55 protein-coding genes and 1 pseudogene (1 of these 56 cut by a window edge) are annotated in these 56533 nt (G+C 70.9%); 11 read left to right on the top strand and 45 right to left on the bottom strand.

The genetic code is table 11. The annotated features are described in order from the left end of the window. The 7 genes from pheT to infC form a co-directional block, all read right to left on the bottom strand. Positions 1-815: the start of a phenylalanine--tRNA ligase subunit beta gene (gene pheT, locus ABZ930_RS11180; protein WP_361545080.1), read on the bottom strand. The gene continues 1699 nt to the left of window position 1, outside the view; the window shows 815 of its 2514 coding nt (coding positions 1-815); its start codon is at positions 813-815; the stop codon falls past the left edge of the window. Beyond that, positions 815-1951 (bottom strand): phenylalanine--tRNA ligase subunit alpha, encoded by a 1137-nt coding sequence (pheS, locus tag ABZ930_RS11175; protein WP_361545077.1) that lies wholly within the window; start codon positions 1949-1951, stop codon positions 815-817. The genes pheT and pheS overlap by 1 nt, the downstream gene beginning before the upstream one ends. Positions 1952-2092: 141 nt before the next feature. Then, entirely contained in the window at positions 2093-3229 is a 1137-nt protein-coding gene (locus tag ABZ930_RS11170; RefSeq protein ID WP_361545074.1) for an ATP-binding protein, read from the bottom strand. Between the two features lie 57 nt (positions 3230-3286). Next, entirely contained in the window at positions 3287-4129 is an 843-nt protein-coding gene (locus tag ABZ930_RS11165) for an RNA methyltransferase (protein WP_361545072.1), read from the bottom strand. A 155-nt stretch (positions 4130-4284) separates the two neighbouring features. Further along, positions 4285-4671: a 50S ribosomal protein L20 gene (rplT, locus tag ABZ930_RS11160; protein ID WP_030493496.1), complete on the bottom strand. Its 387-nt coding sequence runs from the start codon at positions 4669-4671 to the stop codon at positions 4285-4287. A gap of 98 nt (positions 4672-4769) precedes the next feature. Further along, complete coding sequence (rpmI, locus tag ABZ930_RS11155) at positions 4770-4964, bottom strand: 50S ribosomal protein L35 (protein WP_007829094.1); 195 nt, start codon at positions 4962-4964, stop codon at positions 4770-4772. A 124-nt stretch (positions 4965-5088) separates the two neighbouring features. Then, the gene (infC, locus tag ABZ930_RS11150) at positions 5089-5784 is read right to left on the bottom strand and encodes a translation initiation factor IF-3 (RefSeq protein WP_361545352.1); all 696 of its coding nucleotides are present in this window, start codon (positions 5782-5784) and stop codon (positions 5089-5091) included. Positions 5785-6123: 339 nt separating this feature from the next. On the opposite strand from infC, the gene ABZ930_RS11145 reads away from it, so the two are divergent. Next, on the top strand, positions 6124-6504 hold the full coding sequence (locus ABZ930_RS11145) for a DUF1844 domain-containing protein (protein WP_361545069.1): 381 nt from the start codon (positions 6124-6126) through the stop codon (positions 6502-6504). Between the two features lie 6 nt (positions 6505-6510). Here ABZ930_RS11145 and ABZ930_RS11140 read toward each other — a convergent pair whose 3' ends face one another. Then, positions 6511-7242, bottom strand: a complete 732-nt coding sequence (locus ABZ930_RS11140; RefSeq protein ID WP_361545066.1) for an SseB family protein — start codon at positions 7240-7242, stop codon at positions 6511-6513. A 96-nt stretch (positions 7243-7338) separates the two neighbouring features. On the opposite strand from ABZ930_RS11140, the gene ABZ930_RS11135 reads away from it, so the two are divergent. Continuing rightward, positions 7339-8283, top strand: coding sequence for a serine hydrolase (locus tag ABZ930_RS11135; RefSeq protein ID WP_361545063.1), 945 nt, complete (start codon positions 7339-7341; stop codon positions 8281-8283). Here the strand turns inward: ABZ930_RS11135 and mycP are convergent. Both mycP and ABZ930_RS11125 read right to left on the bottom strand, forming a co-directional pair. After that, positions 8267-9427 (bottom strand): type VII secretion-associated serine protease mycosin, encoded by a 1161-nt coding sequence (mycP, locus tag ABZ930_RS11130; protein WP_361545060.1) that lies wholly within the window; start codon positions 9425-9427, stop codon positions 8267-8269. The two genes, ABZ930_RS11135 and mycP, sit on opposite strands and share 17 nt — an antisense overlap. After that, positions 9424-10290: a hypothetical protein gene (locus ABZ930_RS11125; protein WP_361545057.1), complete on the bottom strand. Its 867-nt coding sequence runs from the start codon at positions 10288-10290 to the stop codon at positions 9424-9426. The genes mycP and ABZ930_RS11125 overlap by 4 nt, the downstream gene beginning before the upstream one ends. A 752-nt stretch (positions 10291-11042) precedes the next feature. Here ABZ930_RS11125 and ABZ930_RS11120 point away from each other — a divergent pair. Further along, on the top strand, positions 11043-12245 hold the full coding sequence (locus ABZ930_RS11120; RefSeq protein WP_361545054.1) for an amino acid deaminase/aldolase: 1203 nt from the start codon (positions 11043-11045) through the stop codon (positions 12243-12245). A 46-nt stretch (positions 12246-12291) separates the two neighbouring features. Here the strand turns inward: ABZ930_RS11120 and ABZ930_RS11115 are convergent, their stop codons facing one another. The 4 genes from ABZ930_RS11115 to ABZ930_RS11100 are packed head-to-tail and all read right to left on the bottom strand — an operon-like array spanning position 12292 to position 17124. Beyond that, on the bottom strand, positions 12292-13572 hold the full coding sequence (locus ABZ930_RS11115; RefSeq protein WP_361545051.1) for a haloacid dehalogenase-like hydrolase: 1281 nt from the start codon (positions 13570-13572) through the stop codon (positions 12292-12294). A gap of 33 nt (positions 13573-13605) precedes the next feature. Continuing rightward, complete coding sequence (locus ABZ930_RS11110; protein WP_361545048.1) at positions 13606-14388, bottom strand: 3-oxoacyl-ACP reductase; 783 nt, start codon at positions 14386-14388, stop codon at positions 13606-13608. An 8-nt stretch (positions 14389-14396) separates the two neighbouring features. Next, positions 14397-15755 (bottom strand): aldehyde dehydrogenase family protein, encoded by a 1359-nt coding sequence (locus ABZ930_RS11105; RefSeq protein WP_361545045.1) that lies wholly within the window; start codon positions 15753-15755, stop codon positions 14397-14399. A gap of 10 nt (positions 15756-15765) precedes the next feature. Further along, positions 15766-17124 (bottom strand): glutamine synthetase family protein, encoded by a 1359-nt coding sequence (locus ABZ930_RS11100; protein WP_361545042.1) that lies wholly within the window; start codon positions 17122-17124, stop codon positions 15766-15768. A gap of 85 nt (positions 17125-17209) precedes the next feature. Between ABZ930_RS11100 and ABZ930_RS11095 the strand changes: the two genes are divergently transcribed. Next, entirely contained in the window at positions 17210-17935 is a 726-nt protein-coding gene (locus ABZ930_RS11095; protein ID WP_361545039.1) for an FCD domain-containing protein, read from the top strand. Between the two features lie 156 nt (positions 17936-18091). Further along, positions 18092-18790 (top strand): gamma-glutamyl-gamma-aminobutyrate hydrolase family protein, encoded by a 699-nt coding sequence (locus ABZ930_RS11090; RefSeq protein WP_361545349.1) that lies wholly within the window; start codon positions 18092-18094, stop codon positions 18788-18790. Between the two features lie 19 nt (positions 18791-18809). Here the strand turns inward: ABZ930_RS11090 and ABZ930_RS11085 are convergent, their stop codons facing one another. After that, a complete protein-coding gene (locus ABZ930_RS11085; protein ID WP_361545346.1) occupies positions 18810-19700 on the bottom strand; it encodes a LysR family transcriptional regulator in 891 nt (296 codons plus the stop codon). A 151-nt stretch (positions 19701-19851) separates the two neighbouring features. Here ABZ930_RS11085 and ABZ930_RS11080 point away from each other — a divergent pair, with 151 nt between their 5' ends. Next, entirely contained in the window at positions 19852-20979 is a 1128-nt protein-coding gene (locus tag ABZ930_RS11080; RefSeq protein WP_361545036.1) for a TDT family transporter, read from the top strand. 40 nt (positions 20980-21019) lie between these two features. Here ABZ930_RS11080 and ABZ930_RS11075 read toward each other — a convergent pair whose 3' ends face one another. From ABZ930_RS11075 to ABZ930_RS11045, 7 genes are all read right to left on the bottom strand, one after another. Continuing rightward, entirely contained in the window at positions 21020-21733 is a 714-nt protein-coding gene (locus tag ABZ930_RS11075) for a helical backbone metal receptor (protein WP_361545033.1), read from the bottom strand. Between the two features lie 9 nt (positions 21734-21742). Then, positions 21743-22318, bottom strand: a complete 576-nt coding sequence (locus tag ABZ930_RS11070) for an XRE family transcriptional regulator (RefSeq protein ID WP_361545030.1) — start codon at positions 22316-22318, stop codon at positions 21743-21745. Positions 22319-22430: 112 nt separating this feature from the next. Beyond that, on the bottom strand, positions 22431-23414 hold the full coding sequence (locus ABZ930_RS11065) for a hypothetical protein (RefSeq protein ID WP_361545027.1): 984 nt from the start codon (positions 23412-23414) through the stop codon (positions 22431-22433). Between the two features lie 107 nt (positions 23415-23521). Continuing rightward, positions 23522-23956: a hypothetical protein gene (locus ABZ930_RS11060; RefSeq protein WP_361545024.1), complete on the bottom strand. Its 435-nt coding sequence runs from the start codon at positions 23954-23956 to the stop codon at positions 23522-23524. 23 nt (positions 23957-23979) lie between these two features. Continuing rightward, positions 23980-24408: a hypothetical protein gene (locus ABZ930_RS11055; RefSeq protein WP_361545021.1), complete on the bottom strand. Its 429-nt coding sequence runs from the start codon at positions 24406-24408 to the stop codon at positions 23980-23982. A gap of 240 nt (positions 24409-24648) precedes the next feature. Next, on the bottom strand, positions 24649-27270 hold the full coding sequence (locus ABZ930_RS11050; RefSeq protein WP_361545018.1) for an ABC transporter permease/substrate binding protein: 2622 nt from the start codon (positions 27268-27270) through the stop codon (positions 24649-24651). Continuing rightward, positions 27263-28369 carry a glycine betaine/L-proline ABC transporter ATP-binding protein gene (locus tag ABZ930_RS11045; protein ID WP_361545015.1) on the bottom strand — a complete coding sequence of 369 codons (1107 nt, stop codon included), beginning with the start codon at positions 28367-28369 and terminating at the stop codon, positions 27263-27265. Before ABZ930_RS11045 ends, ABZ930_RS11050 begins: the two co-directional genes overlap by 8 nt. Before the next feature lie 241 nt (positions 28370-28610). Here ABZ930_RS11045 and ABZ930_RS11040 point away from each other — a divergent pair, with 241 nt between their 5' ends. From ABZ930_RS11040 to ABZ930_RS11030, 3 genes are all read left to right on the top strand, one after another. Further along, entirely contained in the window at positions 28611-29570 is a 960-nt protein-coding gene (locus ABZ930_RS11040; protein WP_361545343.1) for a 5'-3' exonuclease, read from the top strand. Between the two features lie 50 nt (positions 29571-29620). Then, positions 29621-30457: a siderophore-interacting protein gene (locus ABZ930_RS11035; RefSeq protein WP_361545012.1), complete on the top strand. Its 837-nt coding sequence runs from the start codon at positions 29621-29623 to the stop codon at positions 30455-30457. A 190-nt stretch (positions 30458-30647) separates the two neighbouring features. Further along, positions 30648-31616, top strand: a complete 969-nt coding sequence (locus tag ABZ930_RS11030) for a pseudouridine synthase (RefSeq protein ID WP_361545009.1) — start codon at positions 30648-30650, stop codon at positions 31614-31616. Here the strand turns inward: ABZ930_RS11030 and ABZ930_RS11025 are convergent. From ABZ930_RS11025 to ABZ930_RS10945, 17 genes are all read right to left on the bottom strand, one after another. Then, entirely contained in the window at positions 31610-33109 is a 1500-nt protein-coding gene (locus ABZ930_RS11025) for a cytochrome P450 (RefSeq protein ID WP_361545006.1), read from the bottom strand. The two genes, ABZ930_RS11030 and ABZ930_RS11025, sit on opposite strands and share 7 nt — an antisense overlap. 54 nt (positions 33110-33163) lie before the next feature. Next, entirely contained in the window at positions 33164-33727 is a 564-nt protein-coding gene (locus ABZ930_RS11020) for an ATP/GTP-binding protein (RefSeq protein ID WP_361545341.1), read from the bottom strand. Positions 33728-33794: 67 nt separating this feature from the next. After that, the gene (locus tag ABZ930_RS11015) at positions 33795-34196 is read right to left on the bottom strand and encodes a DUF742 domain-containing protein (RefSeq protein ID WP_361545003.1); all 402 of its coding nucleotides are present in this window, start codon (positions 34194-34196) and stop codon (positions 33795-33797) included. Further along, the gene (locus ABZ930_RS11010; protein ID WP_111665789.1) at positions 34193-34600 is read right to left on the bottom strand and encodes a roadblock/LC7 domain-containing protein; all 408 of its coding nucleotides are present in this window, start codon (positions 34598-34600) and stop codon (positions 34193-34195) included. Before ABZ930_RS11010 ends, ABZ930_RS11015 begins: the two co-directional genes overlap by 4 nt. Next, on the bottom strand, positions 34597-36225 hold the full coding sequence (locus ABZ930_RS11005; RefSeq protein WP_361545000.1) for an ATP-binding protein: 1629 nt from the start codon (positions 36223-36225) through the stop codon (positions 34597-34599). Before ABZ930_RS11005 ends, ABZ930_RS11010 begins: the two co-directional genes overlap by 4 nt. Before the next feature lie 353 nt (positions 36226-36578). Further along, a complete protein-coding gene (locus ABZ930_RS11000; RefSeq protein ID WP_361544997.1) occupies positions 36579-39386 on the bottom strand; it encodes a DEAD/DEAH box helicase in 2808 nt (935 codons plus the stop codon). Between the two features lie 43 nt (positions 39387-39429). Continuing rightward, on the bottom strand, positions 39430-40320 hold the full coding sequence (locus ABZ930_RS10995; protein ID WP_361544994.1) for a diacylglycerol kinase: 891 nt from the start codon (positions 40318-40320) through the stop codon (positions 39430-39432). A 42-nt stretch (positions 40321-40362) separates the two neighbouring features. After that, complete coding sequence (tatC, locus tag ABZ930_RS10990; RefSeq protein WP_361544991.1) at positions 40363-41322, bottom strand: twin-arginine translocase subunit TatC; 960 nt, start codon at positions 41320-41322, stop codon at positions 40363-40365. A 61-nt stretch (positions 41323-41383) separates the two neighbouring features. After that, positions 41384-41674, bottom strand: a complete 291-nt coding sequence (gene tatA, locus ABZ930_RS10985; RefSeq protein WP_361544988.1) for a Sec-independent protein translocase subunit TatA — start codon at positions 41672-41674, stop codon at positions 41384-41386. A 259-nt stretch (positions 41675-41933) separates the two neighbouring features. Further along, positions 41934-42131, bottom strand: a complete 198-nt coding sequence (locus ABZ930_RS10980; RefSeq protein WP_361544985.1) for a hypothetical protein — start codon at positions 42129-42131, stop codon at positions 41934-41936. Positions 42132-42140: 9 nt separating this feature from the next. Continuing rightward, positions 42141-42410 (bottom strand): hypothetical protein, encoded by a 270-nt coding sequence (locus ABZ930_RS10975; RefSeq protein ID WP_361545338.1) that lies wholly within the window; start codon positions 42408-42410, stop codon positions 42141-42143. 67 nt (positions 42411-42477) lie between these two features. Further along, positions 42478-43434 (bottom strand): WYL domain-containing protein, encoded by a 957-nt coding sequence (locus ABZ930_RS10970; protein ID WP_111665795.1) that lies wholly within the window; start codon positions 43432-43434, stop codon positions 42478-42480. A gap of 17 nt (positions 43435-43451) precedes the next feature. Next, entirely contained in the window at positions 43452-44405 is a 954-nt protein-coding gene (locus ABZ930_RS10965; protein WP_361544982.1) for a WYL domain-containing protein, read from the bottom strand. Between the two features lie 162 nt (positions 44406-44567). After that, positions 44568-44942 (bottom strand): FKBP-type peptidyl-prolyl cis-trans isomerase, encoded by a 375-nt coding sequence (locus tag ABZ930_RS10960; protein WP_361544979.1) that lies wholly within the window; start codon positions 44940-44942, stop codon positions 44568-44570. 61 nt (positions 44943-45003) lie between these two features. Continuing rightward, entirely contained in the window at positions 45004-46014 is a 1011-nt protein-coding gene (locus ABZ930_RS10955) for an FKBP-type peptidyl-prolyl cis-trans isomerase (RefSeq protein WP_361544976.1), read from the bottom strand. Between the two features lie 137 nt (positions 46015-46151). Then, positions 46152-47513 carry a Pup--protein ligase gene (gene pafA / locus ABZ930_RS10950; protein ID WP_026246688.1) on the bottom strand — a complete coding sequence of 454 codons (1362 nt, stop codon included), beginning with the start codon at positions 47511-47513 and terminating at the stop codon, positions 46152-46154. A 9-nt stretch (positions 47514-47522) separates the two neighbouring features. Next, positions 47523-48782 (bottom strand): MFS transporter, encoded by a 1260-nt coding sequence (locus ABZ930_RS10945; RefSeq protein WP_361544972.1) that lies wholly within the window; start codon positions 48780-48782, stop codon positions 47523-47525. Between the two features lie 159 nt (positions 48783-48941). Here ABZ930_RS10945 and ABZ930_RS10940 point away from each other — a divergent pair, with 159 nt between their 5' ends. After that, positions 48942-49973 (top strand): LacI family DNA-binding transcriptional regulator, encoded by a 1032-nt coding sequence (locus tag ABZ930_RS10940; RefSeq protein WP_361545335.1) that lies wholly within the window; start codon positions 48942-48944, stop codon positions 49971-49973. A 58-nt stretch (positions 49974-50031) separates the two neighbouring features. Here ABZ930_RS10940 and prcA read toward each other — a convergent pair whose 3' ends face one another. The 6 genes and pseudogenes from prcA to arc form a co-directional block, all read right to left on the bottom strand. Continuing rightward, positions 50032-50796, bottom strand: a complete 765-nt coding sequence (gene prcA / locus ABZ930_RS10935; RefSeq protein ID WP_361544969.1) for a proteasome subunit alpha — start codon at positions 50794-50796, stop codon at positions 50032-50034. Between the two features lie 58 nt (positions 50797-50854). Then, positions 50855-51700: a proteasome subunit beta gene (gene prcB / locus ABZ930_RS10930; RefSeq protein ID WP_361544966.1), complete on the bottom strand. Its 846-nt coding sequence runs from the start codon at positions 51698-51700 to the stop codon at positions 50855-50857. Further along, positions 51652-51831 (bottom strand): annotated as a pseudogene (locus ABZ930_RS10925) (endonuclease domain-containing protein); the annotation flags it as partial. The pseudogene ABZ930_RS10925 and the gene prcB, both read right to left, overlap by 49 nt. Before the next feature lie 78 nt (positions 51832-51909). Next, complete coding sequence (locus ABZ930_RS10920; RefSeq protein WP_361544963.1) at positions 51910-52128, bottom strand: ubiquitin-like protein Pup; 219 nt, start codon at positions 52126-52128, stop codon at positions 51910-51912. Positions 52129-52268: 140 nt separating this feature from the next. Next, entirely contained in the window at positions 52269-53780 is a 1512-nt protein-coding gene (gene dop / locus ABZ930_RS10915; protein WP_351445848.1) for a depupylase/deamidase Dop, read from the bottom strand. Between the two features lie 267 nt (positions 53781-54047). Continuing rightward, a complete protein-coding gene (gene arc, locus ABZ930_RS10910; RefSeq protein WP_351445846.1) occupies positions 54048-55814 on the bottom strand; it encodes a proteasome ATPase in 1767 nt (588 codons plus the stop codon). A 275-nt stretch (positions 55815-56089) separates the two neighbouring features. On the opposite strand from arc, the gene ABZ930_RS10905 reads away from it, so the two are divergent. Beyond that, on the top strand, positions 56090-56404 hold the full coding sequence (locus ABZ930_RS10905) for a ferredoxin (protein WP_361544958.1): 315 nt from the start codon (positions 56090-56092) through the stop codon (positions 56402-56404). Positions 56405-56533: the final 129 nt, after the last annotated feature.

Below are 56533 nucleotides of genomic sequence, written 5' to 3'. Positions count from 1 at the left end.
GGCTGGCCCAGCTCCAGCATCACGTAGTTCGTGACGTCGACGGCGAGCGAGATCGGCCGCATGCCGGCCTTCTGCAGCCGGCGCTGGAGCCAGATCGGCGAGCGGGCCTCGGGGTGCAGCCCCGTGACCGTGCGCGCGGTGAAGCGGTCGCAGGCGATCGGGTCGGCGACCTTGACCGGGTAGCCGTGCGCGTTCGGCGCGGGCACGTCGAGGAGGGCCGGGTCGCGCAGCGGCAGACCGTAGGCGATGGCGACCTCGCGGGCGATGCCGCGCAGCGACAGGCAGTAGCCGCGGTCGGGCGTGACGGCGATGTCCAGGACCTCGTCCACCAGCTCCAGGAGCTCGATGGCGTCGGTGCCGGCCTCGTGCTCCGGCGGCAGCACGATGATGCCGTGCGTGCCGTCGTCGCCCATGCCGAGCTCGTCGGTGGAGCAGATCATGCCGTGCGAGGTCTTGCCGTACGTCTTGCGCGCGGCGATCGCGAAGCCGCCGGGCAGCTCGGCGCCGGGCAGGACGACGACGACCTTGTCGCCGACCGCGAAGTTGCGGGCGCCGCAGACGATCTCCTGCGGCTCGCCCGTGCCGTTGGCGGTGCCGACGTCGACGGTGCAGAACCGGATCGGCTTCTTGAAGCCCTCGAGCTCCTCGATGGTCAGCACCTTGCCGACGACGAGGGGGCCCTTGAGGTCGGCGCCGAGCTGCTCGACGGTCTCGACCTCGAGGCCGACGCCGACCAGCTTGGCCTGCACGTCACGGCCGGTCTCGGTGGCGGGGAGATCGACGTACTCCCGCAGCCAGGAAAGCGGGACCCGCATCAGATCTCCATCCCGAACGGCCGGGTGAACCGGACGTCACCCTCGACCATGTCTCGCATGTCTTCGACGTTGTGGCGGAACATCAGCATCCGCTCGATGCCGAACCCGAAGGCGAATCCGCTGTACTTCTCGGGGTCGACGCCGCACGCGGTGAGCACGCGCGGGTTGACCATGCCGCAGCCGCCCAGCTCGATCCAGCCCTCGCTGCCGCAGGTGCGGCAGGGCCGGTCCGGGTTGCCGACGGACTCGCCGCGGCACACGTAGCAGACCATGTCCATCTCGGCGGACGGCTCGGTGAACGGGAAGTAGTTCGGGCGCAGCCGGGTCTTCATGCCGTCACCGAAGAGCGCCTGGACCATGTGGTCCAGGGTGCCCTTGAGGTCGGCCATGGTCAGGCCCTCGTCCACGGCGAGCAGCTCGATCTGGTGGAAGACCGGGGTGTGCGTGGCGTCCAGCTCGTCGGTGCGGTAGACGCGGCCGGGGCAGACCACGTAGACCGGCGGTTCCCGGTCGAGCAGCGAGCGGGCCTGCACCGGGGAGGTGTGGGTGCGCAGGACGACGCCGGACTCGTCGCCGACGGTCTTCTCGCGGCCCTCGGGACCGGCGACGAAGAAGGTGTCCTGCATCTGCCGCGCCGGGTGGTCGGGCGTGAAGTTCAGGGCGTCGAAGTTGAACCACTCGGCCTCGACCTCGGGGCCCTCGGCGATCTCGTATCCCATGGACACGAAGACGTCCGCGACCCGCTCCATCATGGTCGTCAGCGGGTGGCGGGCGCCGGCGGGCGTGCGGTCGTAGGGCAGCGTGACGTCCACGGCCTCCTCGACCAGGACGCGCGCGTCGCGCTCGGCCTCCAGCTCCTCCTGGCGGGCGGCGAGGCCCCGGCCGACGGCGGCGCGGGCCTGTCCGACGAGCTTTCCGGCCGCGGCCTTGGCCTGCGGCGGCAGCGCGCCGATCTCCCGGTTCGCGAGCGACAGCGGCGACGTGCCGCCGGTGTGCGCGACCTTCGCCTCCTGAAGCGCGTCGAGGGAGTCCGCGGCGGCGAAGGCGGCGAGCGCCTCGTCCCGGACGCGCTCGATCTCTTCCGGTTTCAGTGCCTCTACCTCGACAGGGTCGTACGACTTGTTCGGTGCCGACATCTCTTCCCGTGCTTCCGATCGGATGGCTGATGGGTCCCGCAGACGCGTTCGACGGCCGTCTCGTGGCAGGGACGCAAACGTGCCAAAGGACGAGTCTAACGGGGGTGAGGTGTGCGTATGCGCCCGCGGCGGGCCCGGTGCTCAGCTGGTGAGATACGCGGGCGTCGCCACGGGCAACATAAATCGGAACTGGGCGCCGCCGCCGGGCGCCCGCCCCACGGTGATCGTCCCGCCGTGGACTTCCACGATGCCCTTGACGATGTACAGCCCGAGGCCGGTGCCGCCGCGCTTGCTGCCCCGCCAGAAGCGGGTGAAGACGCGGTTCATGGACTCCTCCGGGATGCCGGGGCCCTCGTCGCTCACGGTGACCGAGGTGCCTGCGGGCGCGGGCTCGATGTCCATGGTGACGGTTCCCTCGCCGTGCCGCACGGCGTTTTCCAGAAGGTTGCTGAGCACCTGGTCGACCTTGTCCGGATCCGCCCACAGGTCGGGCAGCGGCCGGGTGACCCGCAGCAGGAAGCGGTCGGCGGCCTGACCGGCGGCGACATGGGCCTGGATGTGCCGCGAGACGGCGGCGGCGATGTCGACGGGCTGCCGGCGCAGTTCGAGCCGTCCGGAGTCGATCCGGGAGATGTCGAGCAGTTCGGCGATCAGCCGCGTCACCCGGTTCGCGTCGGCGTCGACGGTCTCCAGCATCAGCCGCTTCTGCTCGTCGGTGAACCGCTCCCACTTCGCCAGGAGGGTGGCGGTGAACCCCTTGACGGAGGTCAGCGGCGAGCGCAGTTCGTGCGCGACGGTGGCGATCAGCTCGGCGTGGCTGCGCTCGGTGCGGCGCCGGGCCTCGGTGTCGCGGATCGAGATGACGACGCGGCGCACCGGACCGGTGGGCCTGCCACGCACATAGCGGGCGGTGACCAGGACCTCCCGGCCGCCGGGCAGCAGCAGATTGCGCTCGGGCTGTCCGATCCGGGTGGCGAGGCCGCCGTAGGGGTCGGTCAGCTGCCACCAGCGCCGGCCCTCCAGGTCCTCCAGGGGCAGCGCGCGCTCCAGCGGTGCGCCGATGGCCCGCTCCCGGGGTACGGCGGTGATCCGCTCCGCCGCCGCGTTGAAGCAGACGACGTGGCCGCTCTCGTCGGCGACGACGAGTCCGTCGGGCAGATCGTCGGGGTGCACGTCGAGTCCGCCGAGGCCGACGGAGTCGTCACGGCCGCTTCGGGGCTCGGCCGGTCCCCACCGTCCCCGCGCTCCTCGTGAGCCGCTCGTCCCGACGACGCTCATCTCCCCGTACCCCACCTCTCGTCCCCATCCAGAAACAGGCCCGAGGTGGTCACCCTACTAGCTGACCGTGACGGAACGGCACCCTCCGGAGGCACGCTGTGCACGGGCGGAGGCGTACAGGCACACCGCGGCGGCCGTGGCGAGGTTCAGGCTCTCGGCCTTGCCGTGGATGGGGACGCGCACGACGGCGTCGGCGAGCGCGCGGGTCTCCTCGGGCAGCCCCCACGCCTCGTTGCCGAAGATCCAGGCGGTCGGGGTGCCCATGGTGCCCCGGTCGAGCTCGTCGTCCAGGTCGTCCCCGCCCGCGCCGTCGGCGGCGAGGATGCGCACGCCCGCGCCCTTGAGCCCGGCGACGGCCTGCTCGACGGGGACGCCCACGGCGACCGGAAGGTGGAACAGCGATCCCACGGAGGCCCGTACGGCCTTGGGGTTGTAGAGGTCCACGGAGGCGTCGGTGAGGACCACGGCCTCGGCGCCCGCGGCGTCGGCGCAGCGCAGGACGGTCCCGGCGTTCCCGGGGTCGCGCACATGGGCCAGTACGGCGACCAGCTTGGGGCGCGCCGCGAGGATCTCCTCGAAGGGGGTGTCCAGGAAGCGGCAGACCCCGACCAGGCCCTGCGGGGTCACGGTCGTCGAGATGTCGGCGATGACGCTCTCGTCGGCGAGGTGCACCCGGGCCCCGGCCTGCCGGGCCTCCCCCACGATGTCGGCGTAGCGCTCGGCGGCCTCGACGGTCGCGAACATCTCCACGAGCCCGCCGTGCGCGGCCGCCTCCCGTACGGCCTGCGGCCCCTCGGCGAGGAACAGCCGCTCCTTCCCCCGGAAGTTCCGCTTACCGAGCCGCCGGGCGGCGGCGACGCGGGACGACTTGGGAGAGATCAGCTCGGGGGCAGCAACCATGAGACTCACCTAAGAGGTAGCGCCCCGAAGGGGCGCGGGGAACTGCGCGACCGGCCACAGCCGGCTCGCACATGGCACACAACAGACGATGGCAAACGCAATCGGACCCGCAGGCCGAACGGCCTGCGGGTCCGAAGCACGGCTCAACCCGAACCTCAGGCGGCAGCCTTCGGCGCGTTGACGTCGGCCGGGAGGGCCTTCTGCGCGACCTCGACCAGCGCGGCGAACGCGTTGATGTCGTTGACGGCCAGCTCGGCGAGGATCTTGCGGTCCACCTCGATGTTGGCGGCCTTCAGACCCTGGATGAGGCGGTTGTACGTCATGCCGTTCTGGCGGGCAGCGGCGTTGATGCGCTGGATCCACAGCTGACGGAAGTCGCCCTTGCGCTTCTTGCGGTCGTTGTAGTTGTAGACCAGGGAGTGGGTGACCTGCTCCTTGGCCTTGCGGTACAGACGCGAACGCTGACCGCGGTAACCGCTGGCCTGCTCGAGGATCGCCCGACGCTTCTTGTGCGCGTTTACCGCGCGCTTGACGCGTGCCACTTTGTAACTCCTTGTAGCGGGGCCGGGGTTGTCGTCACCCGACCCGAATTCGAATTGGTCCCGGTCAGTCGATGCTCAGGGTGCGGAGCACCCGAGCATCACTTGCCGAGAAGCTTCTTGATCTTCTTGGCGTCGCCCGGGGCCATCTCGGCGTTGCCGGTGAGGCGACGCGTCAGGCGCGACGACTTGTGCTCGAGCAGGTGGCGCTTGCCGGCGCGCTCACGGAGCACCTTGCCGGAGCCGGTGACCTTGAAGCGCTTGCTGGCACCGCTGTGCGACTTGTTCTTCGGCATAGCGCCGTTCTCTCCTCGTCAGTGGCGTTCCCGGCCGGTCCGTGCCATGGGCGCGAACCGGCCGTGGGGGAACGTCAGTTGTGTCGGTTGGGTATCCGGGGCACACAGGCGGTGTGCCGGCGGATCATGCCTCGGCCGGAGCCTCGACAGGGGCCTCGGCCGGAGCCTCGGCGACTTCCTCGGAAGACTGGTCCTCGGCGGCGTTCTGCGACTTGCCGGGGTTGGCCTTCGCGTCGGCCTTGCGCGCGGCCTGAGCCTCGCGGGCCTCGGCCATGGCCTCGGTCTTCTTCTTGTGCGGGCCAAGAACCATGATCATGTTCCGGCCGTCCTGCTTCGGGTTCGACTCGATGAAGCCGAGGTCCTCGACGTCGTTCGCAAGGCGCTGGAGCAGTCGGTAGCCGAGCTCCGGCCGGGACTGCTCACGACCACGGAACATGATCGTGATCTTGACCTTGTCGCCCTGCTTGAGGAACCGGACGACGTGACCCTTCTTGGTGTCATAGTCGTGCGGGTCGATCTTCGGCCGGAGCTTCATCTCCTTGATGACCGTGTGCGCCTGGTTCTTGCGCGCCTCACGGGCCTTCATGGCCGACTCGTACTTGAACTTCCCGTAGTCCATGAGCTTGCAGACGGGCGGACGGGCGTTCGCCGCCACCTCGACCAGGTCGAGGTCGTACTCCTGAGCAAGCTCAAGGGCCTTGGCAAGCGGAACAATCCCGACCTGCTCGCCGCTGGGACCGACAAGTCGCACTTCGGGAACGCGAATCCGGTCGTTGATGCGGGGCTCGGCGCTGATGGATCCTCCTCGGTAGCACCACACGACGGCCTGGCGGACCGCCGCGTAACGTCTGTTACGTAAGTACCAACCGCGCCGAAGCACAAAAAATGCCCCGGACGGTACACATGGGGGGCTCCAAGAACTACCGGAGCACCGCCACGGTGTGACCGCGGGGCGCGCTGTCGGACGGCTCCATCGTCCGTACGGAACGATGGGGACCGTCTGACCGGTGACCCGCCGCCCTGAACGGGCAGCCAGGTGGGAGATCGGAGCCTCCACTTGTGGGCCGGAACACGCAGGTGTCCGGCCGGTCGTTACACAAGGTTAGCAGCTCTTGGGGGGTGCGCCCAACCGAGTGGGCGGCGGCTTATCGTGGGGCCCATGAGTGACGCCATTCCCGCAGCCCCTTCGGCTGATTCCCCCGAGTCCCCCGACTACGACGCGCTGACCCGCGACATCGCGGAGGTGCCCGCCGTCGAGGTCATCGTGACGGTGGCGGTCAACCTCATGAGCGCCGCCGCGGTGAAGCTGGGCCTCACCGAGGAGGGCGACGCCCACAAGGACCTGGACGAGGCGCGCAAGCTCATCCACGCCCTCGCCGGGCTGCTCGACGGCAGCGCGACCGAGATCTCGTCCTTCCACGCGGCCCCGCTGCGCGACGGCCTGAAGTCGCTCCAGCTGGCGTTCCGCGAGGCGTCGCTCGTGCCGGACGAGCCCGGCCAGGGCCCCGGCGAGAAGTACACCGGCGCCGTCTACGGCTAGATCCGCTCAGTCACGTACGTACAAGGGCTCGCCCGCGAGAGCGGCCCCGGCCGGCAGCAGTGCCAGGTCGAGGCCCTTCGTGAGGCGGGCCCTCAGTGTTTCGTCGGCGGCGATGGCGGCGGCCACCGCCCGCGCCGCGCCCTGTACGTCGGCGTCGGCGTCCAGGACCAGGGCCAGCGTGCCGTCCGCCTGCCCCGGGCCCAGGTGGGCGCGGGCCACCGCGGGCTGCGCCGCGACCGCCGCGCGCACCGCGTCCCGGACCGCCGGGTCGGCCAGCGGGTCCGCGCTCGTCCGGCCCTCGGCCAGCGCGTACAGCGCGGAGCCCGTCAGCTCGTAGGGGACCGGGCCCGCGAGGTCGAGGACGACGGTGTCGGCCTTCTCGTGGGCGGCGGCCTGGAGCGCCTGGTGCAGGGGGACGGCGACCGGGCGGGCCTCGGGGTCCCAGAGGGCGAGTGACGCGGTGGAGGTGAAGGCGGGGAGCGCGGTGCGGGTGCCCGCCTTCAGGGTCGGGACCGCCATGTCGGACGTCTTCTCGCGGCGCAGGCCGTTCTCGTCCTCCTCGACCTCGCCGAGGACGGCGACGACGGGCACCAGGAGCCGGGCGCCCTTCAGCGCCTCCAGGACCGGGCCGTGGGCGGTCCTGTCCTGCGACCAGGCGGCCAGCGCCTCGGCCAGGCGGGGGTCCGCCGAGCCGTCGTCGTCGGAGAAGCCGGGGTCGGGAATGTTCTTGTTCGCCACGTTCACCGACCCTACCGAGGACGCGGCACCGGGTTCTCAGCGGACCCTGGGCCCGGCCTCATGGTCCCCACAGGACCGCCGCCGAGCATCGGCCCCATGTCTTCTGGTTCCCGTCGCCTGCGGCCGGCCGAGTCCCGCCGCAGGCCCCTGCTGTACGCGGCCGTCGCCTCGGCGGTGCTCCTGAGCGGCACCGCCGCCACTACGGTCTACGTGAAGGCGCAGGCGCACGACGCGACCGCGCTGGTGTCGCAGACGTCCGCCGCCGAAGGGGGCTCCTCCGTGTCATCGTCGTCGCCCACCGCGTCGCCCTCGCCCACCGTGGACCGGGACGCCCGGCTCGCCGAGGCCGTGGGCGCGCTGGACGGGTCCTTCTCCGTCGCCGTCCTCGACGTGTCGGCGGGGACCGGTGCCGCGTACGCCACGGACGCCGACGCGACGTACGACACCGCGAGCATCGTGAAGGTCGACGTCCTGGCCGCGCTGCTGCTCCGGGCACAGGACGACGGCCGGTCGCTGACCGCTCAGGAGAAGACCTACGCGGCCGCGATGATCCAGAACAGCGACAACGCCGCGACCACCGCGCTGTGGGACGCGATCGGCGGGGCGGACGGGCTCGACGCCGCCAACGAACGGCTGGGGCTGACCGGGACCAGTGGCGGCGACGGGCCGCTGTGGGGGCTGACCCAGACCACGGCGGCCGATCAGCTGGTGCTCCTCCAGCAGGTGTTCGGCACCGCCGACGACGCCGTGCTGGACGCGGCTTCCCGCGCGTACGTCCAGGGGCTGATGGAGAACGTCGAGTCCGATCAGCGGTGGGGCGTCTCGGCGGCGGGCGGGGACGGGCTCGCGCTCAAGAACGGGTGGCTGCGGCGGAGCACCACGGAGCTGTGGGACATCAACAGCGTCGGGGCGGTGACCGTCGGCGGGAAGCGGTACCTGATCGCCGTGGTCTCCGCCGGGAACGCCACCAAGGAAGCGGGGATCGAGCTCGTGGAGGCCGTGGCGAAGGCCGCGGTGCCGGTGCTCAGCGACGACGCGTGAGGCGGTGGCTGCGCCACAGGTAGACGGCGGCGCCCAGCAGGACGACGCCGAGGCCGCCCGCGACCAGGCCGACCCAGGTGGCCTGGCCCGTGTCGTCGGGGTCGGCGGGGCCCGTGCCGAAGTACTGCTCGCCGTACGCGGCCGGCTCGAGTCCCTCGGGCTTCAGCTTCTTCGCCGCGGTGATGGCCGCCGCCGGGTCGATCATGCCGAAGCCGCGCGAGTCGTCGCGGCCGCCGGAGGGCGGGTCCTGGGCGGTGTCCTCGACGAGCTTCTTGATCTGGGCGGGGCTCAGGCCCGGGTGCGCGGCGCGGATCAGCGCGACGGCGCCGGAGACGAACGCCGACGCGGCGCTGGTGCCCCAGGCCGCGTAGTACTTGCGGTCGGGGTCGGCGGTGACGATGCCGCGGCCCGGCGCGGCGACCGTGGCGTACCAGCGGCGGGTGGAGAACGAGGCGCGCGAGCCGGTCGAGTCGACGGCCGTGGCGGTGATGACGCCGGGGTAGGCGGCCGGGTAGGAGATGTGGTCGCCCTTCTCGCCGCCGTTGCCCGCCGAGGCGACGACGGAGACGCCCTTCTTCAGCGCGTACTGGATGGCGTCGTCCTCGCCGGCCTCCGCGTGGGCGGTGGACGAGTCGTCGCCGAGCGAGAGGTTGATGACGTCGGCGCCGTGGTCGGCGGCCCAGCGGATGCCGTCGGCCAGCGCGTCGCCCCGGCTCTCGCGGGCCTTGGCGCGGTCCGGGTCGCCGTCCTCCAGGATCACGCGGACCGGGAGGATCGTCGCCTCGGGGGCCACGCCCATGACTCCGTCTCCGTCGTCCTTGCCGTGGCCGTGTCCCGCGATGACACCGGCGATGGCGGTGCCGTGGCGGGCCCAGGGGCGGTCGCCGCGCTGCGCGCCGAAGCCGATGAGGTCCTTGCCGGTGGCGATGTTGCCCTTGAGGTCCGGGTGCTGGTCGTCGACGCCGGTGTCCAGGACGGCGACGGTGACGCCCTTGCCCTTGGTGGTGCGCCACACCTCCTGGGTGTGCAGGGCGTCGAGGCCCCACTGCTGGGCGCGGACCGAGTCGGCGTGCGCGGCGGTGGCGGGGACCAGCGCGAGGGACGCCGCCGTGGTGAGGGCGGCGAGGGCGCGGCGGCGGTTCATGAGGACTGCTCCGTGGACTGCTTCTGGACCGCCTTGCGCAGTCCGCGTTCTATCCGGTCGGCGATGCCCTGTGCCTCGTTGCCCAGGCCCGCCTGGGCGGGGGCCGTGGTGGCGCCCGACTTCATGGCGTCGGCGGCGGGCTGCGGGTCGGAGACGGTGCGGCCGTCGGCGAAGCCGGAGACCGCGTAGACCACGACCGGGGCGTCGGTCAGGACGTTGACGGTCCAGGAGGCGCGCTGGGCGTCGCCGAAGTCCGCGGCGGCGGTGCCCTCGGCGGGGTACGGGCGGGGCATGAGGTCGGCGCGCCGGTCGAGGCCCTGGTCGGTGAAGCGGGTGCGCAGCGCCTGGGTCGCCTCCTGGTCGGCCTTGGTGAAGAGCAGGCCGACGGTGGTGACGTTGCTCTGGGTGGCGTCCGTGTACGTGGCGCGCAGCAGCCGCAGACAGCCGACGGAGCTCAGCGCCTTGTGCAGGAGCGGGTCGAAGGCCTTGGCGCAGGTGGTGTCGGGGGCCACGGCGATCCGCGTCCAGGTGCGGTCGGCGCCGCCGGGGCCCGCGCCCTCGCCCTTGAGGGTGCGCGGGAAGAGCCGGTCGACGGGGATGCTGTGCCACAGCTCGCCCGCGCGGGTGTAGGTGCTGTGCGCGGAGACGGCGGCGTCCGCGTCGTCGCCGGTGAGCAGGGAGCCGGTGGCGGCGCCGCCGATGAGGCCGAGGCCGAGCACCAGGCAGGCGGCGGCCGCGGCGACGCGCGGGGCGAGCCGGGCGCCGATGGGGCGGAGCCTGGTGGTGCGGTCGTCGTAGTGCTCGGGGGGCGCGAACCGCACGAAGGGCCTGCCGGCCGTGCCCGGGACGGGGGTGAGGTCCACGGCTCCGATGGGTCTGCGCTGAGGCGGGGCGACGGGCGGGCGCGGTGGTGCGGGTGGGACGGGGCGCAGGCGGGTGGTCGTCTCGGTGGTCAGGGCGCCCGGGATCTCCGGTGGGAGGGGGCCGGGGTGTGCGGGGGCGCCGCCGGGGGTGCCTGTGGTGTGGGCGGGTGCGGGTGCGTTGTGGCTGGTCGCGCCGTTCCCCGCGCCCCTGGCGGGGCTCGTGGCGGGGTGGTGGGGTGCTACGCCGGGTGACGGTTGTGGTGGGTTGCTCGCGCCGTTCCCCGCGCCCCTGACGGGGCTCGTAGCGGGGTGCTGGGGTGCTACGCCGGGTGACGGTTGGGGAGGGGTGCCCGCGCCCCTGGCGGGGCTCGTGGCGGGGTGCGGGGGTGTTGCGCCGGGGGACGGTTGGGGAGGGGTGCTCGTGGTCCTGGTGGGGTCCGTCGGTGGGGTGTCGGGGAAGCGGGCCGACGGGGCCGGCGGGGGTGGGGTCGGCGGCAACGGGGGGACCTCGGGCGGGAGTTCGGCCCCGGTGGGCTGCGCGGGGCGCGGTGGGACCGGGGGGCGCGGTGGCACTGAGGGGCGCGGAGGGACGCGTCGGGCTTCCGTACCCATGCCTCCCCCGTTTCCTCAGCCTGCGTGCGCGTCACTCTAACGGGCGGAACCGGGTAGGGCAGGACGCAGTCCGCACACCCGGCCGATCTGCCCGGAACATCCCCCTACCCTGCGGTAATCGAGTCTGGCAGGCTTCGGACATGACACCCCGTGCAGCCGATCGCGCCCGCTTCGACCGGGCCACCGCCCACCTCGACGCCCCCGTGGCCATCGTCGACCTGGACGCTTTCGACGCGAACGCCGACGATCTCGTGCGGCGCGCGGCGGGCAAGCCGATCCGGGTGGCCAGCAAGTCCGTCCGCTGCCGCGCCCTGCTGGAACGGGTGCTGGCGCGGGAGGGGTTCGCGGGCATCATGTCGTTCACGCTGGCCGAATCGGTGTGGCTGGCGCGGTCGGGGTTCGAGGACGTACTGCTGGCGTATCCGTCGGCGGACCGCGCCGGATTCGCGGAGCTGGCGCACGATCCGAAGCTGGCCGCCGCCGTGACCGTGATGATCGACGACCCCGCGCAGCTGCGGCTGATCGACGAGGCCCGGGACGGCGGCACCGAGGAGATCCGGGTCTGCCTCGAACTCGACACGTCGCTGCGGGCGCTGGGCGGCCGGGTGCGGATCGGGGCGCTGCGCTCGCCGCTGCGCTCCCCGTCCCAACTGGCCGACCTGGCAAGGGTCGTGGCCCGTCGGCCGGGGTTCCGGCTGGTGGGGATCATGGCGTACGAGGGGCATGTGGCCGGGGTCGGCGACGCGGTGGCGGGGCGGCCGCTGCGGTCCCGCGCCATCCGGCTGATGCAGGCGGCCGCGCGCCGGGAGCTGGCGGCGCGGCGCGACGCGGTGGTGCGCGCGGTGCGGGCGGTGACGCCGGACCTGGAGTTCGTCAACGGCGGCGGCACGGGCAGTGTGCAGCACACTGCGGCCGAGGACGCGGTCACCGAGATCGCGGCCGGCTCGGGGCTCTACGTGCCGCGGCTCTTCGACAACTACACGTCGTTCAGCGGGCGTCCGGCCGCGCTGTTCGCGCAGCCGGTGGTGCGCAGGCCCGGGGTCGGGGTGGTCACGGTGCTCGGCGGCGGCTATCCGGCGTCCGGCGCTGCGGGTCCGGACCGGCTGCCGGTGCCGTATCTGCCGGAGGGGCTGCGCTACGACGGTCAGGAGGGGCCGGGCGAGGTGCAGACGCCGCTGCTCGGCTCCCCCGCCGACGATCTGCTCATCGGCGACAAGGTGTGGTTCCGGCACGCGAAGGCCGGGGAGCTGTGCGAGCGGTTCGAGGTGCTGCACCTGGTGTCCGGGGACACGGTGACGGAGACGGTGCCGACGTACCGCGGTGAGGGCTACACGTTCCTGTGAGGTGCCGGGGCCGCGGCGGGTGCGCCGCGGCCCCGGTGTCCCGGGATCAGTGGACGGCGTCCGCCTGGTCCGGCACGACCGAGCCGTCGGCGCGCAGGAGCGGGCCGAAGCCGCCCTCCGGCTTGTTGTACGCGGCCGTCGAGCACGGGTAGGTGCCGGTCTTCTGCGGCAGCGGCTCGATGAACATGGGGTTGGCGACCCAGCGTCCGTCGGCGTCGTCGTAGGCCCGGCACATGATCTCGTTCTTGTTCCGGTTGAGCACGAGGTGGGCGCCGGTGGCGTCGCCGACGAAGGTCACGTCGGTGTCGGCGTCACCGCCGCCGAGGGCGATGCGCTTGCCCCAGGACTGCTTGTCCCAGGCGGCCTTGCCCTTGATCCCGTAGATGTCCTGGTTGATCCAGCAGCGTTTGCCGTCGATGTACGGGATGGCCTCGCCCTGGGTGCGGCCGGTGCCGCCGCAGCCCTCGTTGTAGGTCGTGATGCGGCCCTTGCGGTCGAGCACCGAGCGGATGGCGATGGTGTGCTCGCGGTCGATGCCGACGCCGCGTGACCAGACCTCGGTGACGGGTTCGGACCCGGCGGACACGATGTAGACGTCGAAGCCGGCCTTCTGGAGCGTCCGGATGAGGTCGCGCTGTTGGTCGTAGTAGCGGACGTAGCCGGGGATGGTGTGGGTGCCGAGCGTCTGGGTGGCGCCGACGGGGGCGGCGAGGGCCTCCTTGCGGGCGGCGGCCGCGTACGACTCCAGCTCCGGGACCGTGTGACCGGCGAACAGCTGTGGCACCCAGGCGTACTGGGGCACCGTCCGGCGGTGGTTCCAGTCGCCCGCGAAGGCGGCGGCACCGCTCATGGTCTTGCCGGACTCGCGGATGTTGAAGATCTCGTCGGTGCAGTCGGTGTCGGTGGAGGTGGGCAGCGGGGCGCCGACGGGGACGTCCGTGCCGCAGGCCGCGGTGAGGGCCTTGTCGGCGTCGTCCGTGAGCCACTTGCTGGTCTTCTTCCAGCTCGCGGGGCGCAGGATCTTGTCGTGCTTGAGGGACCAGGCGATGGTGGCGTCGGTGACATCGTTCTTGGAGACGGTGTTGTCCCAGTCGAACGCGGCGACGGGGCGCGGGCCGCGGTGGCCCCCGCAGGTCCCGCGCTCGTCGATCATGCGCTGGAGTTTCGCCCGGTTCGTGCCGTACCAGGGCAGCTTCTTCGACAGCTGCGGGCAGGCGCGGTCGGGGGTGGGAGCGGACGTGGCGGCGGCCGCAGGAGAGACGAGAGCCGTGGCCACCAGGGCGGTGACCACGGCCGAAGTCCACGCGGAAACATTCCTGTTACGCATGCCTGGGGACCGTACACCTATCTGACGGGTCCTCTACAGAGGCGTGACGTAGGCGCCCGAGATCCCGCCGTCCACCAGGAAGTCGGTGGCGTTCACGAACGAGGCGTCGTCGCTGGCCAGGAAGGCGACGGCGGCGGCGATCTCGTCGGCGGCGGCGAACCGGCCGACCGGAATGTGCACGAGGCGGCGTGCCGCGCGCTCCGGGTCCTTCGCGAACAGTTCCCGCAGCAGCGGGGTGTCGACGGGGCCGGGGCACAGGGCGTTGACCCGGATGCCCTCGCGGGCGAACTGCACGCCGAGTTCGCGGGACATGGCGAGGACGCCGCCCTTGGACGCGGTGTAGGAGATCTGGGAGGTGGCCGCGCCCATCCGGGCCACGAACGACGCGGTGTTGATGATGGAGCCCTTGCCCTGGCGCCGCATGTACGGGATGGCGGCCTTGCAGCACAGGTACACGGAGGTGAGGTTGACGTCCTGGACGCGCTTCCACGCCTCCAGGCCCGTGTCGAGGATCGAGTCGTCGTCGGGCGGTGAGATGCCCGCGTTGTTGAAGGCGACGTCGACGGAGCCGTAGGTGTCGAACGCCGCCTTGAAGAGGGCCTCGACCTGTTCGGCGTCGGTGACGTCGACCCGCACGAAGGTGCCGCCGACTTCTTCGGCGGCCTTCTTGCCCGCGGTCTCGTCGATGTCGCCGCAGACGACGTGCGCGCCCTCGGAGGCGAGCCTGCGGGCGGTGGCGAGGCCGATGCCGCTGCCCGCGCCGGTGATGACGGCGGTGCGGCCGACGAGGCGGCGGCAGATGTTCTCTTCGGTCATGGGTTTTCTCAGGCCTCCGTGCTGATGAAGACGTTCTTGGTTCCGGTGAAGGCGGTGAGGGCGTCGGGGCCCAGTTCGCGGCCGAGGCCGGACTGCTTGAAGCCGCCGAACGGGGTCCAGTAGCGCACGGCGGAGTGCGAGTTGACGGACAGGTTCCCGGCGCGGACGGCACCCGACACCCGCAGGGCACGGCCGAGGTCCCGGGTCCAGAGAGATCCGGCGAGGCCGTACGGGGTGGCGTTGGCGAGGCGGATCGCGTCGGCCTCGTCGGTGAAGGGCAGCAGGATGGCGACGGGGCCGAAGATCTCCTCGACAGCCGCGGGCGAGTCGGCGGCCTCGGCGGTCAGTACGGTCGGCGCGCACCAGAAGCCGGGCCCGGTGGGCGCGGTGCCCCGGATGCCGGGGGCGGAGTCGGGGACGAAGCCCTTGACCCGGTCGAGTTGCGCGCGGGAGATCAACGGGCCCATCTGTGTCTTCTCGTCCAGCGGGTCGCCCACGACGACGGCGCCGAGCGCGTCGGTGAGCAGCGCCGCGGCCTCCTCGTACACCGTCTCCTGGACGAGGATGCGGGTGCGGGCGCAGCAGTCCTGGCCGGAGTTGTCGAGGAACGAGAACGGGTCGAGGGCCTTCGTCAGGTCCGCGTCCGCGAAGACGACGTTGGGGCTCTTGCCGCCGAGTTCGAGGGTGACCGGCTTGACCAGGGCGGCGCAGCGCTCCATGATCTCGCGGCCGGTGCGGCTCGACCCGGTGAAGACGATCTTCGCGACCCCCGGGTGGTCGACGAGGGCGCGGCCCGCGATGTTCCCGTGCCCCGGCAGGACCTGGAACAGGCCCTCGGGAAGGCCGGCCTCCAGGGCCAGTTCGGCCAGGCGCAGGGCGGTGAGCGGGGTCGTCTCGGCGGGTTTGAGGACGACCGCGTTGCCCGCCGCGAGGGCGGGGGCCGTGCCCCAGGCGGCGATCGGCATCGGGAAGTTCCAGGGCGCGATGACGCCGACGACGCCGAGCGGCTCGTGGAAGGTGACGTTCCAGCCGCCGGGGACCGGGATCTGCGCGCCGTTGAGGCGTTCGGCGCCACCGGCCGCGTAGTGGAGCAGGTCCCGTACGTTGCCCGCCTCCCAGCGGGCGTTGCCGATGAGGTGTCCTGCCTCGCGGACCTCCAGCCGGGCGAGCTCTTCGAGATGGCCGTCGACGGTGTCGGCGAAGCGGCGCAGCAGGCGGGCACGGTCGGCGGGGGCGGCCGCGGCCCAGGCGCGCTGGGCGACGACGGCGCGGGCGACGGCACGGTCGACGTCCTCGGCGCCGGCGGCGGGCACGGTCGCGACGACCTCTTCCGTCGCCGGGTTCAGTACCTGGAGCTCCTGGGGCACAGGGGGTTCCTCACATGCGTTCGAAGGAGCGGCGCAGCTCCCAGTCGGTCACCGCGGCGTCGAACGCGTCGAGTTCGACCCGCGCCATGTTGCGGTAGTGGGCGACGACCTCGTCGCCGAACGCGGCCTTGGCGACCGGGCTGTTCTCCCACAGCTCGGCGGCCTCGCGCAGGGTGGTGGGGACGTGCGCGTAGTCGGCGGCGTAGGCGTTGCCCGCGCAGGCGTCGGGGAGGTCCAGCTCGTGCTCGACCCCGTAGAGGCCCGCGGCGACGAGGCCCGCGACGGCGAGGTACGGGTTCACGTCGCCGCCCGGCAGCCGGTTCTCGAATCTCAGGGAGCGGCCGTGGCCGACGACGCGCAGCGCGCAGGTGCGGTTGTCGTGGCCCCAGGCGACGGCGGTCGGGGCGAAGGAGCCCGGCTGGAACCGCTTGTAGGAGTTGATGTGCGGCGCGTAGAGGAGGGAGAAGTCGCGCAGCGCGGCGAGCTGTCCGGCGAGGAAGTGCCGCATCAGCGGGGACATGTCCCGGCCGTCGGCCATCGCGTTGGCGCCGTCCGCGTCGGCGAGGGAGAGGTGGATGTGGCAGGAGTTGCCCTCGCGCTCGTTGTACTTCGCCATGAAGGTGAGCGAGACGCCCTCCTGGGCGGCGATCTCCTTCGCGCCCGTCTTGTAGATCGCGTGCTGGTCGCAGGTGACGAGGGCCTCGTCGTAGCGGAAGGCGATCTCGTGCTGGCCGGGGTTGCACTCCCCCTTGGCGGACTCGACGGTGAGACCCGCGCCCGCCATCTCGTTGCGGATCCGGCGCAGCAGGGGCTCGACGCGGCCGGTGCCGAGGACCGAGTAGTCGATGTTGTACTGGTTCGCCGGGGTGAGCCCCCGGTAGTTCGCGTCCCAGGCCTGCTCGTAGGTGTCCTTGAAGACGATGAACTCCAGCTCGGTGCCGACCTGGGCGGTGAGCCCGAGCGCGGCGAGCCGGTCGAGCTGGCGGCGCAGGATCTGGCGGGGCGCGGCGACGACGGGCGCGCCGTCGTCCCAGGCGAGGTCGGCGACGAGCATCGCCGTGCCCGCGTTCCAGGGGACCCGGCGCAGGGTGGCGAGGTCGGGGTGCATCGCGAAGTCGCCGTAGCCGCGCTCCCAGGACGACATCGCGTAGCCGTCGACGGTGTTCATCTCCGCGTCGACCGCGAGCAGGTAGTTGCAGCCCTCGGTGCCGTGCTCCAGGACCTCGTCGAGGAAGAAGGGGGCGGCGAACCGCTTGCCCTGCAACCGTCCCTGCATGTCGGGAAAGGCGAGGACGACGGTGTCGATCTCCTCGTTCGCGACGAGGTCGCGCAGTCCCTCGACGGAGAGCGGGGGTGTGCGGTCTGCCACGGGAAAGGCCTCCTCGGGTCCGCCATGAGCCGATGCGCCTTAAGGTATGGGCTGCAACCATTGGTTGGGAAGGGGATCAGGGCTCATGTCGCGCACGGATGCGGACGGGGGACTCGCGACGGTGCTGCGCCCGGTGCGCGCGGGCAACGGCTTCGAGGAGGCGCTGGAGCAGATCCTCCAGGTGGTCCGGCTCGGCCTGGTGCCGGCCGGTGAACGGCTGCCGTCCGAGCGGGAGTTGGCGGAGCGCCTGGGGATCAGCCGGGTGACGCTGCGCGAGGTGCTGAAGGTCCTCCAGGACCAGGGGCTCGTCGCGGCCCGGCGCGGCCGGTACGGCGGGACGTTCGTGCTGCCGCGCCCCGAGGCGGCCGGCGAGGACGAACTGCGGCGCCGCATCAGGGGCGTCGACGTGGAGGACGTGCTGCGCTTCCGCGAGGTCCTGGAGGCGGGGGCGGCCGGGCTGTGCGCGGCGCACGGCCTGGACGGCGCGCGGGCCGGGCGGTTGCGCGCCGCGCTCGAGGACACCCACGACGCGCCCCTGGCGGACTACCGGCGCCGGGACACGCTGCTCCATCTCACGCTCGCCGAACTGTGCGGTTCGCCCACGCTCGCCGCGCAGTACGCGGCGGTGCGCGCGACGGTGAACGACCTCCTGGACTGCATCCCGCTGCTGGTCCGCAACCTGGAGCACTCCCAGCGCCAGCACACGGCGCTGGTGGCGGCGGTGCTCGACGGGGACGCGGACGGCGCGCGGGAGACGATGCGCGAGCACTGCGCGGGCACGGCCGCGCTGCTGCGCGGCTTCCTGGCCTGAACGGACCCCTGAGCGGGACCGTCGGCGGAAAAGGTCCGGATCCGGGCCATTGGACGGGGGCGCGCTGCCCGCATGCTGAACGCCCCGGTGTGGGGCGCCATGATCTCGTACCCTCTGGTGTCCCTGTCGCACAACAGAGGTCGGGAGCGCAGCACCATGGTGAGCAGGCCGCTGATCGGCATCAGCACCTACCTGGAGAAGAAGGCCAGTTGGGGGGTGTGGGAGATGCCCGCGACGCTCCTGCCCGCCGGATACCCGCAGCTGGTGCAGTCCTCCGGCGGGCTCGCCGCGACGGTGCCGCCGGACGACGCCCGGCACGCGCCGTCGGTGGTGGCCCGGCTCGACGGGCTGATCATCGCGGGCGGGCCGGACGTGGCGCCGGAGCGGTACAAGGCCGAGCGCGACCCGCGCACCGGCCCGTCCGCCGAGGAGCGCGACACCTGGGAACTCGCCCTGATCCGGGCCGCCCTGACGGCCGGTAAGCCACTGCTCGGCATCTGCCGCGGGATGCAGCTGCTGAACGTCGCGCTCGGCGGCACGCTCACCCAGCACCTCGACGGCCACATCGAGACGACCGGTGTCTTCGGCCGCCACACGGTGACGCCGGTGCCGGGCACGCGGTACGGGGAAATGGTCCCGGAGCCGGCCGCGGTGCCGACCTATCACCATCAGGCCGTGGACCGTCTGGGCAAGGGCCTGGTCGCGTCGGCGTACGCGGCGGACGGCACCGTCGAGGCCGTCGAACTGCCCGGCATGTCCTGGGTGATCGGGGTGCAGTGGCATCCCGAGATGGGCGAGGACACGCGCGTCACGCAAGGACTGGTACGCGCCGCGGGCACCCCGCACGGCTTCTGAGCCACCGGCCGACGGGCCCTCAGCCCGTCCGGGTCAGGCCCAGCAGATCGCGCGCCGGACCCGTCGGCCGGTGGCCGGTGGGCCAGACGGCGCGCAGCGCACGGGTCAGCGGGGCCGCGTCCAGCGGGATCTCGACCAGGCGGCGGGCGGACAGCTCCTCGCCGACGGCGAGTTCGCTGAGCACCGAGGGGCCCGCGCCGCTCACCGCCGCGGCCTTCACCGCCGTCGTCGAGGAGAGTTCGATCAGCGGGCGGGCCAGACCGCCCAGGGCGGCGTCGAGGACCTGGCGGGTGCCCGAGCCCTCCTCGCGGAGGATGAGCGCGGTCGCGGCCAGTTCGTCCGGCGGCAGCGGTTTGCGGCGGCGGGACCAGGGGTGGCTGGGGGCCGTCACGACGACCAGCCGGTCGTGGGCGATGACCGTCGAGTCCAGGCCGGCGGGGACGGTCAGGCCCTCGACGAACCCCAGGTCCGCCTCGCCCGCGAGGAGGCGCTCCGCGACCACCGCCGAGTTCCCGGCCAGCAGCGAGACCGCCGTGTCGGGCCGTGCCGCCCGCAGCGCGAGAAGCCAGCGCGGCAGCAGGTACTCGGCGATCGTCATGCTCGCCGCCACCGTGAGCCGCGAGTCCCGGCGGTCGCGCAGCGCCTGCGCCCCCGCGTCGAACTCCTCCGCCGCCGCCACGATCCGCCGCGCCCAGTCGGTGACCAGCGCGCCGGTGCCGGTCAGCCGGGAACCGCGCGGGGAGCGGTCGACCAGGGCCAGACCGAGCTGGCGCTCCATGGAGCGGATCCGGCTGCTGGCCGCGGGCTGGGTGATGCCCAGTTCACGCGCGGCGGCGCCGAGGCTGCCGAGCCGCGCCACGGCGAGGAGCAGTTCGAGCGCGCCGAGATCCGGAACGCGGTGGGCGAGCAGCCCGGGCGGGGACACCCGCACCCTTTCCTGCTGTTCCTGGTGTTCCGGTTGCTCCCGCTGCCCCTGCCGTTCCTCGCCCATAAGGCCAGGTTATGCCCTCATACGGAGAACGTCCCTGGTGGGGGGCGGTCGGGCGGCACATCGTGAAGGCATGGTCACTGCCGCCCAGCCCCGCTCCGTTCCCGCCACCGACGCCCCCTCCGCCCGGGCGGTCGCCGTCCGCCACCTCGGCCCCAACTGGTACGCGGCCGTCATGGGCACCGCGATCGTCGCCAACGCGGGCGCGACGCTGCCGGGCCGGCTCCCGGGTCTGCGGACCGCCTGCACGGTCGTGTGGGCGCTGTCGGCCGTCCTGCTCGTGGCGCTGCTGACCGCCCGGGCGCTGCACTGGACACACCACCGCGACCAGGCGCGGGCCCATCTCCTCGACCCGGCGGTGGCCCCCTTCTACGGCTGCCTGTCGATGGCGCTGCTCGCGGTCGGCGCCGGGACGCTGCTCGTCGGGCAGGACTGGATCGGCCTCGGCGCGGCCGTGGCGGTCGACACCGTGCTGTTCACGGCGGGCACGCTCCTGGGACTCGCCGCCGCCGTCGCGATCCCGTACCTGATGGTCGTACGCCATCGGATCGAGCCGGGGCAGGCGTCGCCGGTGTGGCTGCTCCCCGTGGTCGCGCCGATGGTGTCGGCGGCGGTCGGGCCGCTGCTTGTGTCGCACCTGCCGGCCGGGCAGTGGCAGGAGTCCTTCCTCTTCGTCTGTTACGCGATGTTCGGTCTCAGCCTGCTGGCGACGCTGGTCATGCTGCCGGTGATCTTCGCCCGGCTGGTCACGGCGGGCCCGCTGCCGCTGCTGCTGACCCCGGCCCTCTTCCTCGTCCTCGGGCCGCTGGGCCAGTCGACGACGGCCGCCAACAAGTTCGCCGACGTCGCGGGCGACGTGCTCCCCGCCTCCTCCGCGCACGGCTTCACGGTGTTCGCGGTGCTGTACGGGGTGCCGGTGATGGGGTTCGCGCTGCTGTGGCTGGCGTTCGCCGGGGCGATGGTGGTGCGGGCGCGGCGCGAGGGGATGGGGTTCGCGATGACGTGGTGGGCGTTCACGTTCCCCGTCGGGACCTGTGTCACCGGCGCGGAGGGGCTCGGCAAGCACACGGGTCTGGCCGTGTTCGACGGGCTCGCGCTGGTGCTGTACGCGGTCCTGGTCGGGGCCTGGGCGGTGGCGTCGGTCCGGACGGTCCGGGGGCTGCTCGACGGACGGCTCCTGGCGCCGCCCGCCCGCGCGTGACGGTCGGCGCTTCGGGGCCCGGCGACATGGCGCCGTCCGCTCAACCGCCTCCCAGCGCCCTGCGCAGCACCCCGGGTGCCTGCCCGAGCGACGGGCCGTACCAGGTGAGATGACGGCCGCTGACCAGCGCCGACGGTGCCCGGAACGCCTCCGGTCCGTCGTCGGCGGTGAAGCGGTACGGCTCGTCGGGCAGCACCACCAGGTCCTTGTCCACGGCGTCCAGTTCGTCGAGCGGGACGCGGGGATAGCGCTCGGCGTGGTCCGCGTACACGTTGTCGACGCCGAGGCGGGCGAGCAGATCGCCGGCGAAGGTGTCCCGGCCGACCACCATCCACGGGCGCCGCCAGACGGGGATCACCGCCCGGACGCGACGGGCGGGCGGGGGAACGGCGACCCAGGCCTCCTCCGCCTCGTCGAGCCAGCGCGGCCGGGACCGGGCCCCGCACGCGCGCAGCACCCGGTCGAGCTCCGCCGTCGCCTGCGGCAGGGTGCGCACCTCGGTGACCAGGACCTCGATCCCGGCGGCGCGCAGGGCGGCGAGGTCGGGGGCGCGGTTCTCCTCCTCGTTGGCGACGACCAGGTCGGGGCGGAGCGCGACGATCGCCGGGACGTCGGGGTTCTTGGTGCCGCCGATCCGGGCCACGGCCAGCCCCGAGGGGTGGGTGCACCAGTCGGTGGCGCCGACGACCACGCCGCCCGGGAGCGTATGGGCGACCGCTTCGGTCAGGGACGGCACGAGGGAGACGACGCGCACGCCGGGGCCCTACTTGGGGCCGGGCTCGTCGACCGCTTCGATGTGCTCGGCGACCGCCACCACGAGCACCCGCGCGTCCGGCACGGTCGCCCGCCACCGGTGCCGTACGCCACCGGTCAGGTACAGGGTGTCACCGCGCACGAGACGGTACGCGCGGCCCTCCGCCTCCACCTCGACGGCACCCTCGGTGACATGCATCAGCGCGTCGTTGCGCAGCTGGAACTCGCGGCCCGGGTCGTGGTCCCCCACGAACTCCTGGGCGTGCATCTGGTGGTGCCCGCGCACCAGGGACCGTACGACGCCGCCCGCCGAGTCGTCCTCGACGGAGGTGTCGTCGGCGCGGACCAGGTCGACGGTGCGGGCCGGGTCGGCGGCGGCGAGCAGTTCGACGGCGGTGGTGCCGAGGGCGTCGGCGACCTTCTCCAGGGAGCGGCGGCTGGGCCGCGCCCGCTCGTTCTCCACCTGGCTGAGGAAGGGCACCGACAGGCCGCTGCGCTGGGCGACGGCGGACAGCGTCAGCTCGAGTGTCCGGCGCCGGCGCCGGACGGCCGCGCCCACGCGGAGTGACTCCTTGTGCTCATCCATGACGTCCGCTCCCTCCCACCGCCGGCCGTGTCCGTTTGATTGCACCCTACGCATGTTCGTCGCGCCGTTTCATGCGAGCGGGGCAAGCCGTGGTCCCGGTACCGGCCGTGTGCTACAGCTCGCGCCAGTACACGAGCTGTCCTGCCTCCCCCGGCGCGGCCCCCTCCGCCGGGATGAACAGGCTTACCAGGAGCGCCCGGTGACCGCCAGGGTCCGTGATCCGGGTGACCGACGGATTGGCGAAGGAGGTGGAGCCGCCGTCGGTGCGCAGCGGGACCCGGTCGGCTCGGCCGGACGCGGGATCGTAGGCGTACGCCGACCAGCTGCCGAAGTCGTCGCGCCACCGCTGCCCCTCGATGAGCACCATGGGCTCTCCGGCGAGGCCGACCCGGTCGCGGTCCCCTATGTTGCCGCTGGTGCCGTACCGCTGCACGGCCCGGTCGAGGCGGTGGTCGGGAGCGGCGTGCCAGGTGGTGAAGTCCTTCAGGGTGGCCGTGAGTTGGCGGTCGGTGTCGCAGTCGGCGCGGTAGTGGCCGGTCAGCTCGACGGTGCCGCCGCGCACGGCGGTGATCGCGGGGGTGCCCTCGGCGCAGGCCGAGAGGGTGCGGGGCGCGTCGAAGCGGTGGGCGGCGCGACCGGCGAGGAGTGCGTCCAGATCGTCGTAGGCGCGTACGGCGATGTGGTTGCGGGGGTCCTTCTCGTACGCGAGGACGTAGCCGCCGTGTCCGTCGGCGGCGAGCGCGGGCTGGCTGGAGCCGGCGCCGAAGTCGTGGCGGCGCTGCCAGTGCAGCAGATCGGCGGAGGTGGCGACGGCCGAGTGGAAGCGGCCGTCGGCGCGCATCGTGTGGTAGACGGCCAGATACGTTCCGGAGCCGGCGCCGGAGGCCTGCACGATCTGCGCGGCGTCCATGGTGGCGCTGGTGTCGTCGGTGAGCCCGTAGCGGCGCCCGTCCGCCGCGGTGACATCAGCGACAAGCGAGACAAAACGGGCGGTGGCCGCCGAGGCCGGGTGGACGCTGGCGGCGGGCAGCTGGATCAGCAGCAGGACGGCGGCCAGCGCGGCGGCGACGAAGGCGCTGAGCCGGGCGGCGGTCACGGTGCTGTCGAGGTTACGAGCGGACGGCGCCCGTCCGGCCCGGGATGTGACGTGGGCTCCGCCACAGACCGCGAGGTCCGGGGCGGAGCCCATAGGTGGTTCGGGCGTCAGGACGCCTTGGAGCTCAGCGGCGAACCGGCGTCACCGTTGAACAAGGGGGTGCCCCCCTCGAACTCCATGCCACGGAACGTGATGGTCGACGTCTCCGGGATGGTGTCGGCCCAGCTGCAGTACGTCCAGCCCCCCGCCTTGCCCGAGTAGTCATGGCACTCGTAGTCCCAGACGTCGCTGTCGCCGTTGGCGAAGCCCCAGCCGCCGACGGCGTGGTGGCCGTCCTCCTGCTTGTCGAGGACCCAGATCTTGTCCCCGTCCTTCTGGAAGCAGACGGTGACGCCCTTGCCGACGGAGCACTGCGCTCCGCTGGGCGGTCCCGACCCCTTCTTCGCCGTCTGCTTGACCGACTCGGTGGCCGACGCCGGGGTGGCGGCCAGCGCGAGACCGGCGACGATCGCGCCGGTCACCAGTGCAACTCTGCGGATCATGACCTCTCCTCTCCGGTGCGGTGTCAGGACGTGGGCGTGATGACCTGCGGGCTGGCGCCGTTGGGGACGATCTGGTCGCCCTCCATGGTCATCGGCCAGAAGGTGAGGGTGGAGTGTTCCGGGATGATGTCCGCCAGGTCCTTGCAGACGGTCCAGCCGGCCGCCGTGCCGTGATGGTCGTGACAGCTGAGCTCCGGCTTCGAGCCCTGGCCGTGCCACCAGAAGATGACGGCGGCGTGGTGGCCGTCCTCCTTCGCGTCCTTGACCCAGATCTGGTCGCCCTTCGCGACGTAGCACCCCTGGGCCCAGCCGTCGGTGGAGCAGGCGGCACCGGCCGGCGGTCCGCCGGACACGTTCACCGCCTGGTGGCCCGCTTCGGCCGAAGCCGTCCCGGCGCCGACGGCCGCCAACAACAGGGCGCCGCCCACGACGGCCCCAATGCGTTTCAGCATGATTCCCCCTTCATGAATGAAAAAGCGCGTGAAAAAGACCGGAATTGGTCGGTTCCGGATTCACGAACACCCAGAGCCTTTCATTTTTCGACACCATCGATCAACTAGTCGACGGAATCTCCACATCCGTTGCAAGGCATACAGAAAGGCAAAGAGAGCAAAGCAAAGGGGCCCTGCCGGCAGACGCCGGCAGGGCCCCTCAACTGCTGTCTTCTTAGCTGTCTTCTTACAGGTCCCCGATCAGGAAACGGGGGCCAGCTTGTCCTCCAGGCCGGGCTGGGAGTCCAGCCACTTCCGGGCGGAGGCCTTCTCGTTGCCGGCCCCGCCCTTCTGGATCTCCACCTCGAGCGAGGCGAGCTGCTTGTCGGTCATCTTGAAGTTCTTCAGCCACTTGGTGAACTCGGGGAAGTCCGAGGCGAAGTCCTTCTTGCCGACGATGTGGATCCGCTCGCCCTTGCCCCAGGCGCCCTTCGGGTCCTTGAGCTTCTTCAGGTCGTACTTGCCGTACGCCCAGTGCGGCGACCAGAGAGTCACCACGACCGGCTCCTTCTTCTTGATGGAGCGGTTCAGCTCGGCCAGCATCGACGAGGTGCTGGAGGAGACGACCTTGTACTCGCCCTCCAGGCCGTACGCCTTCAGGACCTTCTTGTTCAGCGTTCCCATCATTCCGGCACTGGCCTCAATGCCGATGATCTTGCCGTTGAACTTCTTGCCCTGGCCCTTGAGGTCCTCGAGCGAGTCGATGCCCTTCACGTACGAGGGAACGCTCAGCTCCAGCGACGTGGGCCCGTACCAGGAGCCGATGTCGGAGAGCTGGTCCTTGTACTTGTCCACGTACTGCTTGTGCGTCTGTGGCAGCCAGCTGTCGAGCTGGACGTCCATCTGCCCCTGCGCGAGCGAGGTGTAGAGGGGGCCCGGGTCGAGCTGCTTGAGGTTCGGCTTGTAGCCGCGGTCCTCCAGGATGTTCTGCCACAGGTAGGTGGTCGCGATGGCCTCGTCCCACGGGAAGTAGCCCATGTTGACGGTCTTGCCCGCGTCCTTGCCCTGCTTCTGCGCGCCGCCGCCCGGAACCGGGGCCAGCTGGTCGACCAGACCCGGGTTCTTCTTCAGCCAGGTGCGCACGCCGTCCTGCTCGTGGCCCTCACCGGCGGCCTTGATGTCGTTCTCCAGGCTCGTGAGCTGCTTCTCGGTGAGCTTGAAGTCCTTCAGCCACTTGGCGACCGTCGGGTCCTTCTTCGCGAAGCCCTTGTGGGCGACCGTGTGCAGGTTCTCGCCCTTGCCCCAGGCACCCTTCGGGTCCTTGAGCTTCTTCAGGTCGTACTTGCCGTACGCCCAGTGCGGCGACCACAGGGTCACCACGACCGGCTCCTTCTTCTTGAGGGAGCGCTCCAGCTGGGCGAGCATCGTCGAGGTGCTGGACGAGACGACCTTGTACTCGCCCTCGAGGCCGTACTCCTTGAGGACCTTCTTGTTGAGGGTCCCCATCATTCCGGCGCTGGCCTCGATGCCGATGATCTTGCCGTCGAACTTCTTGCCCTGACCCTTGAGGTCGGCGAGCGAGTCGATGCCCTTCATGTACGAGGGGACCGTCAGCTCCAGCGACGTCGGGCCGTACCACGAGCCCATGTCGTCGAGCTGGTTCTTGTACTTGTCCCAGTACGCCTTGTGCGTCGTCGGCAGCCAGGAGTCGGTCTGGAAGTCGATGTCGCCGCGCGCCACGCCGGAGTACAGCGGGCCCGGGTCGAGCTGCTTGACGTCCGTCTCGTAGCCGCGCTGCTCCAGCAGCTCCTTCCACAGGAACGTGGAGGCGGTGCCCTCGTCCCACGGGATGTAGCCGATGTTGATCTTCTTGCCCTGGCCGACGTTCGTGCTCTTCCCCGCGGTGGAGGAGTCGTCCGAGCCCGCGAGGTTCATCCCGCCGGCGACGAGCGCCAGCGCGACCACGCCGACGACGGCGACGACGCCGGCCGGCTTGTAGTGCGCGAAGGAGAACCCGCTGCGGGTCGCGGCCAGCTTGGCGGCGGCGCGGCGGCCCAGCGGGGAGACCCGCTCGTTGAGCGCGCCCGTCATCCGGTCCAGGTACATGGCCAGGACGACGACCGCGACACCGCTCTCGGCCGCGAGGCCGACCTTCAGCTGGGTGATCGCCGAGTAGACCTGCTCACCGAGGCCGCCCGCACCGGCCATACCGCCGATGACGACCATCGACAGGGCCAGCATGATGACCTGGTTGACACCGGCCATGATCGTCGGCAGCGCGAGGGGCAGCTGGACGCGGGTCAGGGTGGAGCGCGGGCTGGTGCCGAACGCGTCGGCCGCCTCGATCAGCTCACCGTCGACCTGCCGGATGCCCAGCTCGGTCATGCGCACGCCGGGCGGCATCGCGAAGATGACCGTCGCGAGCAGGCCCGGGGTGGTGCCGACGCCGAAGAACATGACGCCGGGGATCAGGTAGATGAACGCCGGCATCGTCTGCATGACGTCGAGCACGGGCCGGATGGCGCTGCTGACGCGGCTGCTGCGCGCGGCCCAGATGCCGACCGGCACCGCGATGACGATCGTGATGACCGCCGCGACGAGCACGAGGGACAAGGTGTCCATCGCGTCGTCCCACAGGCCGAGCGAGTCGATCAGCGCCATGCCGACGAAGGTCAGGACGCCGGGGAGCAGACCGCGCAGCCAGCACGCGATCACCGCGAGGATGCCCGCCATCAGCAGCGGCTCGCCGCCGCCGAGCACGGCGTCCACGCCGTCGTACATGCCACCCAGAACGGACTGGACGACATCGAACAGCCAGGTCAGATGCGACTGCAGCCAGTCGACCGCATCCTCGACCCAGTCACCGAAATGAAGCCTAGGCACCGGCGTTCACCTTCTCCACCGGGCCGTCGCCCTCCGAGTCCTGCGGGGCCCCTGAGCCCTGGGAGTCCTCGACCGTCTTCATCGGCTCGCCGAGCACGGCGAGCAGCCGCTGCCGCGGGACGACACCGAGCAGCTTGCCCGCGTCGTCCGTCACGGCCACGGGTATCTCGCTGGTCGAGCAGGGCGTGAACAGCTCGATGATCGGGGTGTCCTCGGTGACCGTGGCCGGGGCCTCGGACGCCTTGTATCCCTTGTCCGGGGTGGCCATGATCGCGCCCGCGCTCAGCACGCGGGAGCGGTCGACGTCCTGGGTGAAGGACGCGACGTAGTCGTTGGCCGGCGTCACGAGGATGTCCTCGGCGGAGCCGATCTGGACGATGCGGCCGTCACGCATGACGGCGATGCGGTCGCCCAGGCGCATGGCCTCGTTCAGGTCGTGGGTGATGAAGACGATGGTCTTCTTCAGGGTCTTCTGCAGTTCGAGCAGCTGGTCCTGCATGTCGCGCCGGATCAGCGGGTCGAGCGCGCTGAACGACTCGTCCATGAGGAGCATGTCGGCGTCGGTGGCGAGCGCGCGGGCCAGACCCACACGCTGCTGCATACCGCCGGACAGCTCGTCGGGGAAGGACTTCTCCCACCCCTTCAGACCGGCCAGTTCCAGCGCCTCGTGGGCACGCTTCTCGCGCTCCGCACGCGGCACGCCCTGCACCTCGAGCCCGTAGGCCGCGTTCTCCAGGACGGAGCGGTGCGGGAAGAGCGCGAAGTGCTGGAAGACCATGCTGATCTTCTTGGAGCGCACCTCGCGCAGGTCGCGTGCGGACAGCTGCGTCAGGTCCTGGCCGTCGAAGCGGACGTGTCCCGCCGTGGGCTCCAGGAGTCCGTTGAGCATGCGCAGCAGCGTGGACTTGCCTGATCCGGACAGACCCATGACGACAAAGATCTGGCCCGGCTCGACGGTGAAGGACGCTTCGATGACGGCGGCTGTGGTGCCGTCGGCGCGCAGTTCCTCACGGTCGGCTCCGCGGCGGAGTTTTTCCACCGCCTCAGCGGGTCGTCTTCCGAACACCTTGTACAGGTCTTCGGCTTCAAGCCTGGACACATACACCTCTCGGGTTGAAGCAGGACGGCCCGCCTCCCCCGCCGGCGGGCCGCGGAGCGACACGGGTTCTGCCCGTCCGATCGACCGTGCCCAACCGTTCACTAGTTGAATGCGGGACCGGATTCGCTCCGGGTCGGCGCCTGCCCGGGCTTATGCAGACCAAACACATGAGTGGTCCAGTTCACATTCCGTTCACCGCGTGTCCGGTGTCTGTCGGTGTCTGTCAGTGGGCTACGGCATGATGCGCAAGGTGACTCAAGGACCCGCAGCCCCCTCCGCGAACGCCCGTCTGATGCTGCTCGACACCGCGTCCCTGTACTTCCGGGCCTACTTCGGGGTGCCCGACTCCGTGAAGGCCCCGGACGGCACTCCGGTGAACGCGGTGCGCGGACTGCTCGAATTCATCACGCGCCTCGTCCACGACCACCACCCCACGCACCTGGTGGCCTGCATGGACGCGGACTGGCGCCCGCAGTGGCGCGTCGACCTGATCCCGTCGTACAAGGCGCACCGGGTCGCCGAGGAGACGCCGTCCGGGACACCGGACGAGGAGGAGGTGCCCGACACCCTCTCGCCGCAGGTGCCGATCATCGAGGCGGTGCTCGACGCGGTGGGCATCGCCCGCGTCGGCGTCGCCGGGTACGAGGCGGACGACGTGATCGGCACGTTCACCGGGCGGGCGAGCGGCCCGGTCGACATCGTCACCGGCGACCGCGACCTGTTCCAGCTCGTCGACGACAAGCGGGAGCGGCGCGTGCTGTACCCGGTGAAGGGCGTCGGCACGCTGCAGATCACCGACGAGGAGCTGCTGCGCGAGAAGTACGGGGTGGACGGCTCCGGCTACGCGGACATGGCGCTGCTGCGCGGCGACCCCAGCGACGGCCTGCCGGGCGTCCCCGGCATCGGCGAGAAGACGGCCGCGAAGCTGCTCGCGCAGTTCGGGGACCTGGCCGGGATCATGGCCGCGGTCGACGACCCGAAGGCGAAGCTGACGCCGACGCAGCGCAAGCGGCTGGACGAGTCGCGTCCGTACCTGGCGGTGGCGCCGAAGGTCGTCCAGGTCGCGGGCGACGTCCCGCTGCCCGACGTGGACATCGCCCTGCCCCGGACGCCGCACGACGCGGCCATGGTCGAGCAGTTGGGGGCCCGCTGGGGCTTGGGCGGTTCTTTGCAGCGGCTGCTCACCACTCTCTCAGGATGAGGTGTTAGCTTAGGTATACCTAAGTAGCAGTGGATCAAGGGAGACCGCACATGGCCGAGCGTCCCGCAGCGCGCAAGCCCCGCAAGGCCCGCTCCGCACAGGTCGTCCGCACGGAGCGCCTCACGCCGCACATGCAGCGGGTGGTGCTCGGCGGGGACGGCCTCGCGGACTTCCCCGCCGAGCTGGAGTACACCGACCACTACATGAAGCTGCTGTTCGCGCCGCCCGGCGTCGCGTACGAGGAGCCCTTCGACGTGGAGCGGATCCGGGAGGAACTGCCGCGCGAGCAGTGGCCCGTGACCCGTACGTACACGGTGCGCGCCTGGGACGCGGCCGCGCGCGAGCTGACCGTCGACTTCGTGGTCCACGGCGACGAGGGCCTGGCCGGCCCCTGGGCGGCGGCGGTCGAGCCCGGCGCGACGATCCACTTCATGGGCCCGGGCGGCGCCTACCGCCCGGACCTCGCCGCCGACTGGCACCTGCTCGCCGGTGACGAGAGCGCGCTGCCCGCGATCGCCGCCGCGCTCGAAGCGCTGCCGGAGGGGACGCGGGCGCACGCCTTCATCGAGATCGAGGGCCCCGAGGAGGAGCAGAAGATCGACACTCCCGTCGAGGTCACCTGGCTCCACCGGGCGGGCCGTCCGGTCGGGCAGGCGCTGATCGCGGCGGTCACCGGACTCGACTTCCCCGAAGGCCGGCTGCACGCGTTCGTCCACGGCGAGGCCGGTTTCGTGAAGGAGCTGCGCCGCTACCTGCGCGTCGAGCGCCAGATCCCGCGCGAGGACCTGTCGATCTCCGGATACTGGCGCCTCGGCCACAACGAGGACGGCTGGCAGGCATCGAAGCGCGACTGGAACGCCCAGGTGGAGGCCGAGCAGGAGGCTTAGGCCCGATCAAGCCTCTCGACGCCCTTCAATCCCTTCCGGCTCGTTCAAGCCCCTCCGGCGATTGAGGAGCGGGGTCCGGGGCAGAGCCCCGGGCCTCAGCCTCGTCGCCGAGTGCGCCACCGTCGTGGCTGGTCGCGCAGTTCCCCGCGCCCCTGACGGGGCACAACAACCGCCCGCGTACCCTGACCCGGTGACCCGTCGAAGGCCCCGCTCAGCCCCCGCCCCGCTCCCCCAGCGCGACGGAATCGACCCGGTACGGGTACGCCTTCCCGTGGAGGGCGCCGACACCTGGCCCACCCTCCGCGACCACCTCGTGGGACGCCTCAGCGCCGCCGACGGAACCATCGACGCGATGATCTCCGAGGGCCGCATCGTGCGGGCCGACGGCAGCGCGGTCACCGCCGCCTCGGCCTACGAGCCGGGCGGCAGCGTCTGGTTCCACCGCGACCTGGCCCCCGAGACGCCCGTACCGTTCGCCATCGGCATCGTGTATCGCGACGACCACATCGTCGTCGCCGACAAACCGCACTTCCTGGCCACGACCCCGCGCGGCAGCCACATCGCCCAGACTGCGCTGGCGCGCCTGCGCCGCGAGCTGGGCATCCCCACGCTGGGCCCCGCGCACCGGCTCGACCGGCTGACGGCGGGGCTCGTGCTGTTCGTCGTGCGGCCCCAGGATCGGGGGAAGTACCAGACGCTGTTCCGCGACCGGCTCGTGGCCAAGGAGTACGAGGCGGTGGCGGCCCACGATCCCGCGGTGCCGCTGCCCGCGACCCTGCGCAGCCGGATCGAGAAGGAGCCCGGCGTGCTCGCCGCCCAGGAGATCCCGGACGGCGAGCCCAACGCGGAGACCGAGGTGCGGCTGGACGGCCGCGCGGGGCCGCTCGGGCTGTACCGGCTGACGCCGCACACCGGGCGCACCCACCAGCTGCGGGTGCACATGAACAGCCTGGGCCTGCCGATCCTCGGCGACCCCCTGTACCCGGACGTCGCCGGTCCGGTCGCGCCCGGCGACTTCCGGCGACCGCTGCAACTCCTCGCCCGCGCACTGGAGTTCCGTGACCCGGTGACCGGGCACGAGCACCGGTTCGTCAGCGCCCGCACCCTGCGCGCCTGGACGTCGTACGCGTCCTGGGCCACCGAACCGGCCGATCAGTAGCCGCGCCACCAGCGCAGGAACCGCTGCCAGGCACCGACCGGCGGCTCCGGATCGGCCTGCGGCGCCGGGGCGGCAGGCGCAGCGGGCTCCTCCACGGGCGCGACCGGCGGCGGAGGAACGGGTGCTGACGAGACCTGCCAGTCGGGCTTGCGCGGCGGGGTGATGCTGGGCTTGCCGCTGACGTCCTGCTGCGCCCGCGGCGTGAACGTCACCGGGAGCGTCACCAGGTGCCGCGACAGGATCGACGAGCGCCACCTCAGCTCGCTCTCGTCGACGGAGAGTTCGGTGTCGGGCAGCCGCATCAGGAACGCGTCGACGCCGATCTCGGCGATGGCACGGCCGATGTCCTGGCCGGGGCACTCGTGCGGCCCGCCGCCGAACGCGAGGTGCGAGCGGTTGCCCATCATGTGGGCGGTCGGGTCGGGGCGGACGACCGGGCACACATTGCCCGGCTGGATCCCCATGATCAGCCCGTCGCCCGCGCGGATGTGCTGCCCGCCCAGCTCCGTGTCGACCTTGGCGAAGTACCCGATCATGGCGCTGAACGGCGGCTCGTCCCACAGCGACTGCTCGACCGCCTCGGGGACGGTCATCTGCCCGCCGTTGAGCTGGGCGCGGAAGCGCGGGTCGGTGAGCACGACGCGCAGCACGTTCGCGATGAGGTTGGCCGTGGCCTCGTACCCGGCGATGAGGACCAGCCGGAGGTGGTGGGCGACCTCCTCGTCGGTGAGTCCGGCCGGGTCGCTGATCAGCCCGCTGGTGAAGTCGCCGTCGACCGGCCGGGCCCGGCGCCGCGCCACGAGGTCGAACAGGACGCCCATGATGAACTCGTTGCTGGCGATCGCCGTCTCGGTGCCCTTGAGGAAGTCGCGGGCGTTCTGCACGATCCGCTCGCTGTAGGCCTCGGGGGCGCCGATGACGTCGAGCATCACCATCATCGGCAGGTGCTCGGCGAACTCGCTGACGATGTCGCAGGTGCCGCGCTCGGAGAACCGGTTGATGATCTCCTGGGTGCCCTTGTTGATGGACCGGCGCAGGCTGCGGTGCTCGATCGTCGACATGGCGGCGGTGACCGCGCCGCGCAGCCGGGCGTGCTCGGCGCCCTCGACGAAGGACGCCATGGGCTGCCAGCTGACGACCGGGGCGAGCGGATGCGTGGGCTTGAACGTGCCGTTCTTCATCTGCGTCCAGATGCGGGCGTCCCGGGTGTACTGGGACGTGCTGCGCACCATGTGCAGGTTCTCGGTGTGGCCGAGCACCGCCCACATGCGGACGTCCTCATGGATCAACACGGGTGCGACCGGGCCGTGTTCGGCGCGCAGCTTCTCGTAGAGGGCCGGGATGTCGGCGTCGGCCTCGGGCCCGTAGAGCCGGCGCAGCCCGTCCGGGCCGAGGGCGTGCGCGGGGCAGCCGGGCGGCGGGGCCTGGCCGAAGCCGTCGACATCGTCGTACCCGGCCGGTGACTGGGAGGGGTTGGGGGGAGGAGGCGTCACGGAAATCGCTCCGGTCGATTGGTGGACTGGTCTGTCGGACGCGGGAGTTCGGGGTCAGGCGCGGTGCAGGGCCATCTCGTGCAGATAGCCCATCAGGGTCAGCAGCACATCGCGGCTGGAGGCCCGGCGGCGGGCGTCGCACTCGATGATCGGGACCTGCGGGTCCAGGTCGAGGGCGCTGCGCAGCTCCTCGGCGGGGTAGCGCGGGCCGTCCGGGAAGGCGTTGTTGGCGATGACGAAGGGGACGCCGCGCTCCTCGAGCCGCCCGATCACGTCGAAGCTGACCTCCAGGCGGCGGGTGTCGATCAGGACGACGGCGCCGAGCGCACCTTCGAACAGTCCGTTCCACAGGAACCAGAAGCGCTCCTGGCCCGGGGTCCCGAACAGGTAGAGCACGAGTTCGTCGGTGATCCTGATCCGGCCGAAGTCCATGGCCACGGTGGTGGCCGTCTTGGTGTCGGAGCCGTAGTCGTCGTCGACGCCGATGCCCGCCTGCGTCATGGTCTCTTCGGTGGTGAGCGGGCGGATCTCGCTGACCGATCCGACCATCGTGGTCTTGCCCACCCCGAACCCGCCGACGATCACGATCTTGACGGCCGAGGTGACCGTCTCGGGCATCCGGTCCTCGGCCCGCGGTCCGGGGATGTGCACGCCGCCGCGGGCGGCCTCGGTGGCGGCCGTGCTCTCAGAGCTTCTGTAGTCCATGCATCACCGCTTCGAGGAGGGAGCGGTCCGCGACGGCGCCCCGGATGACCGGGGCGCGGGCCTGGACCTGTTCGGCCGCGAGGAGTTCACCGAGCAGCACGGTGACCACGCTGAACGGCAGGTTGAGGTAGGCCGAGATCTCGGCCGTGGACAGGGGCGTCCGGCACATCCGCAGGACGGCGGCCTGTTCGGGGGGCGCCGACGGCTTCGGTTCGGAGCGGGCCACGATCAGGGTGACCAGGTCGAGCGGCGCGCGCTCGCCGCCGTCGGTGCCGCCGGTGATGACGTAGAGGCGCTCGAGGTCCTTGGGGTCCTGGGGACTCGGGGGGCTCTGCGAGCGCCGCTCACGCCGCGGCGGTTCGGGTTGGAGTGGACGGGTCATACGGTCTGCCCGTTGCGTCGCGGCGGGCTGGTCAGGTGCGCGCCGATCCTGATGACCAGGTCGCGCATCTGATGGCTGATCATGCCGGCGTCGACGAACTGGTTGGCGAGGACGGCGAGATAGGCGCCCTTGCCGGCGGCCATCAGATAGAAGAAGCCGCCGTCGACCTCGATGATGACCATGTTCATCTTGCCGCTGGAGCTGGGGATCTCCGTGGCGACCGCGGAGGCGAGGGACTGAAGTCCCGCACAGGCGGCGGCGATCCGGTCGGCGGCGTCGGGGTCGCCGCCGTAGCGGGCGATGCGCAGTCCGTCGGCGGACAGCACGACCACCTGCTGCACGTTCGCCACACTGTCGGCGAGCTCCTTGAGCATCCAGTCGAAGTTGGCGCGTTGCTGGATCACTGACGGTCTCCCTCGTCGACCTGCTGGTTGTACGCGTCGTCGTGCGGCTTCTCCGCGGCCTCACCGGGCCCCGCGGCGTCATCCGGTTTCAGCCCGTTCATGAACGCCTCGACCCACAGGCCGGGTTCGGGCTGGTCCGGCTTGTCGTGCTCCGGCTCCACGGACGGGGTGGGGACGGGCGCGGTCCCGTATCCCTGCGCCTCGGGCGGCGGCATGGAGAGATCGGGGTTGCGCGGCGTCACGATGATCTGGTTCTCGATGATCTTCGTATCGACCTTCCTGCGGCGCTGCGGGAGCCCGTTGGCCCGCCATTCGGTGACCACCGGGACGTCGTCCTCCAGCGCGAGGAGCGGGGCGGAGGGACGCGGGCCCGTGGTGGGGCGGCGGGTCTTCTTCAGCCGCGGCTCTTCCTTGATCGGAACGCCGTTGTGGTCGACGCGCGGCACGGCGGTGGCGCCGATGCCGTGGGCGAGACCGGGCGCGGGCTCGCTGCTCATCATGTCGCGCGGGACGACGAGCACGGCGCGTACGCCGCCGTACGCGGACTGGCGCAGCGAGATCTGCATGTCGTACATGGAGCACAGCCGGCCGACGATCGACAGGCCGAGGCGCGGGTTCTCGCCGAGGTCGTTGAGGTCGACGCCGGCCTGGGCGCGGTCCAGCATCCGCTCGACCCTGGCCCGCTGCTCCTCGCCGAGGCTGACGCCGCCGTCCTCGATCTCGATGGCGACGCCGGTCTGCACCTCGACCGCGGTGACGTGCACGCGGGTCTGCGGCGGCGAGTAGCGGGTGGCGTTGTCGAGCAGCTCCGCGACGGCGTGGATCAGCGGTTCGACGGAGATGCCCTTGATGGCGATGTCGCAGATGGCGTGCAGGTCGATGCGCGGGTACTCCAGGATGCGCGACATGGCGCCGCGCAGCACGCTGTAGAGCTTGACCGGCTTGGGCCACTGACGGCCGGGGCGGGCACCGCCGAGGACGGTGACGGAGTCGGCGAGGCGGCCGATCAGGGCCGTGCCGTGGTCGATGCGCAGCAGGTCGTCGAAGACCTCGGGGTTGCGGCCGTGGTCCTCCTCCATCTCGCGGAGTTCCTGGGCCTGCTTGTGCACGATGGCCTGGACGCGGCGGGCGATGGAGACGAACGCGCGCTGGGCCGCGTCGTTCGCGGCGGCCTCGCGGTCGATCTCCTTGAGGCAGGCCCTGATCAGCTCGCGCTCGCCGCGGGTGACGTCACGGAAGGCGGGCTCGGAGTCGCAGGTGATGCGCACCGCGTCCACGGGGTTGTCGCCGGCGCGCAGCCGGTACAGGGCGTGCGGCAGGACCTCCTTGGCGACCCGCATCGTGCGGTGCTCCTGGTCGGCGATCCGGTTCTCCAACTCGGCCACGTGGTGGGCGTATTGGGTGCGCTGCTCCCTCAGGACGCGGCCGCGGCGCACGGCCTCCGCCGCGACGGCCACCACCAGGAGCGTGCCGAGGGCGCCGCACAGGGCGACGGCGAGCCGCGCGGGCTCCGTGACCAGGGCGACGGCCGCGCCGGTGGCGACGGCCATGACCATCGCGGGCAGCAACAGCACGCGTGTGTAGGGGACTTCTCGGCCACCGGGAGGCGATTGAACACTCACCATGTATGCCCTCTGAACGGTCGTGTCGGGGAAGTTTGCGACGGTTCGTTGTGTTTCTCGGTTTGCCGTTCCCTGGATCAATGCGAACCATCGGCGCACACGGGAACAAGCGGCCGAATCCATCTCAACCCGGCGCGCTGCGGGCGAGCTTAGTCGCGCCGGATCATCGTCGGGTCATATTCCGCAAGGGCCTGAAATCAGCTCGCCGAGAGGAATACACTCGCCCATTTACACGCTGAGCTTCCGTTCGCACACATGGAGTGAAGGCGTCCGCCCGTCCGAATCACCCGGTGCCGCGCACGGAAGAGGGCGCCGTCCCTCAGGACGGCGCCCTCTTCACTCACCCGCTGCGGTACTCACCCCACGGACGAGTACGCCACCACTCCGCGCAGCACCGCGTCCACGGCCTTGCGGGCGTTGCGCGGCACGGTGGAGTCCCCCGTGGGCGCGGCCGCGGCGATCTGCCCCAGCACATCGATCACCTGCTTGCACCAGCGCACGAAGTCCCCGGCCGGCATCTCCGCCTCCCGCAGCACTTCGTCGAGCCCCTTCCCCGAGGCCCACTGGTACACGGCCCAGGCGAACCCGAGATCGGGCTCCCGCTGTCCGACGCCCTCCGCCTGGTTGATCCGGAAGTCCTCCTCCAGCGCGTCGAGCCGCCCCCAGATCCGCACCATCTCGCCGAGCGCGGCCTTCGCCTTGCCGGAGGGCACCTTGGGCGCGAGGGCGTCGTCCGAGGCCCGCGCCTCGAACACCAACGCGGAGACGCACGCGGCGAGTTCGGCCGGGTCCAGGTCCTCCCAGACCCGGTCCCGCAGACACTCGCTGGCGAGCAGATCGAGTTCCCCGTACAGCCGGGCGAGCCGCTTGCCGTGCTCGGTGACCTCGTCGCCGCGCAGATAGTCCATCTCGGTGAGCAGCTTCACGATGCGGTCGAAGGTTCGCGCGATCGTGTTCGTCCGCCCCTCGATGCGCCGCTCCAGCTGCACGGTGTCCCGGCTCAGCCGGTGATAGCGCTCGGCCCAGCGCGCGTGGTCCTCCCGCTCGTCGCAGCCGTGGCAGGGGTGGGCGCGCAGCTCGGAGCGGAGCCGGGCGATCTCCCGGTCGTCGGCGGCGGGCGCGCGGCCCTTGCGGTGCCGGTCGGGCACGATGTGCCCGGCCTTGGTCCGCAGCGCCGAGGCGAGATCCCGCCGCGACTGCGGGGAGCGCGGATTGAACGACTTCGGGATCCGCATCCGCTCCAGCGCCTCGACGGGCACCGGGAAGTCGATCGACGCGAGCCGCTTGACCTGCCGCTCGGCGGTCAGCACCAGGGGGCGCGGGCCGTCGTGGTGCTCGAACCCGCGGTGCCCGTTGGACCGGCCGGCCGGGAGCCCCGGGTCGAGCACGAGCGCGAGGCCCGCGAACTTCCCCGTCGGCACGTGGATCACGTCGCCGGGCTTGAGCTTCTCCAGCGCCGCGGCGGCCTGCGCCCGGCGCTGCGCGACGCCCTGCTTGGCCAGCTCGGTCTCCCGGTCCTTGAGCTCGCGCCGCAGCCGCGCGTACTCGTCGAAGTCGCCCAGGTGACAGGTCATCGAGGCCTTGTAGCCCTCGAGTCCCTCCTCGTTCTTCTGCACCTGCCGGGAGATCCCGACGACCGACTTGTCGGCCTGGAACTGCGCGAACGAGGTCTCGAGCAGCTCGCGCGAGCGGTGCCGCCCGAACTGCTCGACCAGATTGACCGCCATGTTGTACGACGGCTTGAAGCTGGAGCGCAGCGGATAGGTACGCGTACCGGCGAGGCCCGCCAGATGCTCGGGGCTGAAGCCGCGCTGCCACAGCACCACGGCGTGTCCCTCGACGTCGATGCCGCGGCGCCCGGCCCGTCCGGTCAGCTGGGTGTACTCGCCCGGGGTGATGTCGGCGTGCTGCTCGCCGTTCCACTTCACGAGCTTTTCCAGGACCACGGAGCGGGCCGGCATGTTGATGCCGAGGGCCAGGGTCTCCGTGGCGAAGACCGCCTTGACCAGCCCGCGCACGAACAGCTCCTCGACGACCTCCTTGAAGGTCGGCAGCATGCCGGCGTGGTGGGCGGCGATCCCCCGCTCGAGCCCTTCGAGCCATTCGTAGTAGCCCAGGACGTGCAGGTCCTCGTCCGGGATGGAGGCGGTGCGCTCCTCGACGATCTCCCGGACTCTGGCCCGTGCCTCGTCGTCGTTCAGCCGCAGGCCCGCGTACAGGCACTGCTGCACGGCGGCCTCGCAGGCCGCGCGGCTGAAGATGAAGGTGATCGCGGGCAGCAGTCCTTCCGAGTCGAGCCGCTCGATGACCTCCGGCCGTCCCGGCGTCCAGATCCGGGAGCGCTGTCTGCGCTCCCGCTCGCGGTCGGCCTCCCGCATGTTCCGCCCGCGCTTGCGGTCCTGGTACGAGGGGCGGCTGGCCTCCATCCGCGCCATGCGCGTGAGGTCGGGATTGACGGCCTTCTTGGCTCCCTCGCCCTCCTCGAAGAGGTCGTACATCCGGCGTCCGGCGAGCACGTGCTGGAACAGCGGCACGGGCCGGTGCTCGGAGACGATCACCTCGGTGTCACCGCGCACGGTGTCGAGCCAGTCGCCGAACTCCTCCGCGTTCGACACCGTCGCCGACAGGGAGACCAGGGTGACCGACTCCTGGAGGTGGATGATCACCTCTTCCCATACGGCGCCCCGGAAGCGGTCGGAGAGGTAGTGCACCTCGTCCATGACCACATAGCCGAGATTGATCAGCGCCTGCGAGCCCGCGTACAGCATGTTCCGCAGCACTTCGGTGGTCATGACGACCACCGGAGCGTCGCTGTTCACGCTGTTGTCGCCGGTCAGCAGGCCGACCTTGTCGGCGCCGTAGCGCTTCGCGAGGTCCTGGTACTTCTGGTTCGACAGCGCCTTGATGGGTGTCGTGTAGAAGCACTTCTTGCCCTGCTGGAGGGCGAGGTGCACGGCGAACTCGCCGACGATCGTCTTGCCCGAGCCGGTGGGTGCGGCCACCAGGACGCCCTTGCCCGCCTCCAGCGCCTGACACGCCTCGATCTGGAAGGGGTCGAGACCGAAGTCGTACATCTCGCGGAAGGAAGCTAGTGCGGTGGCCTGCTCGACGGCCCGCTTACGGGCTGCCGCATACCGCTCGGCCGGTGAGAGGTCCTCTGTCATCGTGCTTTCGAGCCTACCGGCCCCCACTGACAACGGACGATCATTATCCGGTAAGGACCCGCACGGCTCCGGGGACGCACTCGGCGACCAGGGGCAGCCCTCCGACCGGTTCCCCGTCTGCATACGCGGTGATCCCTTCCGCGACCAGCTCGACCCGCGCCGCCCGGTACACGCTGACCACGGGGTGGGTGAGATGGGTGCCCTTGTAGACGCGCGGAAAGACCCGCAACAGTGTCGTACGGGAGCATTCCCCGACCACCGTCACGTCGAACAGTCCGTCGTCCATCACGGCGTCGGCGCAGATCCGCATGCCGCCGCCGTACGAGGTCCCGTTGCCGACGGCGACGAGGGTGGCGGCGACCTCCCGTACCTCACCGTCGCCCAGGGTCAGCCGGAACGGCACCGCCTTGAAGGTGGCCAGCTCGGCCACGATCGCCAGGTCGTACTTGAAGCGGCCGAGCGGCAGCCGCATCCGGTTGCCGCGGTCGTTGACCCGGGAGTCGAAGCCGGAGGCGAGCACGGTGCCGAACCAGTGGTCGCCGATCCGGCCGAGGTCGATCTCCCGTATCCGCTCCCCCTTGAGCGCCTCCGCGACCAGCGCGCCCGCCACCGCAGGCTCGCGGATCGGCAGCCCGAGCGAGCGCGCGAAGTCGTTGCCGGTGCCGACCGCGACGACGCCGAGCGGCGTCCGGGTCCCGGCCACCGCCTGGAGCGCGAGATTCACCAGACCGTCCCCGCCGACGGCGACCAGCGCCCCGGTCCCCTCCCGCACGGCGGCACGCGCGCGTGCGAGGGCATCGGGCGCGTCCTCACCGATGACGCTCCGTACGGAGAACCCGGCGGCCCGCAACGCGGAAGCGGCCGGCTGCGCAGCGCCTGCGCCCCGGCCGCGTCCCGCGGTGGGATTGACGAAGAGGGTGATCTCACTGCTCACGGCCGGACCTTAACAACCGTCCCGTCGCGAACAGGAGTTACCTCAGGTCACATCGTCGTAACCGTTGACCCGGTCCGTCGTCGTCTGCTCGGGCAGCGGGGTCCGGCTCGCGCTCACGCTCTCGACGTCTCCGGCGCTCTCGGGCGTCAGATCGAGGTCGGAGGCCTCGTCGTCGTCGAGGTCCGCGTCGGGGTTGTTGCGCCGCTTGCGCCGGTCGTTGAGGAGCGAGAAGCCCGTCGCGGCGAAGTACAGCACCCAGATCGGGGCGGCCAGCGCCAGCATCGACACCGGGTCCGTGCTCGGCGTGGCGACCGCGGCGAAGACCGTGATGCCCATGATCATTCCCCGCCACCAGCCGAGCATCCGCTTGCCGGTGATGGCCCCGATGAGGTTGAGGAACACCAGCAGCAGCGGCAGCTCGAAGGACAGGCCGAACACGATCACCATGCGCAGCACGAGGTCGAGCAGATCGTCCAGGGGCAGCAGGTTGGAAGCGTTCTCCGGCGTGAAGTCGATCAGGACCTTCGCGGTGGTGGGCAGGATCGCGTACGCGAAATATGCGCCGACGAGGAAGAGCGGCACGCCGGTGCCCACGAACCCGTAGGCGTACTTCTTCTCGTGCTTGTGGAGTCCGGGCGCGATGAAGCCCCACAGCTGGTAGAGCCAGACCGGCGAGGCGAACACGATGCCGGCCATCAGCGACACCTTCAGGGCGAGCGTGAAGGGGGTCAGCAGACCGTTGATCGTGATGTCCGCGCAGGGCTCTTTCTTGGCATCGGCCAGGTTCGACAGGTGCGAGAACGACTCGTTGCATCCGACCGAATCGAGGATCGGCCTGGTGATCAGGTCGATGATGTCCTTGTAGAAGAACGCAGCGACGATCGTGATGGCAACGATGGCGAGCAGCGCCTTCGCCAGCCGATTGCGAAGCTCACGCAGGTGATCCGCGAGCGGCATCCGCCCCTCGGGGTCCTTCTCCTGCTGGCGGGCAGTCTTGAGCAACCCACGTCCTCATCTCGTGCGGCAGGCCGCCGAGACGGGGCGGCCTGGGGTCAGCTCTTGATCAGCTCTTCGTCGTGTTGGTCGGCTCGGTCACCGGACGCGAGCTGGTGACGTCGCCGGGCGCGGCCTGGATGGTGCGCGTGGGCTGGCCCGGCTCGTCCTGGGCGGGCGGGTCGGACGGAGCGGCGGCGTTGTTGTTGCCCTCGCTCTTCATCGCCTTGGCCTCGCTCTTGAGGATGCGGGCGGACTTGCCCAGCGAGCGCGCCATGTCCGGAAGCTTCTTCGCGCCGAACAGCAGGATGATGACGACGAGGATCAGGATGATCTCAGGTGCGCCGAGCTTTCCGAACATATCCGTTTACCTTCTCACTGAGGCGGCAGGGGCGGGACTGCCGGGTATCGGTCGGACTTAGGACTGGTGTCCGACCGTCGTTCTGGCAGCGATCGTATCCCGTGGGGGTAAACAGGGGGCAATCCCTCTGCGTACTCCCCGTTGCGGCCCGCGCCTCACTCCTGGGTCGCGTTATGGAGCGTACCCGGCCAACCTGGCCGCCCGACAGGCCACAGAGGTAAAGCGGTTTCCATGGGGACCACCGCGACGTCCCCGGACGTCAGACCGCGTCGCCGCCCGCCCGTGCCGCGCTGACCGCGGCCTGTTCCAGTTCCTCGGCGGCCCGGTTGATCTGCCGTGTGGTGTCGGCGACTTGACTTCCGAGGCGCTCCGCCTCGATGAACACCTTCACCGCGAAGAAGGCGAGGACAGCAAGTCCCACGAACCCCACGGCCACCGACACCATCGCCCAGAACATGCGCCGAGCCTAGACGGTCTGGTGGAGGCGGAGCGTGCGCACCCCGCCGCCCGTGAGGAGTTCGACGATCCGCTCACCGGCGGGCTTGCGCACCGCGACCCCGCACTCGGGGCAGGTGAAGGAGTAGAAGGTGGTGCGGCGGCTGCCGCCGATCGCCAACCGGATGGCGGACGCGTCGAGTTCGAAACTGGCGCGGCAGTCCGGGCAGGCGGCGCGGAAGACGACGGCGGCCGGGCCGTCGACCACGGCGGACATCCGGGTGATTCCGGCCACATCCATCGTCCCGGTCATTTCCCCCACCTCTTGCCTTCCATCCGTTCGAGCCGTACGGGCCGTTCGGGCCCGCTCACGCCGCCCCGTCGTACGCGGCCAGCGCCTCCCGGGCCGCGTCCCGCGCACTGTCCGCGAGTTCGGCGGGGGCCACGATGTGCCCGTCGCGGCCGAGCCGCAGCGCGAGCCGGCGCAGCGACGAGGGGTCCGGCGTACGCAGCGTGATCCGCAGACCACCGTCCGCCAACTCCTCGGCGCTGTCGTGCGGGTAGTACTCGGCGACCCAGCGGCCGCCGGGCCCGACCTCGACGACGACCTCGGGGTCCTCGGCGGCCGGCTGCACCAGCCCCTCGGACAGGTCGCGCAGTTCGATCTCCGGTGGCGCCGACGCCTCGTCCAGGATCCTGATCTCCGCGACCCGGTCGAGCCGGAAGGTGCGCCGCGCCTCCGAGCGGCGGCACCACGCCTCTACGTAGGTGTGGCCGACGGAGACGAGCCGGATCGGGTCGATCTCCCGCTCGGTGACCTCGTCGCGCGCGGGCGAGTAGTAGCGGATCCACAGTCGGCGCCGCTCGGAGATCGCCCGGTCGACGTCGGCGAAGACGCCGCCCTCGGACTCGAAGGTGACGCTGAGCCGGGCGCTGGCACCGGCCACCTCGCCGGCCGCCGCCTCCAGCTTGGCGGTCGCCCGCAGCAGGGCGAGCCGGTCGCCCTCGCGCAGGCCGGGCAGCGTGGCCACCGCGCGGGCGGCCACCAGCAGGGCGGTCGCCTCGTCCGCGGAGATCCGCAGGGCCGCGGCGACGTCGTCCGGGTTGTGCCACCAGATGCGGTCGCCGTCGGTGTCGATGTCGAGGAGGTCACCGCCGCGGAAGCTGGTCCCGCACAGCGGCAGCACGTCCAGGTCGGAGATCAGCTCGTCCTGGGTGATGCCGAAGGCCCGGGCCACGTCCTCCACGCGGGCGCCGGGGCGCTCGCGCAGATACGTCACCAGGGACAGCATCCGCCGGGTCTGGTCGATGGCGTTGGCAGCCATGATCGTCCGTACTCCCCTCAGCCCTTGGCCACGGCGCGCAGCCGGTCGACGACGTCGGCCCGCAGCTCGGCCGGTTCGAGCACCACGACATCGGGCCCGAACTCCACGAGCCAGGCGTCGAGCCCGTGCCCGTACGGAATCTCCAGCTCGTCCCAGCCGTCGGCAAGCGCGCGGACGGAGACGGCCTTGGCGCGCAGCGGATAGCCGGATCCCGCGCGCAGCCTGATCAGCGCGGAGCGGTCGGCGGTCTCGCCCGCCCAGCCCGCGACGGTCTCGCGGACGGTGACGACGTCCGGCACCGGCGCCTTGAACTGTCCGGCGCGCGAGCGCACCTTGCCGGTGATCCGCGACAGCCGGAAGACCCGCTCGGCCTGCCGGTCGCGGTCCCAGCCCGCGAGGTACCAGTGGCCGCGCCAGCACTCGAGCGCCCACGGCTCGACGTGCCGCTGCTCGGGCCGGGCGGCGTTCGCCTTGCGGTAGTCGAAGACGACGGGGCGCCGGTCGCGGCAGGCCAGCATCAGCGGCTCGAAGGAGGCCTCGTGCACGGGGATGCGGGGCTCCAGCGCGCCGTGGCTCTCGTACGGGTCCACGTCCTCGGGCATCCCGGCGGCGCGCAGCTTCTGCAGGGCGCCGCTGGCGGCACCGGCGAGGCGGGCCTGCTGCCACACCTTGGCGGCGAGACCGAGGGCGGCGGCCTCCTCGGCGTCGAGGGTGACGGGCGGCAGGTGGTTGCTGTCGCGGCGGGCCAGATAGCCGACCTCGCCGTCCAGGTTCTCCACGGTCTCGATGACCAGGCCGAGCTCGCGGAGGTCGTCCTTGTCGCGCTCGAACATCCGGTTGAAAGAGTCGTCGTTGTTCGCTTCAAGGTAGGCCTCGATGGAGCCGCGCAGCTCGCGCTTGCTGAGCGGGCGGCGCGTCCCGAGCAGGCACAGCGCCAGATTCATCAGCCGCTCGGCCTTGGCAATCGCCATCGACGCCCTTTCCCCTGGTGATTTCCCCGTGGTCCCCGTAAAGCTCCCGACGGACGACCGTACCGCCCCGGGGTGTCGTGGCAAAAGCCAGGGGCAGAGCAAGAGCCCGTGCCATCAGGCACGGGCTCTTCGATGACCGCTTGTGGTCGTCCGGTGACCGACTCAGACGGAGACGAGGTCGCAGACGAAGATCAGCGTCTCTCCGGGGGCGATCCGGCCGCCGCCGGCGCCACGGTCGCCGTAGGCGAGGTGCGCCGGGATCGTCAGCTCGCGACGACCGCCGACCTTCATGCCCTGCACGCCCTTGTCCCAGCCGGCGATGACCTGGCCGGCACCGAGCTGGAACTGCAGCGGGGTGCCGCGGTTCCAGGAGGCGTCGAACTCCTCGCCGGTGGAGAAGGCCACGCCCACGTAGTGGACGGAGACGGTGTCGCCCGCCTTCGCCTCGGTGCCCTCGCCCTCCCAGAGGTCCTTGATCTGGAGGTCCGCCGGCGGCTCGCCTACGGGGAAGTCGACCTCGGGCTTGTCGATGCTCACGTGAATTGCTCCTGCTTGTTGGCTGTTGGGCAACCGGGACAGTCTGCCATCAGGGGACGGGTCAGTGCGCCGAGAGGATGTCGACCACGAAGACCAGCGTCGAGTTGGCCGGCAGCGTCTTGCCCTGGTCCTTGGCTCCGTAGGCCTGGTCGGCGGGGATCACCAGGAGCACCCGGTCACCGACGTGCTTGCCGACGATGCCCGTGTCCCAGCCCTTGATGACCGCGCTCTGGCCGATCGGCGTCGTGAACGGCTGGCCGCCGCGGTTCCAGGAGGAGTCGAAGAGGGTGGCCTTCGCCTTGCCCTCGTTCAGCTTCCACGCCGCTCCGCTGTACTGCATGCTCACGGTCTGGCCGCTCTTGATCTCGGCGCCCTTGCCCTTGATCAGGACCTGGTCGACCAGCTTCTTCGGCGGGTCGTTCTTCGGCACGGAGATCGTGGCCGGTGCTTCCTCGTCGGCCTTGATCTGCGGCAGGTTCGACGGGATGGCGGCCTGGGTGCCCTCGACCTTCTTGGGCTCGACCTTCTTCACGTCCACGGCGAAGACCAGCGTGTCCTTGGCGGTGACCCCGAACTGCGGGTTGCCCTGGCTGCCGAAGCCCGCGGCCGGCGGGGCCACGACGAGGACGCGGCTGCCCTCCTTCTGGCCCACGACGGCGTCGGCGAACGCCGGGAACTGGCCCGCGCCGCCCGCGGTGACGAGCTGGTCGCCGCCGCCCTTCGCGCCGTAGGTGGAGCCGAGGTCCTTGGCACCCTTCCAGATCTTGCCGGTGTAGTTGAACGACACCAGGTCGTTCTTCTTCACCGTGGCGCCGCTGCCCTCGGAGACCGTGTGCACGACGAACTTGTCGCTCGGGTCGGTCTTGGGCATCGTGATCGTCGCGGTCTTGCCGTACGCGCCCGAGACCTTCGGCATCGGGTTCGCGGCGTCGACCGGCTTGGGCACGCCGGAGGCCTGCGAGGAGGAGTCCGCCTTGTCCGCGGCGTCCTTCTTGCCGTCGTCGCCGCCACAGGCGGTCGCGGTCAGCGCCAGTGCCGGCACGATCAGTAGAGCTGCAAGTCGGGGTCGCACAGGGATCCTCAGGTCGCTCGGGTACAGTCCGGCCACTCTAGGCCCTCGCCCACCTTTTCAAAGGGCGCGGAAGGGCCCCGTACGAATGATTCGTACGGGGCCCCCGACCGGATCGGCCGCGTGTGCGAGCGGGTGACCTACATCCCCGCGATGAGCTTCTCCACCCGGTCGTCCACGCTGCGGAACGGGTCCTTGCACAGCACCGTGCGCTGCGCCTGGTCGTTCAGCTTCAGGTGCACCCAGTCCACCGTGAAGTCACGGCGCTGCTCCTGGGCCCGGCGGATGAAGTCGCCGCGCAGCCGCGCGCGCGTGGTCTGCGGCGGGACGGACTTGCCCTCGAAGATCTTCAGGTCGTTGCAGATCCTCGTGGCCTGGCCCTTCTTCTCCAGGAGGTAGTAGAGCCCACGACGGCGGTGGATGTCGTGGTAGGCGAGGTCGATCTGCGCGACCCTCGGGTGCGACATGGTCATGTTGTGCTTGGCCCGGTACCGCTCGATGAGCTTGTACTTCATGACCCAGTCGATCTCGGTGCCGATGCGGTCGAGGTCCTCCGCCTCGATCGCGTCGAGCGTGCGGCCCCACAGCTCCAGGACCTGGTCGACGGTGCCGGTGCGGATGCCCCGGCGCTCCACGAAGTCGACGGCCTTCTCGTAGTACTCGCGCTGGACCTCCAGGGCGGAGGCCTCGCGGCCGCTGGCCAGGCGGACCTTGCGGCGGCCCGTGATGTCGTGGCTGACCTCGCGGATGGCCCGGATCGGGTTCTCCAGGGTCAGGTCGCGCATCACCGTGCCCGCCTCGATCATGCGCAGCACGAGGTCGGTGGCGCCGACCTTGAGGAGCATGGTCGTCTCGGACATGTTCGAGTCGCCGACGATGACGTGCAGCCTGCGGTAGCGCTCGGCGTCCGCGTGCGGCTCGTCCCGGGTGTTGATGATCGGCCGGGAGCGGGTCGTCGCGGAGCTGACGCCCTCCCAGATGTGCTCGGCGCGCTGGCTCACGCAGTACACGGCGCCGCGCGGAGTCTGCAGCACCTTGCCCGCGCCGCACAGCAGCTGACGGGTGACCAGGAACGGAATGAGAATGTCCGCGAGTCGGGAGAACTCCCCGTGCCGCGCCACCAGGTAATTCTCGTGGCAGCCGTAGGAGTTGCCGGCCGAGTCGGTGTTGTTCTTGAACAGGTATACGTCGCCTGCGATGCCCTCCTCGTGCAGACGGCGCTCTGCGTCGACGAGCAAGCCTTCGAGAATGCGCTCGCCTGCTTTGTCGTGGGTGACCAGCTCGGTCACGTTGTCACATTCGGGAGTTGCGTATTCCGGATGCGATCCCACGTCCAGGTAGAGGCGGGCGCCGTTCCGCAGAAAGACATTGCTGCTGCGGCCCCATGACACGACACGGCGGAAGAGGTACCGCGCCACCTCGTCAGGCGACAGGCGGCGCTGTCCCCTGAACGTACATGTGACGCCGTACTCGTTCTCCAGCCCGAAAATGCGGCGGTCCATGACTGAACATTACGCCCGATCCCCCGAGCTGAAACGGGGTTCGACGGCACGGTTTGGATCATTTTCCGACGAGCCCGCGACACGCCCGGACGTGTGCGGTGCCGCGAGGACCCTGCCCGTGGCCAGCAGAACGAGCAGTGCCACGGCTCCCGTCGCCGCCGGCACGGCGAAGCCCCACCGGGTGCCGCCCCACTCGACGACCGGCCCCGCGACGGCCGTTCCCACGCTCGCGCCCACCGTGAACGTCGTCACGAGCCAGGAGAACGCCTCCGTCACCGTCCCCCGCGGGGCGTGCCGGTCCACGACGATGAACGCGCACGCGATCGACGGCGCGAGGAAGACGCCCGCCACCGCGCTCAGCGCCACCATCGCCACCGGCCCCGGCATGAGCACCAAGGGCGCGTAGAAGAGAGCGAGCAGGGCCACCAGCCACCGCAGCCGCGCCTCGGGGGCGCCGCTCCACTGCCGGGCGCCGTAGACCGTGCCGCCGACGAGCGCGCCGAGTCCGAGCGCCGCCATCATCCAGCCGTACGTGGCGTCCCCGCCGTTGCCGTCCGCGTAGCTCACGCCGGCCACGGTGATCGACCCGAGCGCGAGCCCGATGAACAGGAACGCGCCGAGCAGCACCAGCAGGCCCGGCGAGCGCAGCGCCCCGAGCCAGTGCGCCTCGCGCGGCGCCGAACGCCAGGCGCGGGACGGCTTGGACACGACCACCGACAGGGCGCCGAGCACTCCGATGACGTTCAGGACGATCAGGGCCGCCTGTGCCGACCACAGCGACACGCACACCGTCACCAGCAACGGGCCGACGGTGAACATGACTTCCTGGGCGATCGCGTCCATCGCGTACGCCGTGTGCACCTGCTCCTCGCGGGGCAGCACGGTCGGCCACAGCGCCCGCAGACCGCCCTCCAGGGGCGGGGTGAAGAGACCGGCCGCGGCGACGGCCGTGTACGCGAGCGGCAGCGAACCGGTCCCGGCGAACGCGAACACGGTCATGGCGAGACCGGACAGCACCGCCGCCGGCAGCTGCACCGTGGGCTGGCCGCGCAGGTCCACGAGGCGGCCGAGCACCGGCTGCCCGATCGCGTTCGCCACCCCGTACACCGCGGCGAGGGCGCCCGCCAGGCTGTACGTGCCGCCCTCGTCCCGGATGAACAGCACGATGGCGATCGCCGCCGTGGCATTGGGCAGCCTGCCCACCAGCGTCCCCGTGAGCAGCCGCATCGCGTGCCGCGCCCCGAGGATCTCCGCATAACCCGCGGCCATCGCCCCACCCTGTCCTTGCCGGGATCTCTGAAGTGTTACGTATAACGTCGCGCCGTTATACGTACCACGTACGCTGCGGCCAGGGCCACCCGCTAACGTCGACGACCCCGGGACCACGGCACGACACGCACGGAGGCAGCAGTGACCAGCGGCACCGACATGACCGCGGCCGGAGCGGGCGGCACCCGCCCCACCAGCCGCGACGTGGCGCGGGCGGCCGGCGTCTCGCAGGCCGCCGTCTCCCTCGTCATGGGCGACAAGTGGCGCGGCCGGGTCGCGGAGGCCACCGCCGAGCGCGTCCGCGCCGCCGCGGACCGGCTCGGCTACCGGCCCAACCTCGCGGCCCGCAACCTCCGCCTCGGCCGCACCCGTACCGCGCTTCTCGTCGTCCCCGCGCTCACCAACGAGTTCTTCGCGGGCGTCTACACCGGCGCCGCCCGCGTCGCGGCCCGGCACGACTTCGGCGTGGTCCTCTACCCCTCCCCCGACGGCATCGGTCCGGCCCGCGACCCCTTCCCCAGCGCCCGCGCCGCCCTCGACGGCATCCTCGCCTCCTCGATGGCCGCCGGCGCCGTCACCGCGCTGCGCGGCGACGACCTCCCGCTCGTCATGCTGGACAGCGATCCGGCCGGCGCCCCCGGCGCGACCACCGTCAACCTCGACCTCGCCGACGGCATGCGCCGGATCACCGACCATCTGCTCGGCCACGGCCACCGGCACTTCCTGCACCTGGCCTCGGCCGTCGACTCCTGGACCTTCGACGTCCGCGCCGACGAACTGGCCGCCCGCACCGCACGGGTGCCCGGCACCACCGTCCGCACGGTCCGCTCCGACCTCACGGTCGAGGCCGCCGTCACGGCGATGGACCACGCCCTGCGCGGTACGGGACCCGTCCGGCCCACCGCCGTGGTCTGCGACGACGACAAACTCGCCGCCGGCGCCTACAAGGCCGCCCGCCGCGCGGGGCTGCGCATCCCCGACGACCTGTCCGTGACCGGCTTCGACGATCTGTCCCTGGCGACGGCGATCGAACCCGAACTCACCACCGTGCGGCTGCCCGCGGAGGCGTTCGGCGAGCGGGGGATGGCGGCGCTCCTCGCCGTGCTCGACGGCCGTACGCCCGAGACCGCCCCGCTCCCCGTCGAGCTGATCGTGCGCGGCTCGACCGGGCCCGCGCCGGGCGGCGCCTGACACACGTGTGCCCCGGCCGGTTCGCCGAACCGGCCGGGGCACACCTGCTCATCTCGCTCTAGTCGTCGGACGAGCTCTCGTCCGAGACGGCTTCCGACTCCGCCTTCGTGGTGGCGGCGGCCCCCTCGGCCGCGAGCAGCCGGGACAGCTGGCCCCCCGCGATCCGCTTGAACTTCCGCTGCTGCGGCCGCGTACGGTCCAGGACCGCCACCTCGAGGCGCTCCGCGGGGATCTCCCGCTCGCTCCCGTTGGTGTCGCGCGACAGCGCCTGGACGGCCAGCTTCAGCGCCTCGGACAGCGTCATGCCGTCCTGGTGCCGCTGGTCGAGGAAGGTGCTGATCTGCTCCGCGTTGCCCCCGACCGCGACCGAGCCGTGCTCGTCGACGATCGAGCCGTCGTGCGGGAGCCGGTAGATCTGGTCGCCCTCGGGGGTCTCCCCCACCTCGGCGACGACCAGCTCCACCTCGTACGGCTTCTCGCCGGCGCTGGAGAAGATGGTGCCCAGCGTCTGCGCGTACACGTTCGCCAGGCCACGTGCGGTCACGTCGTCCCGGTCGTACGTGTAGCCGCGCAGGTCCGCGTAGCGCACACCACCGATCCGCAGGTTCTCGTACTCGTTGTACTTGCCGGCGGCCGCGAAGCCGATCCGGTCATAGATCTCGCTGAACTTGTGCAGCGCGCGGGACGGGTTCTCGCCGACGAACACGATGCCGTCGGCGTACTGCAGCACGACCAGGCTGCGACCGCGGGCGATGCCCTTGCGCGCGTACTCCGCGCGGTCGGCCATCGCCTGCTGGGGTGAGACATAGAACGGCGTCGACACCGGCTATCCGTCCCTTTCTGTCAGTGACTCAGTGAGTAGGCAGCAAGGAGAGGGCGGCTCACAGCAGGGCGGCGCGGGGACCGTCCGGCTGCTCGAGGCGCCGCTCCAGGATCGACCGGGCGATCTCCGACGACTCGTCGTCGGTGAGCCGGCGGAAACCGTCGTCCGTGATCACCGTGACGATCGGGAAGATCCGCCGCGCCATGTCGGGGCCGCCCGTCGCCGAGTCGTCGTCCGCCGCGTCGTACAGCGCCTGCACGACCAGCGTCGTCGCCTGCTCCTCCGTCAGATCGCCGCGGTAGAGCTTCTTCATCGCTCCCCGGGCGAACACCGAACCGGAACCGGTCGCGGCGAACCCGTGCTCCTCACTCCGGCCGCCGGTGACGTCGTACGAGAAGATGCGGCCCTTCCCGCGGTCCACGTCGTACCCGGCGAACAGCGGCACGACGGCGAGCCCCTGCATGGCCATCCCCAGGTTCGACCGGATCATCGTCGACAGCCTGTTGGCCTTGCCCTCCAGTGACAGCTGGGCGCCCTCGACCTTCTCGAAGTGCTCCAGCTCCAGCTGGAAGAGCTTGACCATCTCGACGGCGAGACCGGCGGTGCCGGCGATGCCCACGGCCGAGTACTCGTCCGCCGGGAAGACCTTCTCGATGTCGCGCTGCGCGATGACGTTCCCCATCGTGGCCCGCCGGTCACCGGCGAGCACCACGCCGCCGGGGAAGGTGACGGAGACGATGGTGGTGCCGTGCGGGGCCTCGATGACGCCCTGCGTCGGCGGCAACTGCCGGTTCCCCGGCAGCATTTCGGGCTGATGCTCGGACAGGAAGTCCATGAAGGACGACGACCCAGGCGTCAGGAAGGCTGCTGGTAGACGCCCGGTGCTACGAGGGTTGGCTTCCACACGTTTCCTTCCAAGTAAGCGGCGAGCCTCCGTGCAGCGTCGGGATCGTCTCCCAACTTGCCGATGGCCGAATTGCAGTTGAAGCACATTACGCCACGGACCCTACCCGTCTTGGGGCAGTGATCCACATGGTCTTGACGCGGGCGCAGGACGCACCAGAATCCTGCCGCCCGTCACAGCCACCAGAAGACGTCGTCCACATCCGTGGACTACTGTCCACCCTTCTGAACGAAGGAACGCACGAAGTCCTCGGCGTTCTCCTCGAGGACGTCGTCGATCTCGTCCAGAACCGAGTCGACGTCGTCGCTCAGCTTCTCCTGGCGCTCCTTGAGGTCCTCGGAGCCCTGCGCTTCGGTCGTCTGCTCCTCGACCTCCTCGGTGGAACGCGTCGCCTTCTGCTGCCCGCCGCCGGTGTCCTTGGTCGCCATCTCAGCTCACCCCGCTCGGTTCGAGATACAGGTCGTTCGTGATCAGAACCCTACTTGTCGGCTCTGACATCGGCCCCGCACTTCGTCCAATGCGGGGCCCACCTCTGTGATTCCCCTTCACCCGGGATTTCAGCCGCGGATCAGCCGCCGGACAGGACCCGGACCAGATCCTCGGCCGTCCGGCACCGGTCAAGGAGCTCCTTCACGTGATTACGCGTCCCGCGAAGGGGTTCGAGGGTTGGGACGCGCTGGAGCGAGTCCCGGCCGGGCAGGTCGAAGATGACCGAGTCCCAGGAGGCCGCGGCGACGTCGTCCGCGTACTGCTCCAGGCAGCGGCCGCGGAAGTACGCCCGGGTGTCCTCCGGCGGCTGCGTACGGGCCCGCTCGACCTCCGCCTCGTCCAGGAGCCGCTTCATCTTGCCCCGGGCCGCCAAACGGTTGTACAGGCCCTTCTCGGCGCGCACGTCGGCGTACTGGAGGTCGAGGAGGTGCAGCTTGGCCGCGTCCCAGTCGAGGCCGTCCCGGCGCCGGTAGCCCTCCATCAGCTCACGCTTGGTGACCCAGTCCAGCTCGCCGGAGAGGCTCATCGGGTCGGTCTCCAGGCGGCCGAGGACGTCCTCCCAGCGGGACAGGACGTCCTTGGTCTGGTCGTCGGCGTCGGCGCCGAAGCGCTCCTCGACGTATTTCCTGGCCAGCTCGTAGTACTCCATCTGGAGCTGGACCGCGGTGAGGGTGCGGCCGCTGCGCAGGGTGATCAGGTGCTGGAGGGTGGGGTCGTGCGAGACCTGGTGGAGGGTGCGGACGGGCTGGTCGACCGCCAGGTCCACGGCGATGAACCCGTCCTCGATCATGGACAGGACCAGGGCCGTCGTGCCCAGCTTGAGGTAGGTCGAGATCTCGGAGAGGTTCGCGTCGCCGATGATCACGTGCAGCCGCCGGTACTTCTCGGCGTCGGAGTGGGGCTCGTCGCGCGTGTTGATGATGGGCCGCTTGAGCGTGGTCTCCAGGCCGACCTCGACCTCGAAGTAGTCGGAGCGCTGGCTGATCTGGAACCCGTGCTCGTGGCCGTCCTGACCGATGCCGACGCGGCCGGCGCCGGTGACCACCTGGCGGGAGACGAAGAAGGGCGTCAGATGGCGCACGATGTCCGAGAAGGGGGTCTCCCGCTTCATCAGGTAGTTCTCGTGCGTCCCGTAGGAGGCGCCCTTGTTGTCGGTGTTGTTCTTGTAGAGGTGGATGGGCTGCGCCCCGGGCAGCTGGGCGGCCCGCTCCGCGGCCTCGGCCATGATGCGCTCGCCGGCCTTGTCCCACAGGACGGCGTCCCGGGGATTGGTGATCTCCGGGGAGCTGTACTCGGGGTGCGCGTGGTCGACGTAGAGGCGCGCGCCGTTGGTGAGGATGACATTGGCCAGGCCGATGTCCTCGTCGGTGAGCTGGCTGGAGTCGGCGGCCTCCCGCGCGAGGTCGAAGCCTCGGGCGTCGCGCAGCGGGTTCTCCTCCTCGAAGTCCCAGCGGGCCCGGCGGGCCCGGTGCATCGCCGCGGCGTAGGCGTTGACGATCTGGGACGAGGTGAGCATGGCATTGGCGTTGGGGTGGCCGGGCACGGAGATGCCGTACTCGGTCTCGATGCCCATTACTCGCCGTACGGTCATGCGGCCCTCCTTGCCCGGCGGCGCCCTCGGTCGGGGGCGGCGCTCAAGTACCGCTGGTTCTCCGGTGCGTGTGCGGTGCCCGTCCCCGCACGGCGCGACTCGGCGGCAGAGAAGAGCCTAGAACGCCTTTGCGCTGGTGGGGAGATCATTTGCGTCATTGCTTTGCTCCGACGTCGGGCGGGCGGTCGCGTGGTGGTGCCCGATAGTTGCCTGGAAAAACAGTGGGCTGCGGGTACCCGGTCCGGGCACCCGCAGCCACCCTGCTTTTTACAGGTACTGACCGGTGTTCGCCACCGTGTCGATGGAGCGTCCGGTGTCCGCGCCCTGCTTTCCGGTGACGAGCGTGCGGATGTAAACGATCCGCTCGCCCTTCTTTCCGGAGATCCGGGCCCAGTCGTCGGGGTTGGTGGTATTGGGCAGGTCCTCGTTCTCCTTGAACTCGTCGATGCAAGCCTGGAGGAGGTGAGCGACCCTGAGGCCCTTCTGATTCTGGTCGAGGAATTGCTTGATGGCCATCTTCTTGGCGCGGCCCACGATGTTCTCGATCATCGCGCCGGAGTTGAAGTCCTTGAAGTACAGGACTTCCTTGTCACCGTTGGCGTACGTGACTTCCAGGAAGCGGTTCTCCTCGGATTCCGCGTACATGTGCTCCACGGCCGTCTGGATCATGGCGTGGACCGTGGCGGCCTTGTCGCTGCCGTGCTCGCCGAGGTCCTCGGTGTGCAGCGGAAGGCGGTCGGTGAGGTACTTGCCGAAGATGTCCTTGGCCGCCTCGGCGTCCGGACGCTCGATCTTGATCTTCACGTCGAGCCGGCCGGGGCGCAGGATGGCGGGGTCGATCATGTCCTCGCGGTTCGAGGCGCCGATCACCACGACGTTCTGCAGGCCCTCCACACCGTCGATCTCGGCGAGCAGCTGCGGGACGATGGTGTTCTCCACGTCCGAGCTGACACCGGAGCCACGGGTGCGGAAGAGGGACTCCATCTCGTCGAAGAAGACGATGACGGGGGTGCCCTCGCTGGCCTTCTCACGGGCGCGCTGGAAGACGAGCCGGATCTGCCGCTCGGTCTCACCGACGTACTTGTTGAGCAGCTCGGGACCCTTGATGTTCAGGAAGAAGCTCTTCCCCTGGCCCTGTCCGGTCACCTCGGCGACCTTCTTGGCGAGGGAGTTGGCGACCGCCTTGGCGATGAGGGTCTTGCCGCATCCGGGGGGCCCGTAGAGCAGGACGCCCTTGGGCGGCCGCAGCTCGTGCTCCCGGTAGAGGTCCGGGTAGAGGTACGGCAGCTCGACCGCGTCGCGGATCAGCTCGATCTGGTTGCCCAGGCCGCCGATCTGCTCGTAGCCGATGTCCGGGACCTCTTCGAGGACCAGCTCCTCCACTTCGCTCTTCGGCACGACCTCGTAGACGTAGCCGGACCGGGGTTCGAGAAGAAGGGCGTCGCCGGGGCGGATGGTGACGTCCAGCAGAGGCTCGGCGAGCCTCACCACCCGCTCCTCGTCGGTGTGCCCGGTGACGAGGGCGCGCTCGCCGTCCTCAAGGATCTCCTTGAGGGTGACGATGTCGCCCACGCTCTCGTACTCCATGGCCTCGACCACGTTGAGCGCTTCGTTGAGCATTACTTCCTGGCCGCGCCGAAGCTCTTCGAGCTCGACGCTCGGGCTCACGTTCACCCGGAGTTTACGGCCGCCGGTGAAGATGTCGGCGGTGCCGTCCTCATTCGCCGTGAGGAAGACTCCGAAACCGGCCGGCGGCTGTGCGAGCCGGTCGACTTCTTCCTTGAGGGCCACGATCTGGTCGCGGGCCTCGCGGAGTGTATTGGCGAGCCGTTCGTTCTGGGCGGACACGCCGGCCAGGTTGGTCTGCAACTCGACGATCCGCTCTTCGAGAATCCTCGTATGACGCGGAGAGTCGGCGAGCTTGCGCCGCAGGACGGCGATTTCCTGCTCGAGATAGGCAATCTGTCCGGCGGGGTCGTCGGACCCTCGTCCCGGGCGGATGCCGCGGTTGATGTCGTCGTCGTGGGCTGCCACGGTCCTCACCTCCTCCAAGGGGAGCTGGACGCTTCCAGACCCTACCTGGGCGGGTGTCGATTGAAACCCCTAGATCACAAAGACGGTCGAGGTGTGTCCGATCTTCACCCTTGCGCTCTCCCTCACGCCAGTGGAATACCCACCCAACAACATCGGAAAGCGGCCGGTTGTAGGGTCGAAGTGTTCAACACCCGTCAGGGCTGGCCCGACTTGCGTCTGTGAAGTCGGTTTCCGGACAGTGCGGCAGAGCGGGACCCAGGGAGTGGCAGGAGATCATGACCGTGCAGCAAGAGGCCGGATCCGGCACCGACACCAGTGAGGCGCTGGAGGTCTGGATCGACCAGGATCTGTGCACCGGCGACGGCATCTGTGCCCAGTACGCGCCCGAGGTCTTCGAGTTGGACATCGACGGGCTCGCGTATGTGAAGGACGCGGAGGACGAGCTGCTCCAGCAGCCGGGGGCCTCGACGCCGGTGCCGCTGCCGCTTCTCACGGACGTGGTGGCGTCCGCGAAGGAGTGCCCGGGTGACTGTATCCATGTACGTCGGGTTTCGGACAGCGTCGAGGTCTACGGGCCGGACGCGGAGTGACTGCCTGACCTCGCGCGCGAAGGGGCCCCGCACACCGGGTGTGCGGGCATCTGCGCTGGCGTGAGCTCAACCGGAGATCCGCCCCCATTGTTTCCCGCACAAGCGGCCATGCTGATCACACAAGCAACC

The organism is Streptomyces sp. NPDC046716, assembly GCF_040645755.1.
In the GTDB taxonomy this organism is placed as follows: Bacteria; Actinomycetota; Actinomycetes; order Streptomycetales; family Streptomycetaceae; genus Streptomyces.
Note: the sequence above shows the minus strand (reverse complement) of the source record. Positions and strands in the feature narration are given on the sequence as shown.

Coding starts and splice junctions, on each gene's coding strand:
- pheS (WP_361545077.1), bottom strand. CDS start 1,951: ATGTCGGCACCGAACAAGTCGTACGACCCTGTCGAGGTAGAGGCACTG.
- ABZ930_RS11170 (WP_361545074.1), bottom strand. CDS start 3,229: ATGAGCGTCGTCGGGACGAGCGGCTCACGAGGAGCGCGGGGACGGTGG.
- ABZ930_RS11165 (WP_361545072.1), bottom strand. CDS start 4,129: ATGGTTGCTGCCCCCGAGCTGATCTCTCCCAAGTCGTCCCGCGTCGCC.
- rpmI (WP_007829094.1), bottom strand. CDS start 4,964: ATGCCGAAGAACAAGTCGCACAGCGGTGCCAGCAAGCGCTTCAAGGTC.
- ABZ930_RS11145 (WP_361545069.1), top strand. CDS start 6,124: ATGAGTGACGCCATTCCCGCAGCCCCTTCGGCTGATTCCCCCGAGTCC.
- ABZ930_RS11135 (WP_361545063.1), top strand. CDS start 7,339: ATGTCTTCTGGTTCCCGTCGCCTGCGGCCGGCCGAGTCCCGCCGCAGG.
- mycP (WP_361545060.1), bottom strand. CDS start 9,427: ATGAACCGCCGCCGCGCCCTCGCCGCCCTCACCACGGCGGCGTCCCTC.
- ABZ930_RS11120 (WP_361545054.1), top strand. CDS start 11,043: ATGACACCCCGTGCAGCCGATCGCGCCCGCTTCGACCGGGCCACCGCC.
- ABZ930_RS11115 (WP_361545051.1), bottom strand. CDS start 13,572: ATGCGTAACAGGAATGTTTCCGCGTGGACTTCGGCCGTGGTCACCGCC.
- ABZ930_RS11110 (WP_361545048.1), bottom strand. CDS start 14,388: ATGACCGAAGAGAACATCTGCCGCCGCCTCGTCGGCCGCACCGCCGTC.
- ABZ930_RS11095 (WP_361545039.1), top strand. CDS start 17,210: ATGTCGCGCACGGATGCGGACGGGGGACTCGCGACGGTGCTGCGCCCG.
- ABZ930_RS11090 (WP_361545349.1), top strand. CDS start 18,092: ATGGTGAGCAGGCCGCTGATCGGCATCAGCACCTACCTGGAGAAGAAG.
- ABZ930_RS11080 (WP_361545036.1), top strand. CDS start 19,852: ATGGTCACTGCCGCCCAGCCCCGCTCCGTTCCCGCCACCGACGCCCCC.
- ABZ930_RS11070 (WP_361545030.1), bottom strand. CDS start 22,318: ATGGATGAGCACAAGGAGTCACTCCGCGTGGGCGCGGCCGTCCGGCGC.
- ABZ930_RS11060 (WP_361545024.1), bottom strand. CDS start 23,956: ATGATCCGCAGAGTTGCACTGGTGACCGGCGCGATCGTCGCCGGTCTC.
- ABZ930_RS11055 (WP_361545021.1), bottom strand. CDS start 24,408: ATGCTGAAACGCATTGGGGCCGTCGTGGGCGGCGCCCTGTTGTTGGCG.
- ABZ930_RS11040 (WP_361545343.1), top strand. CDS start 28,611: ATGCGCAAGGTGACTCAAGGACCCGCAGCCCCCTCCGCGAACGCCCGT.
- ABZ930_RS11035 (WP_361545012.1), top strand. CDS start 29,621: ATGGCCGAGCGTCCCGCAGCGCGCAAGCCCCGCAAGGCCCGCTCCGCA.
- ABZ930_RS11020 (WP_361545341.1), bottom strand. CDS start 33,727: ATGCCCGAGACGGTCACCTCGGCCGTCAAGATCGTGATCGTCGGCGGG.
- ABZ930_RS11015 (WP_361545003.1), bottom strand. CDS start 34,196: ATGACCCGTCCACTCCAACCCGAACCGCCGCGGCGTGAGCGGCGCTCG.
- ABZ930_RS11005 (WP_361545000.1), bottom strand. CDS start 36,225: ATGGTGAGTGTTCAATCGCCTCCCGGTGGCCGAGAAGTCCCCTACACA.
- ABZ930_RS11000 (WP_361544997.1), bottom strand. CDS start 39,386: ATGACAGAGGACCTCTCACCGGCCGAGCGGTATGCGGCAGCCCGTAAG.
- tatA (WP_361544988.1), bottom strand. CDS start 41,674: ATGTTCGGAAAGCTCGGCGCACCTGAGATCATCCTGATCCTCGTCGTC.
- ABZ930_RS10980 (WP_361544985.1), bottom strand. CDS start 42,131: ATGTTCTGGGCGATGGTGTCGGTGGCCGTGGGGTTCGTGGGACTTGCT.
- ABZ930_RS10975 (WP_361545338.1), bottom strand. CDS start 42,410: ATGGATGTGGCCGGAATCACCCGGATGTCCGCCGTGGTCGACGGCCCG.
- ABZ930_RS10970 (WP_111665795.1), bottom strand. CDS start 43,434: ATGGCTGCCAACGCCATCGACCAGACCCGGCGGATGCTGTCCCTGGTG.
- ABZ930_RS10965 (WP_361544982.1), bottom strand. CDS start 44,405: ATGGCGATTGCCAAGGCCGAGCGGCTGATGAATCTGGCGCTGTGCCTG.
- pafA (WP_026246688.1), bottom strand. CDS start 47,513: ATGGACCGCCGCATTTTCGGGCTGGAGAACGAGTACGGCGTCACATGT.
- ABZ930_RS10945 (WP_361544972.1), bottom strand. CDS start 48,782: ATGGCCGCGGGTTATGCGGAGATCCTCGGGGCGCGGCACGCGATGCGG.
- ABZ930_RS10940 (WP_361545335.1), top strand. CDS start 48,942: ATGACCGCGGCCGGAGCGGGCGGCACCCGCCCCACCAGCCGCGACGTG.
- ABZ930_RS10920 (WP_361544963.1), bottom strand. CDS start 52,128: ATGGCGACCAAGGACACCGGCGGCGGGCAGCAGAAGGCGACGCGTTCC.
- dop (WP_351445848.1), bottom strand. CDS start 53,780: ATGACCGTACGGCGAGTAATGGGCATCGAGACCGAGTACGGCATCTCC.
- ABZ930_RS10905 (WP_361544958.1), top strand. CDS start 56,090: ATGACCGTGCAGCAAGAGGCCGGATCCGGCACCGACACCAGTGAGGCG.